Here is a 41872-nt window from a genome sequence, read left to right as displayed (position 1 = left end):
ATAAACTCATACAGTTTCACATTTGCAGCCCGTAGTTTTTGGCTTCTCACCAGTCACCATCTTGAGAGTCAGACACACTTTTTGTCCATTACCCACGCCGACGCCCAGCGCACCACTAACCAAAAGCAAAAAACGCCAGCTCCAACCGGAACTGGCGTTTAGAATTGCGACCCTGACGGGACTTGAACCCGCGACCTCCGCCGTGACAGGGCGGCGCGCTAACCAACTGCGCCACAGGGCCATCATGATTTTTAGTGGTACTCCCAACGGGATTCGAACCCGTGTTGCCGCCGTGAAAGGGCGGAGTCCTAGGCCTCTAGACGATGGGAGCCCGACTTAACGCTGCAAAGAGTTGCCCACTCAGTGGCACACTCCGCGTACACCTGCAGTGTATGAACATTGCATTTGCGCGCGCTCTTGGCAACGTAAAGAACTATAGAGGATAAGTACCCTTTTCCCAAAATCCACGGTTGAACTGGAGTTTCTTACTATTTCCGCGGACGCTACTAGTACTCAGATAAGCTCGCAACTATGGCAATTCCGGATTTCATTGTTCAGCTCCGTGAAAAAGTGGGCCACGCTCCGCTCTGGCTCCCCGGTGTCACGGCTATCGTCATTCGCGATGTTCCGCCGAATGCACCGATGTACGCCTTGCCCGAGGTCTTGCTGGTTCGTCGCTCCGATAATGGTGAATGGACCCCAGTCACCGGAATTATCGACCCGGACGAGCAGCCTCACGACGCCGCCGTGCGAGAGGTAAAGGAAGAAACGGGACTCGATGTCACAGTTGAGGCCCTGCTTGGAACTGGCGCCGTTGGCCCTATCGAACACCTCAACGGCGATGTTTCCTCATATCTGGATATCTCCATGCGCTGCAGCGTTGTTGGCGACGACGTCCCCTATGTCGCTGATAATGAATCCACTGATGTCGGATGGTTCCAGATCTCACAGATGCCACCGATGATGCCACGCTTCCGCCTGATAGTCGCCGATGCAGTGGCGCAGCTTAAGCACCCGGCGGGCTTTAAACCGCGCATGGGTTACCACAAGCGGGAGAAGTAGGTGCCACAGAGGGAAAAATACAGGCAAGATACGACAAAACCCCAGGCCGTTGATGACCTGGGGTTTTTCGTGCTTGTGGGCCCTGCGGGGCTCGAACCCGCGACCTGCGGATTAAAAGTCCGTAGCTCTACCAGCTGAGCTAAAGGCCCGCGCAACAAAATAGCCTAGCAATTACGCGCTTGTTTTTAATAATTGCCCTCCGGAGTTTTGCCCTGCCCGCGTCGATAAGTTCACACCCCGGAACTTTTTACCCCTCCTGTCCGACTGAATTAATAAGCAGGAATACTGCGGGCACTTGATGCAGGCTTCGACAAATCCGACGAAGTACACGCATCGTTTATGTCTACTTTTTCAGTCGAGGAAACATGGATGTCGTCGATATATCTCGTTGGCAATTTGGCATAACCACCGTCTACCACTTCATTTTTGTCCCACTGACAATTGGTCTAGCTCCGCTCGTCGCGCTCATGCAGACACTGTGGGCCACGACGAAAAATGACCTTTGGTACCGAGCGACGCGGCTTTTCGGCACCATCTTCATTATTAACTTCGCCATGGGCGTAGCCACGGGTATCGTCCAGGAATTCCAGTTCGGTATGAACTGGTCGGAGTACTCCCGCATGATCGGTGATGTCTTCGGCGGCCCGCTGGCTCTTGAAGGCCTCATCGCATTCTTCCTGGAATCCACTTTCCTGGGACTGTGGATTTTCGGCTGGGGGCGTATTCCCACCTGGATGCACACGCTCTCGATTTGGATTGTCGCTATTGCGGTGAATATCTCGGCGTATTTCATCATCGTCGCCAATTCGTTCATGCAGCATCCTGTAGGCGCGGTCTACAACCCGGAAACCGGCCGCGCAGAGCTTACAGACTTTGGCGCACTGTTGACCAACTCCACTGCCTTGGCAGCTTTCCCGCATGCCGTGGCCAGCTCTTTCCTTACCGCCGGCACGCTCGTTGTCGGCGTCAGTGGCTGGTGGCTGGTTCAGAGCCGCCGCGGTGGCCAGAGCAATACTGTTCACGAATGGACGTTTCACAAGTCCATGAAGGTCGGGCTCTGGACAACTGTGCTCAGCTCGCTGGCGGTGTTTATCACCGGCGATATCCAGGCCAAGCTTATGTTCGAGCAGCAGCCGATGAAGATGGCATCGGCCGAGTCCCTGTGCCACACGCAGACAGATCCAATGTTCTCGATTCTGACCGTCGGTACGCACAACAATTGCGACTCGGTGCTGCATCTCATCGAGGTGCCATGGGTGCTGCCTTTCCTGGCCGAGGGCAAGTTCAGTGGCGTCACGCTCCAGGGCGTGCAGGACCTGCAAGAAAAAGCTGAGGCGGTCTTCGGCCCAGGCAATTACTCTCCGAATCTGTTCGTCACATACTGGTCTTTCCGCGCCATGATTGGGCTCATGGTCGGTTCTCTGGCTATCGCGTTTTTCGCTTGGCTATTTACTCGCAAGGGGCGCGTGCCGACGGGCAAGCGAGCCCGCATTTTCGCCGCTTGCAGTATCCTCGCGATTCCGTTCCCGTTCTTGGCCAGCAGCGCTGGCTGGATCTTTACGGAGATGGGCCGTCAGCCCTGGATTGTGCACCCGAACCCGGATCACGCGGGCGACCCGCGCACCGAGCTGATTCGCATGACCGTCGATATGGGTGTGTCCGACCACGCACCGGCCACGGTGATTATCACCCTGGTGGGCTTTACCCTGCTCTACCTGATTTTGGCAGTGGTGTGGTTCTGGTTGATTCGCCGCGCAGTTATTGCCGGACCTCCGACCGAATCCGCTGAGGCTATCAACGCCATCGGCAATGACCCCGAGCACGCTGGCCCGTCGTCACCAATCGCTACCAATCTGGGCGCGATCATCTCGTCTCCGGTTCGATTCAACAAGGTCCATGCCCAGTCCGCTGCCAGCCCCGACTCCGAAGTCTCCGCGACTGAGGACACAAAGTAGATAAGGATGTATCTCTGACATGTTCGGATTAGATCTTCCCGTTTTGTGGTTTATCCTGATCGCGTTCCTCTTCGCTGGCTACTTCCTGCTCGAGGGCTTTGACTTCGGCGTCGGAATGCTGCTGCCGTTCGTTGGCCGCGATGAACCGCGTCGTAAAGCGATGCTCGGAACTATCGGGCCGGTATGGGACGGCAACGAAGTGTGGCTAATTACCGCTGGCGGCGCGCTCTTCGCGGCATTTCCGGAATGGTATGCGTCCATGTTTTCCGGCTTCTACCTGCCGCTCTTCCTGATTCTGGTGGCGTTGATTGTCCGTATTGTCGGGCTGGAATGGCGCTTCAAAGTCAACGATGAGCGCTGGCGCGCCTGGTGCGACCGCGCAATCATCTTCGGCTCCTGGTTGCCGCCGATTCTGTGGGGCGTAGCGGTCGCGAACCTGGTGCGTGGTGTCCCGCTGAATGCCGACAAGAACTTGGACTCCGGCTTTAGTACCCTGCTCGGGTTGCTGAACCCGTACGCCCTGGTCGGCGGGATTGCGTTTGCGGCTGTGTTCGCTCTTCACGCAGTTACGTTCCTGCGGCTGAAGACCGCCGGCAAGCTACGCGACGAGGTCGGCAACGCCGCTCGAATTCCGGCACTGTCGGCGCTGATATTTGGCGGCGTGTTCCTCATCTGGACACAGCTGGGCTACGGAAAGACCTGGCTGTGGGCTGTTGTCGTCATCGCCGTCGCGGGGTTGGTCATTGCCATCTCCGCAACCGTAGGCAACCGCGATGGCATCGCTTTTTCCGCAACCGCGGTCACCGTAGTCGCCGTCACCACCGTTGTCTTCGGCGCCATGTACCCGTATCTGATGCCGACGACGCTTGCCGACGGCGTTTCCCTCGATATCTGGAATTCCGCCTCTAACCCTTACACGCTGAAAATCATGACCTGGACCGCGCTGGTGATTACCCCACTGGTGATTGCCTACCAGGCGTGGACATACTGGGTATTCCGCAAGCGGTTGATGGCTGAACGTAGGGTCTCGCAGTAGACCGTCCGTTGGAGGTTAGTTTCTAAAAAGTGGCACCTGTCGATCCGAAACTATTCAAGCTGTCGGCCCCAGCCTGGCGTTGGGTCATTTTCGCGGGCGCACTGACCGCCGCGAGCACAGGTGCCACAATCGCGTTGGGGCTGGCAATCGGCACTATTACGGCGCAGGTTCTGGGTGAGGCAACTCCTAATTGGACATTATTCGCGCTGATAGCCACGGCCGCTGTATTCGTTCGGGTGGCCTGCTCCTACGCGCTCGTGCGTTTCGGCCAATCTGCGGGTGCACGCGTGGCCACAGACCTGCGCAGCCGGGCACTGCGAGCCCTGGCTCTGCGCGATCCTCGCACTGTCGACACCGCGCACTGGCGCGCATTGCTTTCGGTCGGGCTCGATGGTGTGGCCGTCTACGTGGCGGAATTCCTCCCCGCACTGGTGGCCGCAGCGCTGGCTACCCCGATGGCACTGGCCGCGGTCGCTTGGTTGGACCTCCCATCTTTTGCCATCGCGGTTGTCACGCTGCCTCTTATTCCGCTGTTCATGTGGCTGGTAGGTCGCCTCACTGAGGGCCGCACAGAACGTCGTCTGGCCGACATCGGCACCGTGCGTGGCCAAATCCTCGACCTGGTCATCGGCCTGCCAACTCTCAAAGCGCACAACATGGCCGATGCCCCCAGCGAGGAAATCAAGCGCCTGTCGGCCCGCCACCGGAAATCCACCATGGAGGTCCTGCGCATCGCTTTCCTCTCCGCGGCGGTCCTGGAATTCCTCGCCACCCTGTCAATTGCCCTCATCGCCGTCGGCATCGGTTTCCGACTTCTGGGAGGCCACATGACACTGGCGACCGGCCTGGCAGTGCTCATCATCGCCCCAGAAATCTATGGCCCGGTGCGCCAGGTTGGCCAGAAATTCCACGCCGCCCAGGACGGTGTGGTCGCTGCCACCGAAGTCACAGAACTGTTAGACAAGGACGCTGGCCAGACTCCGAACTCCACAGGCACCGCCTCTGAAACGATGGAGGAGGTGGACGAAGGAACGTCGTCAAGCAGTGTCCCCAACGCCCCTACGGTCGTGTTCGAACGCCTTTCCGCGCCGGGGCGAGACGGCGTGCGGCCAAGTGAATTAAGCGCCATCGCGCGGCCGGGCACAGTGACGGTGCTGGCGGGGCCGAACGGCGTGGGCAAGACGACAGCGCTGCTTGCGGTCGCCGGCATCGTGCACGAGGGGTTGAAAGGCTCCGTAACTATTCGCGACGGCCAGCGCATTCTCCGTGCCCAGGATCTGCTGCGGCGCATCGCGTGGCTGCCCCAGCGCCCAGTGTTGGACGCAGCGACGGTGGGAGACAATTCGCGGCGCTCGCTCGGGCAACGTCAGCGGGAGGCGCTTCGGCGCGAGCTTGCCGACGACACCCGCGACCTCGTCCTCCTCGATGAACCGACAGCTCACCTGGATACCGACAGTGCGCAGTCCATGATTAGGCTCCTGCGCGCACGTGCCCGGCGCGGAGCCACGGTGATTGCCACCAGCCATGATCCGCTGTTGATTGCGGCCGCCGATGGTGTGGTGGAGGTGCAGTCGCGATGACTACTCTGCAAGCGCTTCGTCGCCTGGTGAAACCCCGCGACCTGGTGTGGCCGGTGTTGGCGGGCACCATCACGCTGCTGTCCGCGTTGAGCCTGACAGTGGTGTCGGCGTGGCTGATTACGCGTTCCTGGCAGATGCCGCCACTGATGGACATCACCTTGGCGGTCACGTCTGTGCGCGCGCTGGGTATTTCGCGAGCTGCGTTTCGATACCTCGACCGGTTGGTCTCCCACGATGTGGCGTTGCGAACCGCCGAGCGCTCGCGCGTGAAGCTATGGGAGCATTTCGTGGCCGACCGTACGCTGGCGCTGCGTGAGCGTTCCGATATTGTCACAGCGCTCGGGGCGAATATTGACGCACTTGCCGATGCCGTCGTGCGTTCAATAGTGCCCGCGTTGGTGGCGCTTATGACCTCCCTCATCGCCGTCATCTTTGTGGCTCTACTCTCGCCTGCCGCTGCGGTTCTCCTGGCGGTGGGACTGCTTCTGGCCGGCGGTGTTGCTCCTTACCTGACGTATCGCGCCACTGCGCGCTCAAGTCAGCGTCGCGCGGCCGCGATGCAGTCGCATGCTGCTGCCGTCGAAGCGCTGCTTTCCGACGCCGCCGGCCTGCGTATCCACGGCCAGTTGGATGAGGCAGTCTCTGCCGCGTCATCCTCCAGCAAAACGGTTGCGGCCATCGATGACGCCACAGGTCGAGCAAATGCCCGCGCCTCCGCACTGAGCACCGCGGCCAGCGTGTTGACCGCTGTCCTGACCGTGGTCGTAGCGTCATGGTTGGTGACGGATTCGGCCGGGGGCGCTGGCGGCGGTTTGCTGCACTCTCCCGAGTGGCTGACGGTTCTGGTTCTGGTGCCGCTGGCGGCTTTTGAGTCGGTTGGTCCGCTGCCAGCTGCTGCGCAAACACTGGCGCAATCGAGGGAAGCCTTGCTGACGCTCGCGTCAAGTGCGAGTGAATCAGGGGAAGCGGATGCCATGCGCTCAGCCCCAGTCCCCACAGCGCCAATCCACACGTCCCCGCTCGCTCAGAACCACCTGACAGTTCGGCCAACTCTGCAGGTTCAAGACTTAATCGTGGGCTACCCCGACGACAACAGTTCGAATACTGCGGAAGAGCCCGCTGCCCAGCCAGCTCAACTGCCGATGCAAAACTTCGAGGTCACCTTTGGCGACTACCGGGAGATCACGGCGCCGTCGGGAAGCGGAAAGACCACGCTGCTGAAGACAATCGCCGGACTAATCCCGCCGGTTGCGGGCACGGTGACTATCACTGACGGAGACGGACGTGAGCTGTGGCGCAGTGCGGCAAGTGCCGGAGAGCCCCACGTAAACACGGAGCAGTGCGACTTGGTGCGTTTTATCGCCGAGGATGAGCACATTTTCGCCACGACGGTGCGGGACAACATCTCTATTGGTAACCCGCAGGTCAGCGACGATGACATCTACTCCGTACTGGACGCCGTGGGCCTGCGCAATTGGGTCGATGCCGCACCCGACGGCCTGGACACGATTCTGGACAGCGGCGCGGACAGTCTCTCGGGTGGTCAGCGGCGCAGGCTCATTCTCACCCGGGCACTTGTCAGCACAGCGCCAATCCTGCTTCTCGACGAACCCACCGAACACCTCGACGAAGAGTCGAACCACATCCTGGAAATTCTTCGGAATACCACCGACCTGCCCGGTGGGAGGGGTCGCCGGACGGTGATCGTCGTCAGGCATCCGCGGACGCAGCGCTAACCGGGGCGATTCAACCGGCCGCCCAAAACAGATTCGAAAACGGCAGTTCAGCGTGACACAATACTGTACGTGTTAGATACCTCCACGAGTCCACTCAGCGCCGCCAAGCCCGCCGATGCCACGTCCGCGCACATGCACATCGGCCCCTTTGAGCTCGCTTCCCCCGTGGTACTCGCTCCGATGGCCGGTGTCACCAACGTGGCATTCCGAACGCTGTGCCGCGAGCAGGAGCTGCAGCGTACAGGCACGGTCTCGGGCCTCTATGTCTGCGAGATGGTCACCGCGCGAGCACTGGTCGAGCACAACGAGAAGACCATGCACATGACCACCTTCGCGCCTGACGAAAACCCGCGCAGCCTGCAGCTCTACACCACTGACCCGAAGTGGACCTACGAGGCCGCAAAGATGATTGTCGACGAAAACCTCGCCGACCACATCGATATGAACTTCGGCTGCCCGGTACCGAAGGTCACTCGCAAGGGCGGCGGCTCGGCACTGCCGTATAAGCGCCGTCTCTTCGGCAACATCGTCGCCGCAGCGGTAAAAGCCACTGAGGGCACGGACATCCCGGTGACCGTGAAATTCCGCGTCGGTATCGACGACGAGCACCACACGCATCTCGATGCCGGCCGCATCGCCGCTGAGATGGGCGCCCAGGCTGTGGCTCTGCATGCCCGCACCGCAGCGCAGCGCTACTCCGGCCACGCTGACTGGTCGCAGATCGCGCGGCTGAAGGAGCACATGGTCGACTCCGGCTACAGCGATATCCCGGTGCTTGGCAACGGCGACATCTTTGCCTCCACCGATGCCCGCAAAATGCTCGACGAGACCGGCTGCGACGGTGTCGTCGTCGGTCGCGGCTGCCTTGGCCGCCCGTGGCTGTTCGCGCAGTTGTCCGCCGAGCTGCGTGGCGAAGAAGTGCCGCCGGCACCAACATTTGGTGAGGTCGCGGGGATTATCCGTCGTCACGCGGAACTGCTCGTGGAGCACGAGGGCGAGCGTAAAGGCTGCCGCGACCTGCGCAAGCACATTGCCTGGTACCTGCGGGGATACCCTGCCGGTAGTGAGGTGCGGAAGTCTCTTGCGCGCGTCGATTCGCTGGCAACGCTCGACGAGATTCTCGCACCGCTTTACGACGGCCCCAGCGCCCACGCCCGCCCGGAGGACGCCGACGGCGCCCGCGGCCGACAGGGGTCCCCTGCAAAGGTGGTCTTGCCGGAGGGCTGGCTGGACGACCCGGAGGACGACACCGTGCCTGAAGGCGCGGAGATTATGCACTCCGGTGGCTAAGCTTCGGTTCTGAGCGAGTGTTTACATAACTTTACGAGGGGTAATTGGGGGCTCCCCACTAACGCGCGACGTTGTTGAGGATTGCCTACTATGGAACGCATGCGCACTGTCTACCGAGAACAAATGGACAACTTGGCTCACAGCCTGATTGTGATGTGTGACCGAGTTGGCTCCATGCACAAGCTTGCGAACAAGGCCCTCTTCGAGGCTGATTTGGTCTCGGCTGAAACAGTTCTTTCCCAGATTGATTCTCTCGAGGACCTGCGCCAGGATGCGGAGCAGCGAGCCTTCGAGCTGTTGGCCCGCGAAGCTCCTGTGGCTGGTGATCTCCGACAGATTGTCAGTGGCCTCTACATTGTCGAGGACATCTCCCGCATGGGCGCGTTGAGTGTGCATATTGCCAACGTTGCCCGGCGTCGCCACCCGAACAAGGCACTGCCGGAGCCCGTGGAGGGGTTCTTCCGCGAGATGGCCTCCGTATCTGAGCAGATGACGCACGAAACCCGTCAGGTGCTCATCGACTACGACGTTGACCAGGCATTGGCCTTGGATAAGACCGATGACAGCATCGATGACATTCACCAGCACCTGTTTACGCTGACCAACGACGATAATTGGCCGCACTCCCCTGCGCAGACAGTGGATGTCACCCTGCTGAGCCGCTTCTACGAGCGCTACGCGGATCACGCCGTCGAGGTTGCCGCCCGAATTATTTACCTGGCCACCGGTTACAAGCGCGATGTCTACCTGGACAAGCTCGAGGATGAGCGCGACCAGCGCAGCTTTAACCAACGCCTGCAGGCCTTGGAGCGTCACCTGCGGATGTAGGTTCGTGAAGCTGCAGGCTGTTGGGAGGCTGGGTGTTGGGCTGCTCGGCGGGCTGGGTGTTGGGCTGAGCTGTAGAGATGTTGGGGGCTGTTGAGCTGCGTCGATGGGCCAACTGGCACGGGGTTTTAAACCGAAGTGGAGCTGTTTTTAAGCCACACCAGGCTAAACACTGCCCCAGCCACAACACCGCCTCAAACCGAGAAACTGACTAGGTTTATGACACTTTACCGCCTGTAAACGCTATTCACCTGTCATAAACCTAGTCAGTAACTGTTTGTGCGATTACTTTTCGCGTTAGATGTCTGGAGAATGCCGATTCCTATATCGTGTCCATCCCCGCGGCCCAAGAGACAGCCGCTACTCAAGAGACAGCAACAAAAGACTTCTTTGACATTAAATCTGGGGTGACTGCCAGAACTCCCTGATCTGCCCCATCAATGGGCACAACGATTACCACGTTACCTGCGATTTCGCCGTTCTCATACACCGTCTCGAGGGTGTCAAACTCGTCAGGCGCCACCGCCCAAAGCTCCGTTTCGTCCGTGGTTTGGCCACCTGCAGTTACATAATTAATACCAAGCCAGGAACTCTGCCCCTGAGGGTCATTCCCCTTGTACTTTGCAGTAACATGCACAAGTCCGTATACAAACCCCTCTGGAGCAGGGTCATTGAACTGATTTTCCGCCAGAACCTCATCGTTAGCGTTTAGATTTACGCTATCGATAGTAATGGCCCACTGCTCACTTTCGATGGTCGTTCCAATCGGCAACGGATTCTCCCGACTACTGCCCGCAGCACCAGAATCGGAAGAATCAGATTTGCTTCCATCCGGGCTAGAGGCAGTCGTATCCCGATTGAACGCATCATCCACGGCATTGCCTACCGAAGAAACAAATACAATTGGCGCAATGAGCAATCCCAACACAGAAAGAATCAGAGCGATAAGAGCTGGTTTTTTGGTAGTTGCGCGCTGAAACAGTCCGACGACCGATAAAATAAATGCAACCGGTAGCGCCACCCAACCAATAATCAAAGCCCCCGGGATACAACCGAGTAAACCAATAATCGCAACTACAAGTGCAATGTAACCGACAATTGGCTTCGGCGCTTTCTCTTCGGCGATTACTGGCCAAGATTGCTCACCCACAGGGGAAAACTGAGGATTGAACTGCGCGTTTTGCTGGTTATCCATAATTGAATAACTCCTATGTAAATATATTTACCCAGATCCCTCTACAGTTTTCCGGGGGACGCTCGATTGCGTCTTCGGAAGATTACCCCGCCCGATAACAAACAGACAATTCCGCCCCAAAACAAACATTATTTTCACCCCCGGCCCCACACCGAAACAAACAGCAATCTCATAAACTGCAACAACAATAAGAGCCCCGTACCTCGCGTGAACACGCGTGAAGTACGGGGCTCTTTTTGGCTTATTACGGCATACGCAAAGCGTTTAACCGAAGCGACCGGAGATGTAGTCCTCGGTTTCCTTCTTGTCTGGATTCTCGAAGATCTTCTTGGTCGGGCCAACCTCAACCAGGCGACCCGGCTTACCGGTTGCCTCGAGGGAGAAGAATGCGGTCTGATCGGACACACGAGCTGCCTGCTGCATGTTGTGGGTCACGATGACGATGGTGAATTCTTCCTTCAGCTCATGAATCAGGTCCTCGATTGCCAGAGTGGAAATCGGGTCCAGTGCGGAACACGGCTCGTCCATCAGCAGAACTTCCGGCTCAACTGCAATTGCGCGTGCGATGCATAGACGCTGCTGCTGACCACCAGAGAGGCCGCCACCCGGCTTGTCCAGGCGGTCCTTGACCTCATCCCAGAGGTTGGCGCCGCGCAGGGACTTCTCGGCAACCTCCTGGAGATGAGCCTTGTTCTTAACACCGGCCAACTTCAGGCCAGCCACGACGTTGTCCTCGATGGACATGGTCGGGAACGGGTTCGGACGCTGGAACACCATACCGATGGTGTTACGAACGGAGACCGGATCGATCTTCGGGCCATAGATGTTTTCGCCGTCGAGAAGCACCTCGCCAGTGACGTAGGCACCCGGGATGACCTCGTGCATACGGTTCAGCGAACGGAGCACGGTGGACTTACCACAGCCGGACGGGCCAATGAATGCGGTAACGGAACGCGGCGGGACGTGCAGGTCGACGTTCTGCACAGCGTGGAAATCGCCGTAGTAGATGTTGACATCGTTAAGGTCTAGGCGCTTAGCCATGGTCTTTCAAAAACCTTCCTTGAAATAGCGGACGTTAGGCGCCCAGCATTAACTGCTCTTGACGGAGAACTTGGCGGATACGAAGCGCGCCAGGATATTGATGAGGGCAATGATGAGAACCAGCGTGAGCGCTGCGCCCCACATCTTGTCGAATGCCGCACCGGTATTACCGGCCTTGTACATGTCCAGCATGAACAGCGGCAGCGAGGACTGCGACTGGCCGAACGGGTTATAGGTGATGATTCGCGAGGTTGCAACCAGGATCAGCATCGGTGCGGACTCACCCATGACGCGTGCGACGGCCAGCATGACGCCGGTGACGATGCCCGACAGTGCGGTCGGGAGCACAATCTTCAAAATGGTCTTCCACTTCGGAACACCCAGAGCGTAAGAGGCTTCACGCAACTCGTGCGGAACGATGCGCAGCATTTCCTCGGTGTTGCGCACAACGATCGGCAGCATCAGCAGAACCAGCGCCAGCGAGACAGCGAAACCGGAACGGCTCATGCCGAACATGACCACCCACATCGAGTAGATGAACAGCGACGCGACGATCGACGGCACACCGGAGAGGATGTCGACCATGAAGGTGGTGACCTTGCCCAGACGGGAGTTACCTGCATACTCGACCAAGTAGATGGCAACGAAGATACCGAACGGCACGGTCATGAGAGTCGTGACCAGAGCCTGAACCAAGGTACCGACGATTGCGTGAGCAACACCACCGGCAGACGCACCAACAGTGACACCACGCTGGGAAGCAGTCCACCACTCACCACTCAGCAGTGACGGGGTGCCTCGGACGACAAGCTCGAAGAGAACCCACACCAGCGGGATCAGGGCAAGAGCCATGCAGCAGTAAATGAGGACCGTGGAGACGTTGTCTGCCACCTTGCGGGAACCCTTAATCTGGGTGAATGCCGACTCCGTGGTGGGGACCATGTCTGCAGGGCCGTGAGGCGAAGAATCAGTAGTTGAACTAGTCATTGTTACTTCTCGTTTCTTTTCCTACGACCTTGCTACTTCTTCGCAATCATTCGGGCTGCGGAGTTGACCACGAAGGTCAGCAAGAACAGCACCAAACCTGCGGACATGTATGCGCCGGCCTTGAGGTTGTCATTGAACTCTGGTGCCGCATTAGCAATTGCGGTTGCGAAGGTGGTACCACCATCGAAAAGCGAGCCACGGAATGCCGAGGACGGGGAGATCACGAGGTAGAGAGCCATCGTCTCACCGAGAGCACGTCCCAGACCCAGCATCGAGCCGGAGATAAAGCCAGAACGACCGAATGGCAGAATAGCCAGCTTGACCATCTCCCAACGGGTCGCACCGAGAGCCAGCGATGCCTCAATGTGACCACGCGGGGTCTGAACAAAGACCTCACGGGTGGTAGCCGCGATAACCGGCAGAATCATAATTGCCAGCACAATGCCACCGGTGAAGAGGTTTCGACCGGTCTCGAATGCCGGCGAGTTTGGGTACAGGGCAAACATCGGGATAAAGCCCAGTGTCTTAGCCAACCACCCGTACAGACCAGCCAAGGCCGGACCGAGAGCCATAAAGCCCCACAGACCGTAAACAATCGACGGCACTGCGGCCAGCAAATCCACGAGGTAACCCAGCGGCTTGACCATCTTCTTTGGAGCATAGGCAGTCAGGAAGATAGCAATACCCAGCGCAACCGGCATAGCCAGAATCAGCGCCAGGATGGAAACCGCGACGGTCACCAGAAACATGTTCGGAATACCGAAGTACATGGCGGAGGTATCCGCCAGGTTCCATCGTTCGGTGTAGGTGAAGAAGTTCGCTTCGTTACGGGACATTGCCGGAACTGCGCGCAGGAGCAGGAACACTGCAATTGCGATGATGGCAGCAGTCACCAATGCGGAAGATCCTACCGCCAGAATCTTGAAGATTCGGTCACCAGGACGAACAACGCCGGACTGAATGGCTTGCTCTTCCGAGCTCTCGTCGCCGGAGGAATCCACCTGCGGTGCTGAGGACTGCAACAGACTGCTGTCTACAGCCTCCTGCTTCCCTTCAATGGGAGTCGAGGAACTCATGATCTCATTTCCTAAGTAGAAGTGATTTGTGCTTCAACGCACATGAAGACCGATTGGCCTCAGTACCCCTCTACGAGCGGTACCCAATCAACTGAGGTGTCGATATATAAAGCCAACCGGTCTACGTCAGGTTTTCGGCCTACAGCTCAGATCTGCGTGGCCGGCTGAAGTGATCCTCGCGCCAACCGGGGTAACAACAGAGCCAACTCTGCTTTCACCCGCGTTGCGCGCAAAGAATTACTTGATAGCGTCAACCGCTGCGGACAGCTTGTCCTTGAACTCACCCTGAACCGGGATGTAACCCAGCTCTTCGAGCTCTGGGCCCTGGCCCTCTTCCAGAACAACCTTCAGGAAGTTCTTAACCAGGTCACGAGTCTGCTCGTCGTAACCAGCGGAGCAGACGATTTCGTAAGTGGTCAGAACCAGCGGGTAAGCGCCTTCCTCGTCCATTGCGAACAGAGCGTCGGTGTCAACAACCATGTTGTGACCCTCAGTCTTGAACGTGACGGAATCCAGAGCCTTACCGACGGTGTCGTTGTTCAGCTCAACCGGACCATGACCGAAGTCCATCTTGGCGATGCCCAGGTCCTTGTCCTCAGCGAAGCCAGCCTCGACGTAGGTGATAGCACCGTCGATGTTGGCGACCTCGTTGACAACACCAGCCGAGCCGTTAGCACCCTGGCCAGTAGCAGTCGGGAAGGACTTGGAAGCCTCGTGCTGCCACTGCTCCGGAGCAGCTGCGCTCAGGAACTTCATGAAGTTATCAGTAGTACCGGACTCCTCAGAGCGGTAGACAACCTTGATGTCCTTCTCCGGAAGATCGACACCCTCGTTGACCTCAGCGATCTTCGGGTCGTTCCACTTGGTGATCTTGCCGTCGAAGATTTCAGCAACCAGAGCCGGGGTCAGAGCGACGTCAACACCCTCGAGGTTGTAGGCAACGGCAACCGGACCGATAACCATCGGCAGGTGCCATGCTTCATTGCCGTCGCAGCGCTTCTTAGCCTCTGCGACCTGGTCCTTGCCGTCCTTCTCCTTCAGCGGGGAGTCAGAGCCAGCGAAAGCAACGGTGCCGGCAATGAACTGAGTCTGACCGGAACCAGAGCCAGATGCGTTGTACGACAGGGTCGAGCCGGTCTCTTCAAACTTGGTGGCAAACAAATCCATGGCGCGCTGCTGCGAGGTAGCGCCCTCGCCCTGCAGCTCACCGGTGACGTCAGCCAGACCCTCAACGTTAGAAGCGCCTTCGCCGCCCTCTTCAGAGCAAGCAGCCAGGGTAAGGCTTGCAACAGCGGCCAAACCAATGACAGATGCCGCACGGTTCTTCTTCAGCACAGTAAATCCTCCGGGGTTTTACACAATGAGTGAAACAGTTCACGTGGAACCGCCACACTCCGGTCCACTGCGCTGAACCTATCTACCGATAGTAACCGGAACCTGTTCAGAACATTAACAATTGGTGAACGGCGCAAGTAATTCTTTATTTATCCTCATTATCCCTGTAAGAGGCCCTAAAATGCGCCCCTGAAACACTGAGGATTGGACAGCATCTCCTCAAAAACACAAGAATCATTGCCCCCGCGCCAGAGGAAAACCACCTAAAACTGAGATAAAGCTAAGCTCCCCCTCCCCAATAACTCGCCTTCAATCCCCCCCCCCAATCGAACCGTCACATCTACGCGCCGTACATCACATCACGGCGGGCCACCTCAAAACCGACCGCACGGTACGTGCGCACTGCCGGCGCATTGTCGCCTTCGACATAGAGAATTACCTTTTCCGCTCCCCGGTTTCGGAGATAGGAAAGCCCAACGTTGGTCAGCCATCGTCCGAGACCACGTCCGCGTGCCTTCGAGCTCAGTCCAATCACATACACCTCGCCAGTTGGCACAGACTCCTCGGCATGCCACTTCGTCCAGTGGAAACCGCAAATCTCCTCCGCACTGTCGCGCGCCCCGGCCACATCCGCAGCAAAGAACACGCCCTCCGGGTCGAACCACTGCACGTTCCGAGCGCGATCGAGTTGTGGCTGCGACCAACCGCCCTGCTCCGGATGCCAGTCAAACGCCTCATTATTCACAGCCAACCACACCCGATCCACGGCCGCCTCACCCCACTTCGCGCGTGCCGCAGTCAGGGTTAGCGCTTCAACATCATCGCGCTTATCGACGGCCCCCGCAGCCTTCTCCAACGCTGAGCTCGAAATGGACATCTGCAACAGCTCGCGGATGACCTTGCGTCCCGTCAACTCTGCCAAACGACTGGCACCGGCGACATCACCGTGAGCCCAGACAGGCAGGCGCTCGCCGACCTCAGCATCGATGTGCGCAAGCAGCTTCGCCCCCACTCCTTGCTTACGAAACTCCGGGTCAACAACCATCTCCACAGCATCCGGCGCAACGGCGGCCAGGCCCAAGTAACGGTCGTTCTCAATAATCGCAAAGTGTCGATGCCCGAAAGATTCGTCGTCAAGCCCTCGGACGAAAGCCTCGCCGAACGCCTCCACGCCGTCGGCGGAGTGGGCGTGCTGCAGTAGCGTATCGGCGGCGGTGGTGTCTACGTCAAGCAGTTCGGTTACGTTCATACGCCCCACCCTATACACAGCAGCGAATTCAACACTTCCCCGATGTCGTCTGAGCCAAAAGCGATGGGGTACTAATAGAGTGTGTCCATTTCCCGACGACAGAAGAAGATCGGTGGCTCTATCCTCGCCGTTGCCGCGCTGGTGATTGCCACCGACATGGGCTTCGCCAGCCATGCGGAGTACAAGCTCTCCGAGCATATTCAGGAGACTGCTCAGCTGGAGATGACCCCATACGTCGCCATTGGTGGCAAGGCCTACTTGTCTTCCTTTGTTACGGGTAAGTGGAGCTCCGTAACCTCGCGCATCCGCGATGTCGAGGTGCCCGACTTCGGCTTGGTATCTCTGGAGTACGGAGCTTCCAACGTAAAGATCCCGGCATCGGCAGTGCTCAGCGGTAATTTCCCAGAATCGCCGACGAAGCAGTACTTCACTAAGCTCTCGCTCGACGGTGTCTCTCTGGGAAACAAGCTGGGACTGACGGACTTGAGTATCCAGAGCCTGAAGGACTCCTCCCCCACCGGCGGCTGGGAGACCGAGGCTATCTTAGAGGCCACGCCAGCCGGATGGCAGGGAAAAACCCAGGTTACGGCGAAGTTGCGCATTGTCAGCCGCGACGTGGTCATTACGCCGATGGAGATTATTTCTGCGCCCTCGTCCCCAACGGATTCTAAAAGCCACGTCAAACCTGAGCTGTCTGAGGCTGATACGCAGCACATTATGGACACCTTCGCTCTGACACTGCGGGATTCAGATATACCGATGGGCATGCCGGCGACTCGCGTGTACGTGTCGGGCGGTTCTATCACCATCGAAGGCGAACAGATTCTGTGCACCGTGTCGCCAACAAACTTCATGCCGCCGACATCCCAGCAGGATGCCGAGGCGTCAGCTCAATCCACGGAGAAGCTGCCGGAGAAGAACTGTCGGGTGCGTCGCTAAGGCCGTCGTCAAGCATCGCCGTTAAGCGTCGGTGCAGCGTTAGCACCATGCGACAACAGCCCATACATGGCCACAAGAGCTTCAGCGGTAGAGTGTGAAGCATGACCGAGAAGAATGGCAGCAACCAGACAGACGCCGCTGCACAGGAGCCTGCAGCTGCGGAAGCCCCTCGCCTCGACGGCAACGAGGCCATCAACCGCGCGGCCGAACAGGCCAAGAGCACCGCTACGCGCAACATCACTGAGCTTGAGGGGCTCCCGATCCCCGACGAGACCGCTAACCTGCGCTTCGGCCCGAATATTCACGACGGCCTGCTGGCACTACTGCCGCTGGTCGGCGTGTGGCGCGGTGAGGGGCAGGCGAACACTGTCGTCGACGGCGAGTACAACTTCGGCCAGCAGCTCATTTTCAGCCACGATGGCGAGAACTACCTGAAGTATGAGTCGCGCATCTGGAAGCTGGACGAAGAAGGCAAGCCGACCGGCCCTGACCAGCGCGAAACAGGATTTTGGCGCATTAACAACGAGGACGAGATTGAGTTCATCTGCGTCCACTCCACCGGCGTCACTGAGATCTACTACGGCAAGCCGGTTTCCGAGCGTGCATGGGAACTGCAGGCAGCCTCCACAATGGTCACTGCTACCGGTCCTGCATCCCTTGGCCCGGGCAAGCGCCTCTACGGTCTGATGCCGAACAATGATCTCGGGTGGGTAGACGAGCGCCTGCGGGATGAGGAATTCGCTCCCCGCATGTCCGCGCAGCTCAAGCGCTACGCGGGCTAGGTTCTCCCCGCTTTACGACGGGCGTTGTGGGGCCCTACTGCGTCGCCCAACTGCATCAAGCCCTACTATTTGGGGCCCTACTGCGTCGCCAGCGCCTTGTCACACAGGTCGCGGAATTCCTTTTCCGCGATTGCATCCGGCTGCCGGATGGGCTCACCATCGATGGACTTAACCACGACCGCGATACGCACCGAAGACACCAGCCATACCGCATCGGCGGTGAATAGGTCCCCGGGCACCAGGACCGTCGGGGTGACTTTCCAGCCGCAGTTGGCGGCTGTTTCAAACAGCGCTGCCTGAGTTGTGCCCGGCAGCACTCCTTCACCGGGGTTGGGAGTCAGCAGTTCATTGCCGCGCTGAACGATGATGGTCGATGTTGGGCCTTCCAAGAGCTTGCCCTCTGCGGACATGAAGATGACATCGTCAAAACCCTTGGACTTGGCATAGCGCAAAGCGGCCATATTAGCTGCGTATGACAACGTTTTCGCGCCGATGAGCGCCCACGGTGCACGGGAGCCAAGGTCGAGCGAGAAACCGCGCTCTGCAAGCATGACCGATACCGGCTTCAGACGGTTTTCCGCCACCTTTTCCGCGGAGCTAGCCAAAACGTAGCCAGTCGGCTCTCCGGTGGACTCACGACCACGCGAGTACACCCACCGCAACGTCGCATCCCCCTCAATTGACCTATCGCGCAACTCCTGTAGTGCGACCTCGGTAGCCGCCCGCCACTGCTGCAGATCTGGGGTTGGCAAATCCAGCATTAGCGCTGACGATGCGAATCGCTTCTCGTGCCGGTCAGTATTACAGGTATGACCACCCCTGACCAGGAGTGTTTCAAAAACTCCGTCGCCGCGAATAGCTCCGAGATCATCCGCGTAGAGGAACGGCTGTCCTGCCTCGACAGCAACCGGGCCGCCGTCTGCGAAGACGTCGATAAGCACTAGAGAAGAAAGCGAATCCGTCATACACACAAGCTTAATCCATGCTTAATTTGAGGATTTCTGGTTAACATGAGGGAGTGAGTGTTGAGTATGTAAGTCCTTTGATGTCTCACGTGGCTGGCGCCGCTGCCCTCGAACTGGGCGGACAGATGGAAGGTTTGGAGAAGGCCTCAGAGAACGCCCCAGACGGAAACTCAGCGAAAAACGTTGAGCAAACCACAGGGCAAGCTAGCGTGGCATGGCACTACGGCCGTCCGCTGGTAGAGCAACGTCACCTGCAGGAGGACTGCGGCGTAGTAGATCGCTCGTACTACCGCGTTATTGAGGTCACTGGCGAGGATCGCCTGACCTACCTCAACACACTTTTTTCGCAGAAGGTCGACGAAGCCGCTCCCGGCACTGTCACTGAAGCACTGAACCTGGATGCAAACGGTCACGTTCTCCATCACATGACGCTGACTGTTTTGGACGATTCCGTGCTTATCGACGTGCCCCCTTCCGGCTTCGACTCCCTGTTGAAGTACCTGAACATGATGGTGTTCTGGTCCAAGGTGGAAATTGCTGAGGTAGAAAGGGCGATTATTTCCGTCATGGGGCCGAATGCCCCTGAGGTCCTGGTAGCCGCTGGTCTCGCATTCCCGCAGGTGGGTAAAGCTACGACTGTGGGACATTCCTACGTCCGGCACCTGCCGTGGCCACGCGGCGGGCGTGTGGATGTGCTCGTACGCCGACAGGATTTAGTCGGTGCTTGGGACGCGCTGGTGGCCGCTGGCGCCTCCCCAGTCGGCCTGATGGGCTGGGAGGCCGAACGCGTAGTCTCCTTGCGGCCCGAGCTGGGAATCGACGTAGACGAGAAGATGATTCCGCATGAGGCTCCCCGCTGGATTGCTTCTGAATTCGACACGGCTGCCGTGCACTTGGACAAGGGCTGCTATCGCGGCCAAGAGACGGTATCACGTGTCCACAATGTTGGTCGCTCCCCACGAGTTTTGGTGATGCTGCAGCTCGACGGCTCGGCCACCCTGCCGGAAACCGGCAATCCAGTGATGATGGGCAAGCGCGCCGTGGGCCGCGTGGGCACCGTCGTGCAACATGCCGATTACGGCCCGATTGCTTTGGCTCTGCTTAAACGCTCAGCTCAGGAGCGCGAGGGCCTTGTGGTGGGTGACTGCGCCGTGGCCGTCGACACTTCCTCCATCGACCGCGTTGAGCAGCTGCCGCCGGGCCGTGTGGCCATCAACCGCCTGCGTGGGAAATAGGTAACAGGAAATAGGTAAAGCCACCAGACAGAGTGGTGAAAAAATAACTTTTTCCATTCTTTTTCAGAAAGGACATTTCCCCAGGCCACAGCACATATTGAGTTGTCTGAGCGCGAGGACACGACCCACTATGGGCCTCCCCGCGTAACCCCTTCGTCTAAAAATCGGCTATGGTGTCTTACAGGAATTAACGCAATAAGACATAAGTGGGTCGGCCGTATCCCCGTGCCGCCCCACGGATTACACAAGGGGGTCAGGCCATGGGTCGCGGCCGTGCGAAAGCAAAGCAGGCGAAGGTTGCCCGTCAGCTCAAGTACGATTCACCAGAAATGGATTTGGAACGTCTGCAGCGGGAACTCGTCGGCAAGTCGAACGAGTCCGATCGAGACGACTATTACTCTGACTGGGAGGAATGGGCCTCAGGCGCTGGTCGCGACAGCTAGCGCAAGCTAACCGCTGTCGTATTTTCCGCAAAGCGTTTCTATTTCAATAAAACAAGCACCCACCAACGATTCCGTTGGTGGGTGCTTGCTTTTGCTTAGTCGACTGCGATTATGTTCGGCCGTTTATGCTCGGCCGCAGCGGATCAATCCGAGTTACTGACTGCGTTTATGACAAAAATCGCCCAAAAAACGGCTCGAAAGTGTCATAAACTCATACAGTTTCACATTTGCAGCCCGTGGTTTTCTGGGATCTCCGTTGTGCAACCCGCATCCCGGCCGCCCGTCGCAGTAAACCGACGGCCGGCCGACGCTTAAAAGCGCGGGTGGCTGCCGCGCAAAACAGCCCCGTCCTCGCCAGCCTCGCTCTTGCGGACAGTACCCAGCTCCCAAGCGTTGATGTGGCGGGCAGTCAGCAGAGCCAGGGCACGATCGCGGTCCTCTGCAGAAACAATCGCAACCATGCCAACACCCATGTTGAAGGTCTTCTCCATCTCCTCGCGGGAGACGTTGCCGAGCTCAGCAATGGTCTTGAAAATCGGACCCGGGGTCCAAGTTGCGCGGCTCATGTCGGCGGTCAGGCCTTCCGGCATGATGCGAACCATGTTGCCAGCCAATCCACCACCGGTGACGTGGCAGAAAGTGCGGACCTCGGCCTCGTTCATGAGAGCCAGGCAGTCCTTCGCATAAATCTTGGTTGGCTCCAGCAGCTCCTCACCGAGGGTGCGCCCGAAGTCCTCGACATAACCGTCGAGCTCCAGACCGGCCTTCTCCAGGAGAACGTAGCGAGCCAGCGAGTAGCCATTGGAGTGAAGTCCAGAGGACTCCATGGCGATAATGACATCGCCCTCACGCACGCGGTCCGGGCCGAGAAGCTTGTCCTCTTCCACGACACCGACGCCGGTAGCGGAGACATCGTACTCGCCCGGTTCCATCACACCCGGGTGCTCTGCAGTCTCGCCACCAAGGAGGGCGCAACCCGCCTGGACGCAACCCTCGGCGATGCCGGAAACGATCTCGGCGACGTGCTCCGGCACGACCTTGCCAATTGCAATGTAGTCCTGCAGGAACAGCGGCTCGGCGCCGCACACAACCAGGTCATCGACGACCATGGCGACCAGGTCCAGGCCAATGGTGTCGTGCTTGCCGACGGCCTGCGCCACGGCCAACTTGGTTCCCACACCATCGGAGGATGCGGCCAGCAGCGGCTTTTCGTAGTTGCCCAGTGCAAACAGGCCGGCAAAACCACCGAGCCCGCCACGGACCTCTGGGCGAGTGGCCTTCTTGGCAATCGGGGCGAATAGTTCAACGGCGCGGTCGCCGGCTTCGATGTCGACACCGGCTGCAGCGTAGGAAGCACCAGAAACGTTCTCGGTCATTAGAGGCTCTCGCTTTAAACTTTCTCCCCCGGGCGGCGTTACTGCCGTATCCGGGAGTATTGGCGGACCGGGAACAAAGCAACGGCTGCAATCCACAGCACCGCTTGCGCTTCGTTCTCGGTTCAGTTCTCGTAGTTCATTCTAAGGAGGTTTCGAGGCTAATTGCTCGTTGCGGCTTTGGCAGCCTGGGCTGCCTGCATCCTCTCCACAGCTGCCGCATTCGGATTGCCCTCCGGCAGCCCCAGCGGGTACTTGCCATCGAAGCACGCACAACAGACTTCGGTCTTTGCCTGCTCGGAAGCGGCGACCATGCCATCGATGGAGACAAATCCCAGGCTGTCGGCACCAATCGCGGTTGCGATACCGGCGACGATGTCATTCTCATCGACACCGTTGGCCAGCAGCTCGCCCGGAGAGGCGAAGTCAATGCCGTAGAAGCACGGCCATTTCACCGGCGGTGCGGCGATGCGCACGTGCACTTCCTTTGCACCGGCCTCACGCAGCATGCGGATCAGTGCGCGCTGGGTGTTGCCGCGGACGATGGAGTCATCGACCACAACCAAGCGCTTACCGGCGATAACTTCCTTCAGCGGGTTCAACTTCAGTCGGATGCCCAGCTGACGAATCGTCTGCGAAGGCTGAATGAAGGTACGCCCCACGTAGCCGTTTTTGGTCAGCCCCTGTCCAAACGGGATGCCCGATTCCTGAGCGTAGCCAACAGCGGCCGGGGTACCGGATTCCGGCACTGGCATCACCAGGTCACCGTCAGCCGGGAACTCGCGGGCCAACTGGCGACCCAGCTCAAGACGCACCGCGTTGACGGAGCGACCACGGATGTTGGAGTCCGGGCGGGCCAGGTAGACGTACTCAAAAATGCATCCAGCGTGGGTGGTCTCGGCAAAACGCTGCGAACGCACACCGGAAGCATCAATGGTCACCATCTCGCCTGGCTCGATCTCGCGAACGAACGATGCACCGACGATATCCAGCGCGCAAGTCTCGGATGCGACTACCCAGCCACCGGACAGGCGCCCCAGGCACAGCGGGCGCACACCGTATGGGTCACGCGCGGCGTACAGCGTCTCGCCATCGGTGAAAGTAAGACAGAAAGCACCCTTCAAACGCGGCAGCAGTGCCATCGCGGCCGCTTCTACATTGGTGCTGCAGCCGTAATCTTCGGGGTGGTCAATCTTGCCGGTTTCGTCGGCAAGCAAAGTGGTCATGATTGCGGAGTCACTGGGCAGCTCGCCCTCTTCACGCAGTAAACCCTTGTCGACCGCCTCATGGAACAGCGTGAGGTGGTTGGTCAGGTTGCCGTTGTGCCCCAGCGCGATGTCCGTGCCGTCAGAGGCCATCTGGAACATCGGCTGTGCATTCTCCCACGCAGGAGCGCCGGCGGTGGTGTAGCGCGTGTGCCCCACCGCTACGTGCCCCTTCAGAGCGTCGAGCGTCTGCTCATCAAAAACTTGGGAAACAAGGCCCAGGTCCTTGAATACGAGAATTTGGTCGCCGTCGCCGACTGCGATACCGGCGGCTTCCTGGCCGCGATGCTGCAGGGCAAACAGGCCATAGTAGGTGAGTTTGGACACGTCTTCGCCAGGTGCCCAAACGCCAAAAACGCCACATTCTTCGCGCGGGGATGTCTCCCCCAGATCGTCGTAAGGCGAAATTGGCAAAAGTTTGGACTTTGGTGCACCTGAAATGTTGGTATCGGCCACGACATTCACACTAATAGCCCCACCCGCCTAGGCACCAATTCAACATCCCCCCACGGGCTTTAAGAAATGCGCGCCACCGGCAGATGATTCCCAATTTCCGCCGCGCGCGTGCCCGACATATTGATGTGCGCCTGCACCTGCTCTAACGTGATCATTCCGCACGCGAGCCCCAGCCAAATCTCCGGCGACATCTCCACGACATTGGGCGGCGTACCGCGCGTGTGTCTGGGCCCCTCAATGCACTGGACCGCGACGAAGGGCGGCACGCGCACCTCGACGCTATGCCCCGGAGCCTCTTGGGCGAGCATCCGCACGGACAGACGTACCGCTTTGGCAAGGCCCGCACGGCTTAACGACGACCCCTGCGCCCCATCCGGCCCGATGAAGGAGGCAGCCTCTTGGTCAGATAGCAATTCGCGACCGAGAAGCCGTTGCGCCGCCCAGGGTGCGGCGGTGGAAAGAGCGCTGCGAACGTCGAAAGGCGAGATTTTGGATACCATAACCTCATCCTAGAGTTATGCTTTCATATATGGATACGCAGTCAACTGAAAAAGCTGAACAGGTGCATGCTCCAGCGTCACCATCTCTTGTACTCCGTTTTATGGCGTCGCCGACCGATGTCATTATGGCCGGAACCAATTCCGTCCACGGCGGCCGTGTGTTGCAGTGGATTGACAAGGCCGCTTACGCCTGCGCGACCGGCTGGTCGGGACGCTACTGCGTGACTGCGTACTTCGGTCACATTCACTTCACTCGCCCGATTCCCAGTGGCCACATTGTTGAGGTGCGCTCCAAGATTGCGCATACCGGTCGCAGTTCCATGCACATCGTCAATGAGGTGCTCTCGGCTGATCCGCGCGAGGGCAAGTTCACCCGCGCAGCTGACTGCCTGGTGATCTTCGTGGCCATGGATGAAAACGGTAAGTCGACTCCGGTGCCGAAGTGGGTGCCGCAAACGGAGGAAGAGGAGCGCGTTGAGAAGGCCGCTCTTTCCCGTTTTGAGCTTCGCCGCGACATCGAGGCCAGCATGCGCGCGCAGACCTACTCCGCGGACTCTTCCGCACCCGAACTGACCACTCGTTTCCTGGCAAAGCCGACCGATGTTAACTGGGGCGGAAACGTCCACGGCGGCACCGCCATGGAGTGGATTGACGAGGCTGCGACGGCAGTTACCACCAACTGGGCAGGTCGCCAGACCATTTCTGTCTACGCAGGTGGTATTCGCTTCTACAGCCCAATCCACATTGGCGACCTGGTTGAGGTGCGCGCACGCATCCTGCGTACAGGCACGACCTCGATGCATCTGTCGGTGCAGGTCTACTGCTGTGAGCCCCGCAAGGGTGTCGGCGGCCTGCGCAAGGCACTGCATTCGACCATGACTTATGTCGCAATTGATGACGATTTCAACCCGCAGCCGGTACCGCACTTCCAGCCGACGACGGATGAGGACAAGCGCCTGCACGCTCACGATCTGTCACTGAAGGCGTTGCGTGACAAGTACAGCCCACTGCCGCTGATTGAGCGCGAACAGGACTAAGCCGCCTGGCCGCCCGGCTTCCTGTTTTTCCACCAGATGGATAGGAACATCCAGCCAATCAGCGCGAAGGTGATGTAGGTGACGTACCGGTCAATCGTCTGCAGGGAGCCCTGGATGCTTGGGCCAAACTTCAGGCCCAAGTACAGGTAGAAGCACTTGAGCATTGCGGCACAGAGGAAGAGGTACACGCCTACTACCCAGCCGCGCACCTTCGCAATACCACCGATGGCCACGACAATCGTGGCCGGAATCGGCGAGAATGGCACAAACGATGCCAGCACACTCAGCCCGATGCGTTCATAGATGAAGTTCTCCATCTTCTTAAACCATCGCGGTGGGTGTCCGCCGAAACTCATCGTGATGAATTCCGTGCCCCACTTCTTGCCCATCCAGTAGAAGAACGGCATGAATTTGATTGTCGACAGCGCCGCAATCACTACAACAGCGAAGAGGAAGAGCGGCCGGTCCTCGTTTTCCGACGCGAGAATCAGCACCGACAGATTCGATCCTGTCAGCCATGTGTGCAAGAACGTGTACTTGAGCAGCAAGACCGCACGGAACGGGATGATTGCAAAGCCGTACACGGCAACCAGCATCAGCGATGCATAGAGAAGCTTGTCTATTTTGTCCGGCTCACGCAGGAAGCTCGGCAGATCCTCACGAGGGTCGTGCTCGGCCTCGTTACGCATGTCGGGGGAAGTCATGAACCACAGTTTAACTGCACGCCCTCTTCCGCAGCAGGAGCCGCAGACTAGGCCATTACGTACGGCCTCAGACGCACTCGCCAAGGACGAGCGCAGCGCCGCCTACTATCCTGGGAAGATATGACCACCGATTCACCCGCGCCTGTGCCCGCACAGCAGCCTCATGCAGCACGGTCTGAGTCTTCCTCACCATCGCTTGACGACGGCCAGGAGAACGCATCCTCACCGAGCATGCTGCAACGTGTTCGCGCCGCTATCCCGCCTGTGTCCATCCTGGTACTGACGGCGGTATTCCTCTTCGCCGGGTGGTTCACGCTCTTCGGTCCTATCAATGTTCTGGCGTGGCGTGGTGGCACGTTCCCCCGCACCGAGGCAGACCGCCCTTACTATCAGCAGGCTCTGAAGGATGTTGCGCGTTATCAGTACGAGGAGCAGCCCTCCCCTGAGGTTTACTTCGGCCTGGCGTGTGGCGCTACTGATGACGACATCCGCAGCGTTATCCCCAAGGTCGGCGAGCACCCGAATTCAGACGCAGACCCAACTGCTGATGCAGATGCCGTCGCCGCCGCTGCTGCCACCAGGCCGGGTTCTGCACCCACAGCTGCGAACGAGACTTCGAAACTGAATCCAAACCTTGATGCATTTGGCAATACTGTCGACTGCTCCGGTTCCTGGACTGCGCCATTCTTGTCATTCCTGCTCGCGTCCGCGGGTGTTCCGGTCTTTGATACGCCCGAGGATTCGGCTGCCGCAACCGAGAACCCATGGCTGGTTACGGATGTCGAACAGCTCATGGATGCCTACAAGGCACATGATGCTTTCGTCACCGACAAGGACTTCTCTCCTCAGGTGGGTGACATTATTTTCTACCGCTACCCCGCAGGCATTGGGGTGCACGCCAACATGGTTGTTGCGGTTCAGGGTGACTGGGTCACCATCGGTGGCGATGAGCTTGGCAAGGTCGGTCTAGCTAGCATGACCCTGCGCAACCGAGGTGGCATCGTGGGCTACGGTGCCACGGGCTACTTCGAGCGGGCACCGCTGGACGCCACCAAATAGCCAAGTTTAAATAGGCAAGTTTTCCTCGATGAGGTCGCGCAGAGTGTCGTCGTCAGGCGAGACCTTGGAGCGGAAACGGCCGATGACTTCACCCTCGGGCGAGACAACGAACTTTTCGAAGTTCCACTTCACATCCCCAGCCTCGCCGTCGGCGTCCGGGGTTTCCTTAAGCAGCTTGTACAGTGGGTGCGCGCCATCGCCGTTGACCTCCGTCTTTTGGAAGAGCGGGAAGGTAACACCGAATTCGCGCTGGCAGAACTGCTTGATTTCCTCGGCGTTGCCGGGCTCTTGCCCACCGAACTGATTGCAGGGGAAGCCGAGGACGAAGAAGCCGCGGGGTGCGAATTCGTCGAAAAGTCCTTGCAGATCGTCGTACTGATCCGTGAAACCGCACTCCGAGGCGGTGTTGACGATAAGCAGAACGTGGCCTGCCCAGTCGTTCATCGTTGCTTCGTTGCCGTCGATGGTGGTCACTGGGATGTCGAAGAGATTGCTCATAAACCCCACACTAGGGCAGTCCCACGATTGCCGTCAGAGGTGGCGACTAGCCGACCTGCTCCATGCCTTCAAAGAGCTCGCGGCCCAGTGGCACCGAAGAGTGGTTGACCGGCTGCGCACCCCCATCGACCGCCTGGTCAATGATGCCGACAACATCCTGGCGCAGCTTGTGCTCCCGCAGTTTCGAAGCGTTGACGGAGATGCGCACCGCGCGGCCCTTCTCCAGCGAGCGCTGCACCGAGGAGCGCACCGCACGGCGCCACCAACCGGCGCCGCCGAAGCCTTCGCCGATAGCCAGCACGCGAGTCGGATCAACAGCACCAGTGGTCAGGTCGCGGACACCATTTCGGTCCGCTGCCACTCGGAAGCCCAGCTCCGGCAGCACGTTCATGGTCTCTGGCGACATGGTCCACTTCGGCGGTGCAAAGACGTCCGTCTCAAAACCCATCGCACGCATCTGGCGCGTTGCGGCGGTCAGGCGCAAACGCGCTTCATGTTCGCTTAACGACGCAAATTCCGCGCCCCGACCTCGAACTGACTGATCGAACCCCGCGAGAACAATCTCGATGCCGTCATCGCTACGACGGCGGAGCCAATCCAGCACCGCCGGAGCTTCCCGCAACGACCAGTTTTTACCCGCATGCGGCGCTACCAGCAGAGACGGTGTAATACCGCGCTGTTCCATCGCTGCCACGAAACGAGCGACGTCGAGCAACGTGCCATCGCGCAAACCCGACACCGACACCAAAAGCGGCGAACCGACCACACCACCGTCAACAGTTACGAGCTCTTTGCCGGCTGGACGAATGACCTGGTCGGTCGTCCGAATCTGTTCTTGCACCCCACTGCCTGCCATGGATTCAACAAAAACAGGCGTATGTAAATTTTTGGTAACGGAGAGGACAAGGCTTGGAGAATACTCAGAAGCCTTTCAAGTAAGAGTTCAAAAAGCGCCATCGCAGGGCATCAATTCGCGTCTGCAGCGCGGATTATCCCCAATGCACAACCTCATCGAGCGCCAGTCCCTTGCGCCAACCGAACTTCTCCAAGTCACGCTCCTCGGCCAGGTGCGTTACTGGACCAATGCACAGCCAGGCCACCGGGCGCACGGGTGCCTCGACACCGACAAAGTCAGCCAGGAAATCCTCATGGTAGAAACTGACCCAGCCGACGCCGAGCCCCTCTGCCGTAGCAGCCAGCCACAGATTCTGAATAGCCAGCGCGACTGACATGAGGCCGGTGTCATCGACGGTGTCGCGGCCGAGAATGTTCTTGCCGCCACGGGTCGGGTCATAGGTGACGACGATGCCCGTTCCCGAGTCCACAATTCCTTCAATCTGAATCGGATTGAAGGTCTCACGCCGCTCGCCTTCGAGCTTGGCCGCGAATTCAGCGCGGCGTCCGGCTACGTGGTCGGCAAACTGCCGCAGGCGGTCCGGGCTCTGAATGATATGAAAGTCCCATGGTTGGGACAGCCCCACCGATGGGGCGGCGTGGGCCGCCGCCAACACGCGCATCAATCGCTCCCTGTCCACCACTTCTCCGGCGAATTCGCGGCGCACATCCCGCCGCCGAAAAAGGGTGTGGTAGACGGCCAACTGATCGTCGGAAAGCGAATCGGTGTCAAAACCCTGCGCTGCCAGCAGCGTGCGCATATCCATGCCGTTACTCCACCGCACCAGCAGTGTGGACAATCCAGGCGTACTCGAAGGCAGTCTGACGCCAACGTTCGTAACGACCGGAAACACCACCATGACCAGCGGACATCTCGGTCTTGAGCAGGAACTGCCCCGGCTGACCTCCGACAACCTCGCGCAGCTTGGCAATCCACTTTGCCGGCTCCACATAGAGCACGCGAGTGTCGTTCAAACTAGTAATCGCGAGAATCTTCGGGTACTTCGCATCGGCCGAGATGTTCTCGTACGGCGCGTAGGAGGCCATGTAGTCGTAGACCTCCGGGTCGTGGTAGGGATCGCCCCACTCATCCCACTCCACCACGGTCAGCGGCAGCTCTGGCATCAGCATGGATGTCAGGCAGTCGACAAACGGGACCACGGCCTGAATGCCCGCGAACCTATCGCCAGCAATGTTCGCGACCACGCCCATCAGCATGCCGCCCGCCGAACCGCCGAGTGCTACCAGCTGCTCGCGTGTGGTCCACCCAGAATCCAGCAGGTAGTCAGCGACGGCGACGAAGTCAGTGAATGTGTTCTTCTTCGTGGTTGCGCGACCGTTCTCCCACCAGCCGCGGCCCATTTCGCCACCACCGCGGACGTGTGCAATGACAAAAATCATCCCACGATCCAGCAGCGACAGTCGCGCGATGGAAAAGCCAGGATCCATCGAGGCTTCATAGGAACCGTAGCCGTAGAGCAGCGTCGGATTCGGCTTGCTCAGGTCCAGGTCCGCGCGGTGGATAATCGATACCGGAATCTGGGCACCGTCGGCTGCACTCACCCATTCACGCTTGGCGACGTAATCACCGCGATTAAACTCCCCGCGAATCTTCTGCTCCTTGAGCAGCACCCGCTTGCCCGAGGCAATATCAATCTGCCAAAGCTGCGACGGTGTGGTGAAGGAGCCGTAAGCGTAGCGCAACACCGGGGTGTCCCATTCAGCGTTGCCGGTAGTGCCTGCAGAGTAGAGCTCTTCGTCGAAGTCGAGCTCGACGAAGTTCACAGCGGACGCTGGCACTGGAGCAGCAGCATCGCTTGTATCAGAGGCATCACCAGCGGAGCCAGCACCATCCTCATCCTGATCCAATACCGCCAGCGCCACACGACCAATTCCGCCGCGACGGTAACCAAACGCGATGTGCCCAGCGAAACAGTCGACGCCCTCAACGCGGACGTCATCGCGGTGCGGAACCAGCTCAGTGAGATCCGAAATGCTGTCGAAAGACCCCACCGGCACCATGGCCAGTGCGAAGTTCGAGCCAGTCATATTGTGAGTAATCAGCCACATATCCCGGCCGCCAATGACGGCGTGATCGATGTCGTATTCAACACCGGCCTCGCGCGGACGCACGCAGGTGAACTCACCGGTCGGGTCACTGGCATCCAGGTACCAAACCTCGGAAGTAATCTTCGAGGAGCTCTCAATAATCAGGTACTTTTCGCTGCGTACCGTGCCGACTCCGACCCAGTAGGACTCATCGGGCTCATGGAAGACACAGACATCGTCCTCGGTGGAGGTGCCCACACGGTGACGCCACACGGAATCCGGCCGCCAGGCTTCGTCGACCTTCTGATAGAAGATCCACTCCGAGCCGACCCAGGTAGCACCTGCGGCGATGCCCGCAATTTCGTCGTCAAGCAGTTCGCCCGTGCGCAGATCCTTTACGCGCAACGTGTAGCGTTCGTCGCCTGTGACGTCGGTGGAATAGGCCAGCAGATTGCCGTCCGCGGAGACGCTCGCTGCGCCGAGGGCGAAGAAATCATGGCCTTCGGCCAGCTCGTTGGCATCCAGGATGACCTGTTCTCCTGGTGCCGGGGCATCGTCGGCGATGGTCGGCGGAGTCCACGCGGCAAGACCGTTACCGGCCTCCGCACGCACGCGACAGCTCATCCCGTAGGACTTACCCTCCTGCGTGCGCGAGTAGTACCACCAGCCATTAAGGCGAGTTGGGACCGACATATCGGTCTCCTGCACGCGCGACTTGATCTCCTTAAAAATCGCGTCCGCGGTGCCGTCAAGATCGGAGGTAAAAGCCTCCGTATAGGCATTTTCAGCCTCTAGGTAGTCGATAACCTCGGAGTTTTCCTTATCGCGGAGCCACTCGAAGTTATCGGTGAAGTCCCTTCCGTGGAAGGACCGAGTCACCGGCTTCCGTTGTGCACGGGGTGCGGGCAAATCCTTTTTAGCAGGCTTGCCGACGGATGCCGAGTCCAAGGTCACTTCGCTCACGCAGGTTCTCCAATCCAATCCGAGAAGCGGCGGCCCGACAGTCGTTCGTAGGCCTCGACGTACCGCTCGCGAGTTGCTTCCACAACACTACCCGGCAGCGCTGGCGGCGGAGTGCCCTCGTCCTTCTTCCAGCCGGACTTGGAGCAGGTCAGCCAGTTTCGAACGTACTGCTTGTCGAAGCTCGGGTTAACCGAACCCTCCTGGTAGGAGTCGGCTGGCCAGTAGCGGGAGGAGTCCGGGGTGAGAACCTCGTCGGCCAGCACCAGATTGCCGTCGGAGTCGAGACCGAACTCGAACTTGGTGTCGGCCAGGATGATGCCGCGCTCAGCAGCCAGTTCAGCAGCCTGGGTGTAGATACGCAGGGTGGCATCGCGCAGCTCTTCGGCGCGCTTCTGCCCCAGGGACTCCACAACGGCGTCGAAAGAGACATTCTCGTCGTGCTCGCCCAGCTCAGCCTTGGTGGCCGGGGTGAAAATCGGTTCCGGCAACTTGGAGCCCTCGACGAGGCCCTCTGGCAGCTCAATGCCACAGACAGTGCCGTTTTCCTTGTACTCGACCAGGCCAGAGCCTGTCAGGTAGCCACGTGCGACGCACTCGAATGGCAGCATGTCCAGCTTCTTGCACACCAGCGCACGACCTAGGCACTCCTCCGGAATGCGCTCATCGTCAGCCGGGCCAGCCATGTGGTTCGGGAAGTCAATCTCATCGAAGAAGAACACGCTCATCGCGGTGAGCACTCGACCCTTGTCAGGAATCGGGGTCTCCAGAATGTGGTCGAAGGCAGAAATACGGTCACTGACCACAAGCAGCAGAGTCTCAGGGTCAATCTCGTAGATTTCCCGGACCTTGCCCGCGGAAAGATGGTTATACGAGGAAAGTTCAGGTCGCATGGCGATAAAGTCTAAACCCCTATACGCCTTTGCACTCTATTGATACCTCCGGCCGCCACCCCAACTAGTGGGGATTGACGCAATTACCGTCGTCAAGCGGGAAAACTTTTGAGATTCCGGAGTGCTGCCCATCGAATTTTTCACAGGTGGACGACGGTGTTTACCCCTCACCTCCCCCGCTCGGTAGATGACTGGACAAAAATATTTCTAAAAACGTGACAGAAAACACCGATACCAGTATTGTCTAAATTTAGTAATTCACGTCACACTTCAAGGATTTTGAAGGGAACAATCACATGGCAGCTCAGGCCAACAATAACTCTCTGCGCCGCGCAGTCGTCGTCGGTGGTAACCGCATTCCGTTCGCTCGTTCTAATAAGGAATACGCTAACGAGTCGAACCAGGACATGCTGACCGCCGCAATCGACGGTCTCGTCGCCCGCTTCGGTATCGGCGGCGAGCGCCTCGGCGCAGTCTCCGCCGGCGCTGTGCTGAAGCACTCCCGTGACTTTAACCTCACCCGTGAGTGTGTCCTCGGCTCCGCACTGGCGCCGGACACCCCGGCTTTCGACATTCAGATGGCATGTGCCACCGGCATGGAAGCCCTCAACTCTGTCTCCAACATGATCAAGCTGGGCCAGATTGACTCCGCCATCGCCGGTGGCGTGGACACCACCTCCGACGCTCCGATTGCTGTCAACGACCGTCTGCGCAAGATCCTGCTGGAGGCCAGCCGCCAGAAGTCCACTCTGGACATGGCAAAGGTCTTCCTGAAGGCTCGTCCGTCCGACCTGGCTCCAGACACTCCGTCGACCGGCGAGCCACGCACTGGCCTGTCCATGGGTGAGCACCAGGCAATCACCACCGCCAAATGGGGCGTCACCCGCGCTGAGCAGGACGAGCTCGCCGCCGCTTCCCACCAGAACATGGCAAACGCTTACGACGAGGGCTTTTTCACTGACCTCGTCACCCCATACAAGGGCGTTTCCCGCGACACCAACATGCGCCCGGACTCCACCCCGGAGAAGCTGGCCAAGCTCAAGCCAGTCTTCGGCCGCGGCCTGGAAGCAGAGCCGACCATGACCGCCGGTAACTCCACTCCGCTTACCGACGGCGCCTCCGCCGTCCTCGTCTCCACCCCGGAGTGGGCCGCTGAGCGCGGTCTGCCGGTGCTTGCCGACGTCGTCGATTCCGAGGCAGCCGCAGTCGACTTCGTCCACGGCGACGAGGGCCTGCTGATGGCTCCGGCTTACGCCACCCCGCGCCTGCTGGCCCGCAACGGCTGGACCTTCGACGACTTCGATTTCTTCGAGATCCACGAGGCCTTCGCCGGCACTGTCCTGTCCACCATGAAGGCATGGGAGGACGAGGAGTTCTGCCGCACCAAGCTTGGACTGGAAGGCCCGCTGGGCTCCATCCCGCGCGAGAAGCTCAACGTCAAGGGCTCTTCCCTGGCAGCCGGCCACCCATTCGCCGCTACCGGCGGCCGCATTGTGGCAGCCCTCGCCAAGATGCTGCGTCAGAAGGCAGACGAGACCGGCAAGACCACTCGCGGCCTGATCTCCGTTTGTGCTGCAGGCGGCCAGGGTGTTGTCGCAGTTCTCGAGGCTCGCGTCTAAAAGCGCACCACCGATAAAGACACTTTTACTTTCAAGGAGAATTTTCCATGACCGATAAGTACCAGGAACTCGTCAACGGTGGTCCGCTCACTGGACTGGCTAAGGCCGCTGGCCTGCCGCAGCCACCGTTCCTGCGCCGCCACAAGCCGGGCGGTCCGCTTCTGAACAACGACAAGGTGCTCGTCACCGGCGAGGGTGCAGATGCGGACGCGGTTGCAGCTCAGCTGGCCGAGTGGGGCCTGCAGGTCCGTCGTGGCACCGCCGCTGACGACAAGATTGGTGCCATTGTCCTCGTCGCCACCGAGGCCAAGCGTCCGGCAGAGCTGCAGGGCCCAGTGCTCGCTGCTGCAAAGCACATGCGCAAGCTGGACAAGGGTGGCCGCATCGTCACCGTCTCCCGCGCCAAGGATGCTCACCACAACGCAACCCCGGCCGAGGTCGCTGAGAACGCTGTCGCCGGTGGTATCGAGGGCCTGATTCGCTCCCTCGGCCACGAGGTTCGTGGCGGCTCAACCGCCAACGGCATCCTCGTTGCTCCGGGTGTCTCAGTCACCGCACCGTCCGTGATTTCCTCCCTGCACTTCTTCCTCTCCGGCCGCTCGGCCTTCATCGACGGCCAGTTCCTCCGCGTCACCTCCGACGCTGGCGAGATCCCGTCCGACTGGGATAAGCCGCTGGCTGGCAAGGTTGCCGCTGTCACCGGTTCCGCCCGTGGTATCGGTGCCGCTATCGCTCGCCAGCTCAAGGCTGACGGCGCAGAGGTCATCGTCATCGACGTTCCACAGGCTGGCGAGGCTCTGTCCAAGGTTGCCAACGAGCTCGGTGGCCTGGCTCTGCAGCAGGACATCACTGCCGACGACGCCGGCAACGCCATTGCCGATGCCGCTGTAGCCCGCTACGGTCGCCTGGACATCGTCATCCACAACGCAGGCATCACCCGCGACAAGATGTTCGCCAACATGGACGAAGCCAAGTGGGGCTCGGTCATCGCCGTCAACATCGAGTCTCAGCTGAAGATGAACGAGCAGCTGCTGAACCACAAGGCCTTCGAGAAGGCTCCGCGTATTGCCACCATGGCTTCCACCTCCGGTATCGCAGGTAACCGCGGTCAGACCAACTACGCCACCTCCAAGGCCGGTGTTATCGCAATGGTCGAGGCTTACGCTGAGGAGTTCGCTAAGCGCGGCGGCAACATCAACGCTGTTGCTCCGGGCTTCATCGAGACCGACATGACCGCTGCTATTCCGTTCGTCAACCGCCAGGTTGCTCGACGCGTGAACTCGCTGCAGCAGGGTGGCCAACCGGGCGATGTCGCCCAGGCAATCGCCTTCCTGGTCTCCGACCGCGCTCTCGGTGTCAATGGCCACGTCCTGCGCGTCTGTGGTCAGAACATCGTCGGTGCCTAAGCGAAGTCGCGGCTTCCGCATAGGCTCCCGATAAGGAGGAAAGAGGAAAACTTATGGCTAAGACCCTGGATGCCATTCCCAATCTGGTTCCGCTCTACGCCAAGGCAGCTGCTGGTTCGGCGAAGAAACGCCCGAACTCCACCGAAATCAAGGTCGATGAACTAGTGGTCAAGGGCGTCACTGTCGATGCCGACCGTGACCAGGACTTCCGCGACGTCGTTGGCGCCCCGAAGTCTGAACAGGCTTTCTTCGGCCACATCCACGCCCTCATCATGCCCATCCAGATGGAGCTAATGGCTGCGGATGATTTCCCGCTGCCGATGATGGGCCTGGTCCACACCGAGAACACTTACCGCGAAATCTCGCCTGTCACGCTCGGTGGCAAGGTTGATATTTCGGTGAAGGTTGCCGCATTCCGCGCTCACCGCTCGGGCACTGAGGTTGTTCTGGAATCGACTGTTACATCGTCCACCTCCGGCGCCACCTTGGTCGAGGAGCAGTCGGTGTACCTGGCCAAGGGCGTTCGACTGAAGGATGCTGAGGACTTCGAAGAGGTCCAAGCACAGCGTGAGGCCATCAAGTCCGGCGCCGAGACCGTCAAGCGCGAGCAGTTCAAGGTCCCTTTCCCCACTGCTCAGTGGAAGCTGGCTGGCAACACCGGCCGCAAGTGGGCCAAGGTTTCCGGTGACTGGAACCCGATTCACATCACCTCTGTCTCCGCGAAGGCTCTGGGCATGCCGGCAGCGATTGCACACGGCATGTACACCGCCTCCCGCGCGCTGGCTGAGGCACAGGTTCTGCCGGGTCAGTCGTACGAGTTCCAGATCTCCTTCGGTGTGCCGGTCGTTCTGCCGACCACCATCAACGTCGCACTCACCCACACCGGTGACGGTGCAGGTGCTGCTCACAACCTGACTGAGGGCAGCTCCAACATCGGCCGTGCAGTCAACATCGTCGCGTGGGATCGCAAGAAGAAGCGTCCGCACTTCACCGGAAGTGTTCGCCCGCTGAAGTAGTTGATGCGAAAGCGCTGTAGAAAACGCCGCGTTTTGGAAAACCAGTCTCCTCATTGACTGGGCCTTTCCAAAACGCGGCGTTTTCGTCGTTCCAGTTGTGCTTTCCCGAGGGCACGTCTGGCATGCCCAGCCCCCGCCGCCGAGATCCCCCAGAGAGACACCGCTTCCTCCTCCCCCCCCCACCGGCAACCCCGCCACTTTCCCGCCTTGATAGTCAGCTGCTGGATTTTTCCGCCGTTAATGCAGAGTCGCGGCTTTACTTCGCAGTTGCGTGACTAAGCGCTTTTCAACCGCATGTAAGCAACGCCTTGTTGACATCCCATTCACTCCTCTATTCTATGTTCAATCGATTGAACATAGGAGGTAATCGAGTGTCTTCATCATCGAAGACGCCGCTGACTTTCACGGAACTCCCACCGGAGGAGTCACCCCGAATCGTGTACTTCTCCAGTGCTTCTGAAAACACTCACCGGTTCGTCCAAAAGCTGGCTCAACCAGCAGCACGCATCCCTTTACATCCGCGAAAAGACGGAATGATTCGCGTTCGCAGCCCATTTGTCCTGATCACACCGACTTATGGCGGCGGATGTCGGCGCCGCGCGGTGCCTAAGCAAGTCATCGCTTTTCTCAACGACGAAACCAACAGGAGTTTCATCCGCGGTGTCATCACCTCGGGCAACACAAATTTCGGCACCGACTTTTGCATAGCCGGAGCCATCATTTCTGCAAAATGCCAGGTTCCGGAGCTATACCACTACGAGCTACTGGGGACAGACCACGATGTGGAAAACGTCAAAGAGGGCCTGGAAAAATTCTGGAGGAGCGCTACTTCTTGAACATCTACAGCTATTCAACTACGCCACCGTCTTTTCGAAAGGACCCAGCTGCCCGCCTTCGGCCGATCAACTGGAACCGAGTGCAAGATGACAAAGATCTCGAAGTGTGGAATCGCCTAACAGCAAATTTTTGGCTGCCCGAAAAAGTTCCGCTGTCCAATGACCTTGCAGACTGGCGACGTCTCACCGATCTAGAACGCGAGCTGACCATGAAGGTCTTCACCGGACTGACCATGCTCGACACAGTCCAGGCGTCTGTCGGGGAGATTTCCCAAATTCAAGATGCCCGCACCGAACATGAAGAGGCCGTCTACACGAATATCGCTTTCATGCAAGCAGTGCATGCAAAGTCTTATTCTTCAGTATTTTCTACGCTATCCAATACCCCTGACATCGACGCTGCCTACCAATGGGCAGTCGCCAATGACATCCTGCAGGCTCGGTCAAAAGCTGTGCTCAAACACTATTACGGCGACGTTCCACTCAAGCGAAAGGCGGCAGCAACGCTTCTTTCGTCCTTCTCGCTCTACGCCGGCTTCTACCTCCCGCTGCACTTCGCATCACGTGGCATCCTGACCAATACCGCCGACATGGTGCGCCTGATTCTGCGTGACAAAGCTGTTCACGGCTATTACTCCGGCTACAAATTCCAGCGAGGCGTAGAAACCTACGACACCGCCACGCAAACGCAGATGAAGGCTTTCGTCTTCGAACTTCTCGATGATCTATACCAGCTCGAACTGAGGTACTCCGAAGCCCTATACCAACCACTCGGGCTCTACGACGACGTTGCCAACTTCATTCGATACAACGCCAACAAAGCGCTCATGAACTTGGGATACCCGCAGCGGTTTAACCATGAAGAGACCGCCTTCAAGCCCGAAATTCTCGCCGCCCTCACCCCGGGGTCAGATGAAAACCACGACTTTTTCTCCGGTTCCGGCTCCGCATATGTCATCGGAAAAGCCGAAGACACCGCAGATGAAGACTGGGATTTCTAAATCCACGTCTTTCCCCATACATCCTAAGAAAGGAACATTCGCATGACTGCACAGATTTCTATCCTGGTAGGAAGCTTGCGTCGAGCCTCCTATGCACGAAAGATTGCACTCAAGGCAGCCACGTACTTCCCCGATGACTTCAAAGTCGACATCGTCGAGATTCGTGACCTCCCTCTCTACAACTTCGACTACGACGACCCCGCAGTGTCCGATATTGCGACTCCCGCGGAATACACCAGTTTCCGGGAAACCATTAAAGCCAGCGATGGCATCCTATTTGTCACCCCAGAAAACAACCGCACAATTCCTGCAGCTCTGAAGAATGCCGTTGACATCGGATCTAAGCCCAACGGTGATGTGGCATGGAAGAACCTGCCCGCGGGAATTATCAGCCACTCCGTCGGCCGTATGGGAGGTTATAGCTCTCAGAAGAACTTGCGACTCGCGCTGTCGTACTTCGACATGCCGATGCTCGGTCAGCCAGAGGTCTTCCTGGGACAATCGCCAACACTCATTGACGAACAAGGAGAATTCACGTCGTCAAGCACTGAGGACTTTGTTCGCGACTACATCAACAGATTTGCAGACCTAGTTCGAGAGCAGAGCCCACGCCACTAACTGAAATCCCCTAATCAGCGCAGCGTTACTGGGTATATCGCCGTATGAAGATTCTTCACTGACTAGGATCAAACGCTGCGTTCTCTGCACGGCTAGGCGCTCGTCGTTAGGCTCATTTTCATGACTGTTTCTATCTCGGCCGTGATCGCGCTTAACGACGACCCCCGCGCCGCTGCGCGGTTTTACGCCGAAGGTTTTCACTCCAACATCAAGCCCAACTCCACCACGCTCACCATCGGCGGGATGGACTTCGAACTCATTGAGAACGGGAACCGCCGATTAACCCCCGCTGTGTCTTTTATGGTGCGATTTGCCCCTGGTCAGGAAAACCAGCTACGCAGACTGTGGGAGCATCTGATGGCGGGTGATGAAACCATCAGCGGTGGTGCTACGCTCATGCCCCTGACCAGCTACGATTTCTCGCCGCTCTTTGGCTGGTTGGTCGACGGCAATGGGGTCAACTGGCAACTGATGATTGATTCCTTAACCAGCGGGGCTGCAAGCACGGATGCTGCCGCAAAGACAGCGAATCCCGCCGTTATTCCCTACTTCATGTGGACAGGCGACGAACCACAGGCTGCCGCCGCCACCGAGGTATACAACCGGCTTTTCGGGTCAGGGAATTTCATGACGCTCGACTCGCCGGGCATGCACAATTTCACCTTCGGCGACGGTGTGGCGATGCGCCTCTCCAGCGATTCTGCCGAGGAGGTCGAAAGCGCCTGCCAAGCGCTTGGCCTAACAGGCGCTGAGGTTGCCGAGGGCACGGAAGCCGTCGTCAAGCCTGACCGATTCGGCGTGTACTGGACGCTCTAGCGTTACTTACGGGTCAACGCGATTGTCGCGCCGACGACGACGGCTAACAGAACTGCACCAATAGAGAACCACATCATGTTGGAAGAGCCGTCATCCTCATTTTCTTCGGGGGCCTTCGGATCCTGCTGGCTGCTGGTCGGGGTTTCGCTACTTGGCGACTTGTGCGCGACCTGTTCAAAAGCTGGGCCCGGGATCTTCTCGCCGACCAACTCCGTGGTCAGCTGGTAAGTCACCGGGACGTTTTGAACATCCGCGACATCGTGGGATTTACCGGCGCCCCAACTGTTGTTGAAGAAGACAACGATGTACTGGTCACCATCCAGCCACGCTCTTTCAGCCTCGTAATCACCCGACTTTTCACTATCTTCGCCGATTCGATTGCGGTAGTTAATCCGGGCCGAGTTACCAAATGTTGTCTCTTCGCCGATCTGGTGTTCATTTACCGGACGGTTTTCCTCGCTACCGGCGAGCTGGCGTGCCGAATTCAGCGTCTTGATATCCAGGCCGGAGATCTGTGCAAGCTTGTCCGCTTCTGGGGCGTCAATGAGTTTGACGGCGCCGCGGAGCTGCTGCCCATACTCGGACTTGATCTTGTACACGTGCGTCTCACCAGGAACAATGTCGGCCGTGACGCTGCTGATGTTGTCGGCAGTAAGTTCCGTGGCGTCATCGAACCACGAACCTGGGGTGACCTTCTTAGCCTGATCTGCTTCCGGTGTCGCGGGCGGAGGGTTCAAGCTCTCCTTGTCGGACGGGAACGCCTCCGGCACATCAGTCAGGTTTTCGTTGGCGAAACGCTTGATGGTTACTTCTGCAGGAATGTCCTGACCTTCGAAGGGGCCTCCTTTTCGGGCCACGGAGAACACCATATTGCCCGACTTACAGTCCCCCTCCGCTCCTCCGGGCTGCTTGGTTGTTATCGATGCGAAAAAGGGGCCATTGGAGTCGATGATGCCATTGCCGAAATCATTGGCAAGGAAGCAACTGCTGTCGTCCAAATGCATAGTGAGCGCGAAGTTGCGGACATCTAGGTCCATCAAAGTCGCGCCTGACGACGCTCCCGGCACCGTGGCCGCACTAATTGCAAGCCGCTCTCCCTCAGCAACCGGGACGGAGAAGTACTCAGCACCGTCGCCTTCCTGATTACCGAAGCTGCGCTCGGACTCAGGAGTCTTTTCCCGCAGCTTGGTCGAGAACGTTTCCACGTCGGCAGGCACCTGGGTAGCGCTCGTAGGAACGTCGCCGCCCTGTATCTCTTGCGCGCTGGACTGCGCGGTGCGTGCGGTGCGGGTCGCCAGCGTCTTCATGGACTCAGCCAGCGAATCGGAGTCCTGGGCGTCCAGGTACTCGCCGCCAGTGGCCTCAGCAATGCACTCCAGTTCAGCACGTGCGCCTGCATCAACGAGGAAACCAACTGTGTTGATGACCAGATCAATGCCCTGCTGCTTGAGTTCTTTTGCTACCTCGCACACCGGTGGCGGAGCACAGGTGTCCTCACCATCGGAGACCAACACAATCGAACGTTGCCCTTCTTTCGGCAACTCATCGGCCGCCTGGCGCAGCGCAGGCCCCATCGGAGTGTGGCCGGAGGCTTGGATCTTTCCTACTTCAGCAGGAATCTTCGCCGAGTTGCCAGCCTGCACGGGCAGCAGCGTGGTGATGTCCTGACAGCCAGCTTCCCGCTCCTCCGGCGAATTGCCGACTTCCGTGCCGTAGACCATGAACCCAATTTCGGAGTCCTCTGACACAGATCCCGCGAACTTACTCGTGGCAGTCTTCGCTGCCTCCATTCGGGTTTGGCCACCCGCGTCGTCGGCAAGCATTGACCCTGAAGCATCCAGGATCACCATGGTTGGCGAGATAGTACTCGCAGCCTCTTGCGCCTGTGCACGCCCTGCTGTGATTCCCGCAAAAGAGCCTACGAGCACCAGCAGCATGGAGATGGTGAGCACGACCGCCGAGAGTTGTTTTGTTCTGATCATGTGGTCGGTTCCTTTTCTTCAAGCGTAAATCTTCAAGCGTAAAAAGAACGTTACATGACAAAAGTATGTCTGATTCTCAAGATAATGACTGGGCAGACCCCAAAAATTACGGACGCCAAATATGATTACGGGCTGCAAATGTGAAACTGTATGAGTTTA

General features: G+C 58.9%; 37 protein-coding genes and 3 tRNA genes. 20 read left to right on the top strand and 20 right to left on the bottom strand.

The features are described 5' to 3' along the window. Positions 1 to 167: 167 nt before the first annotated feature. Positions 168 to 241 (bottom strand) — tRNA-Asp (locus HMPREF2820_RS10525). Between the two features lie 14 nt (positions 242 to 255). Next, positions 256 to 331, bottom strand: a tRNA-Glu gene (locus tag HMPREF2820_RS10520). Between the two features lie 200 nt (positions 332 to 531). Here HMPREF2820_RS10520 and HMPREF2820_RS10515 point away from each other — a divergent pair. Continuing rightward, positions 532 to 1062 carry an NUDIX hydrolase gene (locus HMPREF2820_RS10515; protein WP_070603974.1) on the top strand — a complete coding sequence of 177 codons (531 nt, stop codon included), beginning with the start codon at positions 532 to 534 and terminating at the stop codon, positions 1060 to 1062. Positions 1063 to 1138: 76 nt separating this feature from the next. Here the strand turns inward: HMPREF2820_RS10515 and HMPREF2820_RS10510 are convergent. Then, positions 1139 to 1211: transfer RNA gene (locus HMPREF2820_RS10510), tRNA-Lys, on the bottom strand. Between the two features lie 216 nt (positions 1212 to 1427). Between HMPREF2820_RS10510 and HMPREF2820_RS10505 the strand changes: the two genes are divergently transcribed. The 6 genes from HMPREF2820_RS10505 (at position 1428) to phoU (ending at position 9487) form a co-directional block, all read left to right on the top strand. Beyond that, positions 1428 to 3017 (top strand): cytochrome ubiquinol oxidase subunit I, encoded by a 1590-nt coding sequence (locus tag HMPREF2820_RS10505; protein WP_070603973.1) that lies wholly within the window; start codon positions 1428 to 1430, stop codon positions 3015 to 3017. Positions 3018 to 3036: 19 nt separating this feature from the next. Next, positions 3037 to 4053, top strand: coding sequence for a cytochrome d ubiquinol oxidase subunit II (gene cydB, locus HMPREF2820_RS10500; protein ID WP_070603972.1), 1017 nt, complete (start codon positions 3037 to 3039; stop codon positions 4051 to 4053). A 29-nt stretch (positions 4054 to 4082) separates the two neighbouring features. Further along, positions 4083 to 5633 carry an ABC transporter ATP-binding protein/permease gene (locus HMPREF2820_RS10495; protein WP_083308476.1) on the top strand — a complete coding sequence of 517 codons (1551 nt, stop codon included), beginning with the start codon at positions 4083 to 4085 and terminating at the stop codon, positions 5631 to 5633. Beyond that, the gene (gene cydC / locus HMPREF2820_RS10490) at positions 5630 to 7369 is read left to right on the top strand and encodes a thiol reductant ABC exporter subunit CydC (protein WP_070603971.1); all 1740 of its coding nucleotides are present in this window, start codon (positions 5630 to 5632) and stop codon (positions 7367 to 7369) included. Before HMPREF2820_RS10495 ends, cydC begins: the two co-directional genes overlap by 4 nt. 132 nt (positions 7370 to 7501) lie before the next feature. Further along, positions 7502 to 8659, top strand: a complete 1158-nt coding sequence (gene dusB / locus HMPREF2820_RS10485) for a tRNA dihydrouridine synthase DusB (protein WP_042388893.1) — start codon at positions 7502 to 7504, stop codon at positions 8657 to 8659. Positions 8660 to 8749: 90 nt separating this feature from the next. Continuing rightward, a complete protein-coding gene (gene phoU / locus HMPREF2820_RS10480; protein WP_080969597.1) occupies positions 8750 to 9487 on the top strand; it encodes a phosphate signaling complex protein PhoU in 738 nt (245 codons plus the stop codon). 361 nt (positions 9488 to 9848) lie between these two features. On the opposite strand, the gene HMPREF2820_RS10475 is transcribed toward phoU, so the two are convergent. The 6 genes from HMPREF2820_RS10475 to mshD form a co-directional block, all read right to left on the bottom strand. Beyond that, positions 9849 to 10679 carry a hypothetical protein gene (locus HMPREF2820_RS10475; RefSeq protein WP_049193810.1) on the bottom strand — a complete coding sequence of 277 codons (831 nt, stop codon included), beginning with the start codon at positions 10677 to 10679 and terminating at the stop codon, positions 9849 to 9851. A 264-nt stretch (positions 10680 to 10943) separates the two neighbouring features. Beyond that, positions 10944 to 11720 carry a phosphate ABC transporter ATP-binding protein PstB gene (gene pstB, locus HMPREF2820_RS10470; RefSeq protein ID WP_016421380.1) on the bottom strand — a complete coding sequence of 259 codons (777 nt, stop codon included), beginning with the start codon at positions 11718 to 11720 and terminating at the stop codon, positions 10944 to 10946. A 48-nt stretch (positions 11721 to 11768) separates the two neighbouring features. Then, positions 11769 to 12662: a phosphate ABC transporter permease PstA gene (gene pstA / locus HMPREF2820_RS10465; protein WP_049173081.1), complete on the bottom strand. Its 894-nt coding sequence runs from the start codon at positions 12660 to 12662 to the stop codon at positions 11769 to 11771. A gap of 77 nt (positions 12663 to 12739) precedes the next feature. Next, complete coding sequence (pstC, locus tag HMPREF2820_RS10460; protein ID WP_016421382.1) at positions 12740 to 13783, bottom strand: phosphate ABC transporter permease subunit PstC; 1044 nt, start codon at positions 13781 to 13783, stop codon at positions 12740 to 12742. 237 nt (positions 13784 to 14020) lie between these two features. After that, entirely contained in the window at positions 14021 to 15118 is a 1098-nt protein-coding gene (gene pstS, locus HMPREF2820_RS10455) for a phosphate ABC transporter substrate-binding protein PstS (protein WP_016421383.1), read from the bottom strand. 340 nt (positions 15119 to 15458) lie between these two features. Next, entirely contained in the window at positions 15459 to 16367 is a 909-nt protein-coding gene (mshD, locus tag HMPREF2820_RS10450) for a mycothiol synthase (RefSeq protein ID WP_070603970.1), read from the bottom strand. 81 nt (positions 16368 to 16448) lie between these two features. On the opposite strand from mshD, the gene HMPREF2820_RS10445 reads away from it, so the two are divergent. Continuing rightward, positions 16449 to 17306: an LmeA family phospholipid-binding protein gene (locus HMPREF2820_RS10445; RefSeq protein WP_048732119.1), complete on the top strand. Its 858-nt coding sequence runs from the start codon at positions 16449 to 16451 to the stop codon at positions 17304 to 17306. 101 nt (positions 17307 to 17407) lie between these two features. Beyond that, on the top strand, positions 17408 to 18088 hold the full coding sequence (locus tag HMPREF2820_RS10440; protein WP_016421386.1) for a heme-binding beta-barrel domain-containing protein: 681 nt from the start codon (positions 17408 to 17410) through the stop codon (positions 18086 to 18088). A 77-nt stretch (positions 18089 to 18165) separates the two neighbouring features. On the opposite strand, the gene HMPREF2820_RS10435 is transcribed toward HMPREF2820_RS10440, so the two are convergent. Continuing rightward, the gene (locus HMPREF2820_RS10435) at positions 18166 to 19053 is read right to left on the bottom strand and encodes an aminodeoxychorismate lyase (RefSeq protein ID WP_070603969.1); all 888 of its coding nucleotides are present in this window, start codon (positions 19051 to 19053) and stop codon (positions 18166 to 18168) included. An 80-nt stretch (positions 19054 to 19133) separates the two neighbouring features. Between HMPREF2820_RS10435 and HMPREF2820_RS10430 the strand changes: the two genes are divergently transcribed. Both HMPREF2820_RS10430 and HMPREF2820_RS10425 read left to right on the top strand, forming a co-directional pair. Continuing rightward, positions 19134 to 20288 (top strand): CAF17-like 4Fe-4S cluster assembly/insertion protein YgfZ, encoded by a 1155-nt coding sequence (locus HMPREF2820_RS10430; protein ID WP_048732113.1) that lies wholly within the window; start codon positions 19134 to 19136, stop codon positions 20286 to 20288. Between the two features lie 260 nt (positions 20289 to 20548). Next, positions 20549 to 20731, top strand: a complete 183-nt coding sequence (locus HMPREF2820_RS10425; protein ID WP_005511943.1) for a DUF3073 domain-containing protein — start codon at positions 20549 to 20551, stop codon at positions 20729 to 20731. Between the two features lie 311 nt (positions 20732 to 21042). Here the strand turns inward: HMPREF2820_RS10425 and purM are convergent, their stop codons facing one another. The 3 genes from purM to HMPREF2820_RS10410 all read right to left on the bottom strand — a co-directional run bounded on the left by purM (position 21043) and on the right by HMPREF2820_RS10410 (position 24325). Continuing rightward, the gene (purM, locus tag HMPREF2820_RS10420) at positions 21043 to 22107 is read right to left on the bottom strand and encodes a phosphoribosylformylglycinamidine cyclo-ligase (protein ID WP_016421389.1); all 1065 of its coding nucleotides are present in this window, start codon (positions 22105 to 22107) and stop codon (positions 21043 to 21045) included. Between the two features lie 158 nt (positions 22108 to 22265). Continuing rightward, complete coding sequence (gene purF, locus HMPREF2820_RS10415) at positions 22266 to 23834, bottom strand: amidophosphoribosyltransferase (protein ID WP_016421390.1); 1569 nt, start codon at positions 23832 to 23834, stop codon at positions 22266 to 22268. A gap of 50 nt (positions 23835 to 23884) precedes the next feature. Continuing rightward, positions 23885 to 24325 (bottom strand): sterol carrier family protein, encoded by a 441-nt coding sequence (locus HMPREF2820_RS10410; protein WP_070603968.1) that lies wholly within the window; start codon positions 24323 to 24325, stop codon positions 23885 to 23887. Between the two features lie 29 nt (positions 24326 to 24354). Between HMPREF2820_RS10410 and HMPREF2820_RS10405 the strand changes: the two genes are divergently transcribed. Continuing rightward, positions 24355 to 25362 (top strand): acyl-CoA thioesterase, encoded by a 1008-nt coding sequence (locus tag HMPREF2820_RS10405; protein ID WP_016421392.1) that lies wholly within the window; start codon positions 24355 to 24357, stop codon positions 25360 to 25362. Here HMPREF2820_RS10405 and HMPREF2820_RS10400 read toward each other — a convergent pair. After that, positions 25359 to 26066: a hypothetical protein gene (locus HMPREF2820_RS10400; protein WP_016421393.1), complete on the bottom strand. Its 708-nt coding sequence runs from the start codon at positions 26064 to 26066 to the stop codon at positions 25359 to 25361. The genes HMPREF2820_RS10405 and HMPREF2820_RS10400 overlap by 4 nt on opposite strands. A 120-nt stretch (positions 26067 to 26186) precedes the next feature. On the opposite strand from HMPREF2820_RS10400, the gene HMPREF2820_RS10395 reads away from it, so the two are divergent. Next, positions 26187 to 27125 (top strand): hypothetical protein, encoded by a 939-nt coding sequence (locus HMPREF2820_RS10395; RefSeq protein ID WP_246822270.1) that lies wholly within the window; start codon positions 26187 to 26189, stop codon positions 27123 to 27125. A 6-nt stretch (positions 27126 to 27131) separates the two neighbouring features. Here the strand turns inward: HMPREF2820_RS10395 and HMPREF2820_RS10390 are convergent, their stop codons facing one another. The 5 genes from HMPREF2820_RS10390 to HMPREF2820_RS10370 all read right to left on the bottom strand — a co-directional run bounded on the left by HMPREF2820_RS10390 (position 27132) and on the right by HMPREF2820_RS10370 (position 32419). Continuing rightward, on the bottom strand, positions 27132 to 27623 hold the full coding sequence (locus HMPREF2820_RS10390; RefSeq protein WP_070603966.1) for a glutathione peroxidase: 492 nt from the start codon (positions 27621 to 27623) through the stop codon (positions 27132 to 27134). A gap of 46 nt (positions 27624 to 27669) precedes the next feature. Then, complete coding sequence (locus tag HMPREF2820_RS10385; RefSeq protein WP_222865562.1) at positions 27670 to 28479, bottom strand: polysaccharide deacetylase family protein; 810 nt, start codon at positions 28477 to 28479, stop codon at positions 27670 to 27672. A 133-nt stretch (positions 28480 to 28612) separates the two neighbouring features. Continuing rightward, entirely contained in the window at positions 28613 to 29284 is a 672-nt protein-coding gene (bluB, locus tag HMPREF2820_RS10380) for a 5,6-dimethylbenzimidazole synthase (protein ID WP_048732096.1), read from the bottom strand. Between the two features lie 4 nt (positions 29285 to 29288). Then, positions 29289 to 31520, bottom strand: a complete 2232-nt coding sequence (locus tag HMPREF2820_RS10375) for a S9 family peptidase (protein ID WP_371456130.1) — start codon at positions 31518 to 31520, stop codon at positions 29289 to 29291. A 5-nt stretch (positions 31521 to 31525) separates the two neighbouring features. Further along, positions 31526 to 32419 carry a phosphoribosylaminoimidazolesuccinocarboxamide synthase gene (locus HMPREF2820_RS10370; protein WP_016421399.1) on the bottom strand — a complete coding sequence of 298 codons (894 nt, stop codon included), beginning with the start codon at positions 32417 to 32419 and terminating at the stop codon, positions 31526 to 31528. 296 nt (positions 32420 to 32715) lie between these two features. Here HMPREF2820_RS10370 and HMPREF2820_RS10365 point away from each other — a divergent pair, with 296 nt between their 5' ends. The 7 genes from HMPREF2820_RS10365 (at position 32716) to HMPREF2820_RS10335 (ending at position 39731) form a co-directional block, all read left to right on the top strand. Then, complete coding sequence (locus HMPREF2820_RS10365) at positions 32716 to 34038, top strand: acetyl-CoA C-acetyltransferase (RefSeq protein ID WP_016421400.1); 1323 nt, start codon at positions 32716 to 32718, stop codon at positions 34036 to 34038. Positions 34039 to 34085: 47 nt separating this feature from the next. Beyond that, positions 34086 to 35444: a 3-oxoacyl-ACP reductase gene (locus HMPREF2820_RS10360; protein ID WP_070603965.1), complete on the top strand. Its 1359-nt coding sequence runs from the start codon at positions 34086 to 34088 to the stop codon at positions 35442 to 35444. Positions 35445 to 35497: 53 nt separating this feature from the next. Next, positions 35498 to 36460 (top strand): MaoC/PaaZ C-terminal domain-containing protein, encoded by a 963-nt coding sequence (locus tag HMPREF2820_RS10355; protein WP_070603964.1) that lies wholly within the window; start codon positions 35498 to 35500, stop codon positions 36458 to 36460. Between the two features lie 371 nt (positions 36461 to 36831). Continuing rightward, on the top strand, positions 36832 to 37296 hold the full coding sequence (gene nrdI / locus HMPREF2820_RS10350) for a class Ib ribonucleoside-diphosphate reductase assembly flavoprotein NrdI (RefSeq protein WP_016421403.1): 465 nt from the start codon (positions 36832 to 36834) through the stop codon (positions 37294 to 37296). Beyond that, complete coding sequence (gene nrdF / locus HMPREF2820_RS10345; RefSeq protein WP_080971523.1) at positions 37293 to 38297, top strand: class 1b ribonucleoside-diphosphate reductase subunit beta; 1005 nt, start codon at positions 37293 to 37295, stop codon at positions 38295 to 38297. The genes nrdI and nrdF overlap by 4 nt, the downstream gene beginning before the upstream one ends. Positions 38298 to 38339: 42 nt before the next feature. Further along, a complete protein-coding gene (locus HMPREF2820_RS10340; protein ID WP_016421405.1) occupies positions 38340 to 38915 on the top strand; it encodes an NADPH-dependent FMN reductase in 576 nt (191 codons plus the stop codon). A gap of 120 nt (positions 38916 to 39035) precedes the next feature. Next, positions 39036 to 39731, top strand: a complete 696-nt coding sequence (locus tag HMPREF2820_RS10335; RefSeq protein WP_049173075.1) for a VOC family protein — start codon at positions 39036 to 39038, stop codon at positions 39729 to 39731. A 2-nt stretch (positions 39732 to 39733) separates the two neighbouring features. On the opposite strand, the gene HMPREF2820_RS10330 is transcribed toward HMPREF2820_RS10335, so the two are convergent. After that, the gene (locus HMPREF2820_RS10330) at positions 39734 to 41713 is read right to left on the bottom strand and encodes a vWA domain-containing protein (protein WP_070438803.1); all 1980 of its coding nucleotides are present in this window, start codon (positions 41711 to 41713) and stop codon (positions 39734 to 39736) included. Positions 41714 to 41872: the final 159 nt, after the last annotated feature.

The sequence above is a fragment of the Corynebacterium sp. HMSC064E08 genome (genome assembly GCF_001811805.1).
GTDB lineage: Bacteria > Actinomycetota > Actinomycetes > Mycobacteriales > Mycobacteriaceae > Corynebacterium > Corynebacterium jeikeium_D.
This window is presented reverse-complemented; position numbering and strand designations above follow the sequence as displayed.

Bases quoted from the DNA above. Each gene is read 5' to 3' on its own strand.
- HMPREF2820_RS10385 (WP_222865562.1), bottom strand. From the start codon at position 28,479: ATGGCAGGCAGTGGGGTGCAAGAACAGATTCGGACGACCGACCAGGTC.
- HMPREF2820_RS10370 (WP_016421399.1), bottom strand. From the start codon at position 32,419: ATGCGACCTGAACTTTCCTCGTATAACCATCTTTCCGCGGGCAAGGTC.
- cydC (WP_070603971.1), top strand. From the start codon at position 5,630: ATGACTACTCTGCAAGCGCTTCGTCGCCTGGTGAAACCCCGCGACCTG.
- HMPREF2820_RS10400 (WP_016421393.1), bottom strand. From the start codon at position 26,066: ATGACTTCCCCCGACATGCGTAACGAGGCCGAGCACGACCCTCGTGAG.
- phoU (WP_080969597.1), top strand. From the start codon at position 8,750: ATGGAACGCATGCGCACTGTCTACCGAGAACAAATGGACAACTTGGCT.
- HMPREF2820_RS10435 (WP_070603969.1), bottom strand. From the start codon at position 19,053: ATGACGGATTCGCTTTCTTCTCTAGTGCTTATCGACGTCTTCGCAGAC.
- HMPREF2820_RS10335 (WP_049173075.1), top strand. From the start codon at position 39,036: ATGACTGTTTCTATCTCGGCCGTGATCGCGCTTAACGACGACCCCCGC.
- pstC (WP_016421382.1), bottom strand. From the start codon at position 13,783: ATGAGTTCCTCGACTCCCATTGAAGGGAAGCAGGAGGCTGTAGACAGC.
- HMPREF2820_RS10395 (WP_246822270.1), top strand. From the start codon at position 26,187: ATGACCACCGATTCACCCGCGCCTGTGCCCGCACAGCAGCCTCATGCA.
- HMPREF2820_RS10390 (WP_070603966.1), bottom strand. From the start codon at position 27,623: ATGAGCAATCTCTTCGACATCCCAGTGACCACCATCGACGGCAACGAA.
- HMPREF2820_RS10365 (WP_016421400.1), top strand. From the start codon at position 32,716: ATGGCAGCTCAGGCCAACAATAACTCTCTGCGCCGCGCAGTCGTCGTC.
- pstB (WP_016421380.1), bottom strand. From the start codon at position 11,720: ATGGCTAAGCGCCTAGACCTTAACGATGTCAACATCTACTACGGCGAT.
- HMPREF2820_RS10440 (WP_016421386.1), top strand. From the start codon at position 17,408: ATGACCGAGAAGAATGGCAGCAACCAGACAGACGCCGCTGCACAGGAG.
- HMPREF2820_RS10405 (WP_016421392.1), top strand. From the start codon at position 24,355: ATGGATACGCAGTCAACTGAAAAAGCTGAACAGGTGCATGCTCCAGCG.
- HMPREF2820_RS10430 (WP_048732113.1), top strand. From the start codon at position 19,134: ATGTCTCACGTGGCTGGCGCCGCTGCCCTCGAACTGGGCGGACAGATG.
- pstA (WP_049173081.1), bottom strand. From the start codon at position 12,662: ATGGTCCCCACCACGGAGTCGGCATTCACCCAGATTAAGGGTTCCCGC.
- HMPREF2820_RS10340 (WP_016421405.1), top strand. From the start codon at position 38,340: ATGACTGCACAGATTTCTATCCTGGTAGGAAGCTTGCGTCGAGCCTCC.
- HMPREF2820_RS10505 (WP_070603973.1), top strand. From the start codon at position 1,428: ATGGATGTCGTCGATATATCTCGTTGGCAATTTGGCATAACCACCGTC.
- cydB (WP_070603972.1), top strand. From the start codon at position 3,037: ATGTTCGGATTAGATCTTCCCGTTTTGTGGTTTATCCTGATCGCGTTC.
- HMPREF2820_RS10410 (WP_070603968.1), bottom strand. From the start codon at position 24,325: ATGGTATCCAAAATCTCGCCTTTCGACGTTCGCAGCGCTCTTTCCACC.
- HMPREF2820_RS10425 (WP_005511943.1), top strand. From the start codon at position 20,549: ATGGGTCGCGGCCGTGCGAAAGCAAAGCAGGCGAAGGTTGCCCGTCAG.
- purM (WP_016421389.1), bottom strand. From the start codon at position 22,107: ATGACCGAGAACGTTTCTGGTGCTTCCTACGCTGCAGCCGGTGTCGAC.
- bluB (WP_048732096.1), bottom strand. From the start codon at position 29,284: ATGGATATGCGCACGCTGCTGGCAGCGCAGGGTTTTGACACCGATTCG.
- HMPREF2820_RS10360 (WP_070603965.1), top strand. From the start codon at position 34,086: ATGACCGATAAGTACCAGGAACTCGTCAACGGTGGTCCGCTCACTGGA.
- HMPREF2820_RS10475 (WP_049193810.1), bottom strand. From the start codon at position 10,679: ATGGATAACCAGCAAAACGCGCAGTTCAATCCTCAGTTTTCCCCTGTG.
- HMPREF2820_RS10330 (WP_070438803.1), bottom strand. From the start codon at position 41,713: ATGATCAGAACAAAACAACTCTCGGCGGTCGTGCTCACCATCTCCATG.
- HMPREF2820_RS10355 (WP_070603964.1), top strand. From the start codon at position 35,498: ATGGCTAAGACCCTGGATGCCATTCCCAATCTGGTTCCGCTCTACGCC.
- HMPREF2820_RS10515 (WP_070603974.1), top strand. From the start codon at position 532: ATGGCAATTCCGGATTTCATTGTTCAGCTCCGTGAAAAAGTGGGCCAC.
- mshD (WP_070603970.1), bottom strand. From the start codon at position 16,367: ATGAACGTAACCGAACTGCTTGACGTAGACACCACCGCCGCCGATACG.
- dusB (WP_042388893.1), top strand. From the start codon at position 7,502: ATGCACATCGGCCCCTTTGAGCTCGCTTCCCCCGTGGTACTCGCTCCG.